This window comes from Pseudarthrobacter enclensis (assembly GCF_001457025.1).
GTDB lineage: Bacteria > Actinomycetota > Actinomycetes > Actinomycetales > Micrococcaceae > Arthrobacter > Arthrobacter enclensis.
On the sequence record NZ_KQ758609.1, the window covers coordinates 1 to 56,463 of the forward strand.

The 56,463-nt window shown below is 66.6% G+C and carries 54 protein-coding genes and 3 tRNA genes (1 of these 57 only partly in view); 24 read left to right on the forward strand and 33 right to left on the reverse strand.

Annotated features, from left to right (window positions below):
* Positions 1-50: 50 nt before the first annotated feature.
* Complete coding sequence (locus tag AS031_RS18600) at positions 51-713, forward strand: DUF3618 domain-containing protein (RefSeq protein ID WP_058269658.1); 663 nt, start codon at positions 51-53, stop codon at positions 711-713.
* A gap of 247 nt (positions 714-960) precedes the next feature.
* Here the strand turns inward: AS031_RS18600 and AS031_RS18605 are convergent, their stop codons facing one another.
* Complete coding sequence (locus AS031_RS18605; RefSeq protein ID WP_082642057.1) at positions 961-1,755, reverse strand: LysR family substrate-binding domain-containing protein; 795 nt, start codon at positions 1,753-1,755, stop codon at positions 961-963.
* On the opposite strand from AS031_RS18605, the gene AS031_RS18610 reads away from it, so the two are divergent.
* On the forward strand, positions 1,754-2,152 hold the full coding sequence (locus AS031_RS18610; RefSeq protein WP_058269659.1) for a DUF5997 family protein: 399 nt from the start codon (positions 1,754-1,756) through the stop codon (positions 2,150-2,152). The two genes, AS031_RS18605 and AS031_RS18610, sit on opposite strands and share 2 nt — an antisense overlap.
* Before the next feature lie 31 nt (positions 2,153-2,183).
* On the opposite strand, the gene AS031_RS18615 is transcribed toward AS031_RS18610, so the two are convergent.
* Genes AS031_RS18615 through AS031_RS18625 form a run of 3 tightly spaced genes read right to left on the reverse strand, consistent with a single transcriptional unit; the run spans position 2,184 to position 5,564 of the window.
* On the reverse strand, positions 2,184-2,564 hold the full coding sequence (locus tag AS031_RS18615) for a VOC family protein (RefSeq protein WP_058269660.1): 381 nt from the start codon (positions 2,562-2,564) through the stop codon (positions 2,184-2,186).
* A 16-nt stretch (positions 2,565-2,580) separates the two neighbouring features.
* The gene (locus AS031_RS18620) at positions 2,581-3,063 is read right to left on the reverse strand and encodes a hypothetical protein (RefSeq protein ID WP_058269661.1); all 483 of its coding nucleotides are present in this window, start codon (positions 3,061-3,063) and stop codon (positions 2,581-2,583) included.
* Positions 3,060-5,564: a molybdopterin oxidoreductase family protein gene (locus AS031_RS18625; protein WP_058269733.1), complete on the reverse strand. Its 2,505-nt coding sequence runs from the start codon at positions 5,562-5,564 to the stop codon at positions 3,060-3,062. Before AS031_RS18625 ends, AS031_RS18620 begins: the two co-directional genes overlap by 4 nt.
* 191 nt (positions 5,565-5,755) lie before the next feature.
* On the opposite strand from AS031_RS18625, the gene AS031_RS18630 reads away from it, so the two are divergent.
* Both AS031_RS18630 and AS031_RS18635 read left to right on the forward strand, forming a co-directional pair.
* Positions 5,756-6,427, forward strand: coding sequence for a hypothetical protein (locus AS031_RS18630; RefSeq protein ID WP_058269662.1), 672 nt, complete (start codon positions 5,756-5,758; stop codon positions 6,425-6,427).
* Positions 6,428-6,480: 53 nt separating this feature from the next.
* Positions 6,481-7,083, forward strand: a complete 603-nt coding sequence (locus tag AS031_RS18635) for a DUF6919 domain-containing protein (protein ID WP_058269663.1) — start codon at positions 6,481-6,483, stop codon at positions 7,081-7,083.
* Positions 7,084-7,107: 24 nt separating this feature from the next.
* On the opposite strand, the gene AS031_RS18640 is transcribed toward AS031_RS18635, so the two are convergent.
* From AS031_RS18640 to AS031_RS18660, 5 genes are all read right to left on the reverse strand, one after another.
* Positions 7,108-7,584 carry a hypothetical protein gene (locus tag AS031_RS18640; protein WP_141688870.1) on the reverse strand — a complete coding sequence of 159 codons (477 nt, stop codon included), beginning with the start codon at positions 7,582-7,584 and terminating at the stop codon, positions 7,108-7,110.
* Positions 7,585-7,646: 62 nt separating this feature from the next.
* Positions 7,647-8,213 (reverse strand): TetR/AcrR family transcriptional regulator, encoded by a 567-nt coding sequence (locus AS031_RS18645; RefSeq protein ID WP_058269665.1) that lies wholly within the window; start codon positions 8,211-8,213, stop codon positions 7,647-7,649.
* Positions 8,213-8,680: a nuclear transport factor 2 family protein gene (locus tag AS031_RS18650; RefSeq protein ID WP_058269666.1), complete on the reverse strand. Its 468-nt coding sequence runs from the start codon at positions 8,678-8,680 to the stop codon at positions 8,213-8,215. The genes AS031_RS18645 and AS031_RS18650 overlap by 1 nt, the downstream gene beginning before the upstream one ends.
* Before the next feature lie 178 nt (positions 8,681-8,858).
* Positions 8,859-9,341, reverse strand: a complete 483-nt coding sequence (locus AS031_RS18655) for a pyridoxamine 5'-phosphate oxidase family protein (RefSeq protein WP_058269667.1) — start codon at positions 9,339-9,341, stop codon at positions 8,859-8,861.
* A gap of 77 nt (positions 9,342-9,418) precedes the next feature.
* The gene (locus AS031_RS18660; protein ID WP_058269668.1) at positions 9,419-10,810 is read right to left on the reverse strand and encodes a flavin monoamine oxidase family protein; all 1,392 of its coding nucleotides are present in this window, start codon (positions 10,808-10,810) and stop codon (positions 9,419-9,421) included.
* 138 nt (positions 10,811-10,948) lie between these two features.
* Between AS031_RS18660 and AS031_RS18665 the strand changes: the two genes are divergently transcribed.
* The 6 genes from AS031_RS18665 (at position 10,949) to AS031_RS18690 (ending at position 17,137) form a co-directional block, all read left to right on the forward strand.
* Positions 10,949-11,653: a TetR/AcrR family transcriptional regulator gene (locus tag AS031_RS18665; protein ID WP_058269669.1), complete on the forward strand. Its 705-nt coding sequence runs from the start codon at positions 10,949-10,951 to the stop codon at positions 11,651-11,653.
* Positions 11,654-11,759: 106 nt separating this feature from the next.
* Positions 11,760-12,611 (forward strand): iron uptake transporter permease EfeU, encoded by an 852-nt coding sequence (gene efeU, locus AS031_RS18670; RefSeq protein ID WP_058269670.1) that lies wholly within the window; start codon positions 11,760-11,762, stop codon positions 12,609-12,611.
* Positions 12,612-12,638: 27 nt separating this feature from the next.
* On the forward strand, positions 12,639-13,832 hold the full coding sequence (gene efeO / locus AS031_RS18675) for an iron uptake system protein EfeO (protein ID WP_058269671.1): 1,194 nt from the start codon (positions 12,639-12,641) through the stop codon (positions 13,830-13,832).
* On the forward strand, positions 13,829-15,178 hold the full coding sequence (gene efeB / locus AS031_RS18680; protein ID WP_058269672.1) for an iron uptake transporter deferrochelatase/peroxidase subunit: 1,350 nt from the start codon (positions 13,829-13,831) through the stop codon (positions 15,176-15,178). The genes efeO and efeB overlap by 4 nt, the downstream gene beginning before the upstream one ends.
* A gap of 79 nt (positions 15,179-15,257) precedes the next feature.
* Entirely contained in the window at positions 15,258-16,391 is a 1,134-nt protein-coding gene (locus AS031_RS18685) for an L-talarate/galactarate dehydratase (protein WP_058269673.1), read from the forward strand.
* Between the two features lie 17 nt (positions 16,392-16,408).
* The gene (locus tag AS031_RS18690; protein WP_058269674.1) at positions 16,409-17,137 is read left to right on the forward strand and encodes a FadR/GntR family transcriptional regulator; all 729 of its coding nucleotides are present in this window, start codon (positions 16,409-16,411) and stop codon (positions 17,135-17,137) included.
* A gap of 63 nt (positions 17,138-17,200) precedes the next feature.
* Here the strand turns inward: AS031_RS18690 and AS031_RS18695 are convergent, their stop codons facing one another.
* Complete coding sequence (locus tag AS031_RS18695; RefSeq protein WP_058269675.1) at positions 17,201-18,136, reverse strand: LysR family transcriptional regulator; 936 nt, start codon at positions 18,134-18,136, stop codon at positions 17,201-17,203.
* Between the two features lie 116 nt (positions 18,137-18,252).
* Between AS031_RS18695 and AS031_RS18700 the strand changes: the two genes are divergently transcribed.
* Together AS031_RS18700 and AS031_RS18705 are read left to right on the forward strand one after the other, a co-directional pair.
* Positions 18,253-19,554 carry a glucarate dehydratase family protein gene (locus tag AS031_RS18700; RefSeq protein ID WP_082642059.1) on the forward strand — a complete coding sequence of 434 codons (1,302 nt, stop codon included), beginning with the start codon at positions 18,253-18,255 and terminating at the stop codon, positions 19,552-19,554.
* Positions 19,551-20,579: a 2-hydroxyacid dehydrogenase gene (locus AS031_RS18705; protein ID WP_058269676.1), complete on the forward strand. Its 1,029-nt coding sequence runs from the start codon at positions 19,551-19,553 to the stop codon at positions 20,577-20,579. Before AS031_RS18700 ends, AS031_RS18705 begins: the two co-directional genes overlap by 4 nt.
* On the opposite strand, the gene AS031_RS18710 is transcribed toward AS031_RS18705, so the two are convergent.
* Genes AS031_RS18710 through AS031_RS18735 form a run of 6 tightly spaced genes read right to left on the reverse strand, consistent with a single transcriptional unit; the run spans position 20,551 to position 26,939 of the window.
* Positions 20,551-21,276, reverse strand: coding sequence for a sulfite exporter TauE/SafE family protein (locus AS031_RS18710; RefSeq protein ID WP_058269677.1), 726 nt, complete (start codon positions 21,274-21,276; stop codon positions 20,551-20,553). The genes AS031_RS18705 and AS031_RS18710 overlap by 29 nt on opposite strands.
* Complete coding sequence (locus AS031_RS18715; protein ID WP_058269678.1) at positions 21,273-22,304, reverse strand: ABC transporter ATP-binding protein; 1,032 nt, start codon at positions 22,302-22,304, stop codon at positions 21,273-21,275. Before AS031_RS18715 ends, AS031_RS18710 begins: the two co-directional genes overlap by 4 nt.
* Positions 22,297-23,421: an ABC transporter ATP-binding protein gene (locus AS031_RS18720; RefSeq protein WP_082642060.1), complete on the reverse strand. Its 1,125-nt coding sequence runs from the start codon at positions 23,419-23,421 to the stop codon at positions 22,297-22,299. Before AS031_RS18720 ends, AS031_RS18715 begins: the two co-directional genes overlap by 8 nt.
* Positions 23,418-24,410 (reverse strand): ABC transporter permease, encoded by a 993-nt coding sequence (locus AS031_RS18725; RefSeq protein WP_058269679.1) that lies wholly within the window; start codon positions 24,408-24,410, stop codon positions 23,418-23,420. Before AS031_RS18725 ends, AS031_RS18720 begins: the two co-directional genes overlap by 4 nt.
* Positions 24,411-24,418: 8 nt before the next feature.
* Complete coding sequence (locus AS031_RS18730; protein WP_058269680.1) at positions 24,419-25,348, reverse strand: ABC transporter permease; 930 nt, start codon at positions 25,346-25,348, stop codon at positions 24,419-24,421.
* A 28-nt stretch (positions 25,349-25,376) separates the two neighbouring features.
* Positions 25,377-26,939, reverse strand: coding sequence for an ABC transporter substrate-binding protein (locus AS031_RS18735; protein WP_058269681.1), 1,563 nt, complete (start codon positions 26,937-26,939; stop codon positions 25,377-25,379).
* 298 nt (positions 26,940-27,237) lie between these two features.
* Here AS031_RS18735 and AS031_RS18740 point away from each other — a divergent pair, with 298 nt between their 5' ends.
* Positions 27,238-28,188, forward strand: a complete 951-nt coding sequence (locus tag AS031_RS18740; RefSeq protein ID WP_074447035.1) for a 2-hydroxyacid dehydrogenase — start codon at positions 27,238-27,240, stop codon at positions 28,186-28,188.
* Positions 28,189-28,330: 142 nt separating this feature from the next.
* Here AS031_RS18740 and AS031_RS18745 read toward each other — a convergent pair.
* Positions 28,331-28,413: transfer RNA gene (locus AS031_RS18745), tRNA-Leu, on the reverse strand.
* A 373-nt stretch (positions 28,414-28,786) separates the two neighbouring features.
* Here AS031_RS18745 and AS031_RS18750 point away from each other — a divergent pair.
* Genes AS031_RS18750 through pknB form a run of 7 tightly spaced genes read left to right on the forward strand, consistent with a single transcriptional unit; the run spans position 28,787 to position 38,336 of the window.
* A complete protein-coding gene (locus AS031_RS18750; RefSeq protein WP_058269683.1) occupies positions 28,787-29,530 on the forward strand; it encodes an FhaA domain-containing protein in 744 nt (247 codons plus the stop codon).
* A complete protein-coding gene (locus AS031_RS18755) occupies positions 29,527-30,009 on the forward strand; it encodes an FHA domain-containing protein FhaB/FipA (RefSeq protein WP_058269684.1) in 483 nt (160 codons plus the stop codon). Before AS031_RS18750 ends, AS031_RS18755 begins: the two co-directional genes overlap by 4 nt.
* A gap of 2 nt (positions 30,010-30,011) precedes the next feature.
* Positions 30,012-31,784: a PP2C family protein-serine/threonine phosphatase gene (locus AS031_RS18760; protein WP_058269685.1), complete on the forward strand. Its 1,773-nt coding sequence runs from the start codon at positions 30,012-30,014 to the stop codon at positions 31,782-31,784.
* A complete protein-coding gene (locus tag AS031_RS18765) occupies positions 31,781-33,190 on the forward strand; it encodes an FtsW/RodA/SpoVE family cell cycle protein (RefSeq protein ID WP_058269686.1) in 1,410 nt (469 codons plus the stop codon). Before AS031_RS18760 ends, AS031_RS18765 begins: the two co-directional genes overlap by 4 nt.
* Positions 33,187-34,647: a peptidoglycan D,D-transpeptidase FtsI family protein gene (locus tag AS031_RS18770; protein WP_058269687.1), complete on the forward strand. Its 1,461-nt coding sequence runs from the start codon at positions 33,187-33,189 to the stop codon at positions 34,645-34,647. The genes AS031_RS18765 and AS031_RS18770 overlap by 4 nt, the downstream gene beginning before the upstream one ends.
* A complete protein-coding gene (locus AS031_RS18775; protein WP_058269688.1) occupies positions 34,644-36,374 on the forward strand; it encodes a serine/threonine-protein kinase in 1,731 nt (576 codons plus the stop codon). The genes AS031_RS18770 and AS031_RS18775 overlap by 4 nt, the downstream gene beginning before the upstream one ends.
* 15 nt (positions 36,375-36,389) lie before the next feature.
* Positions 36,390-38,336, forward strand: a complete 1,947-nt coding sequence (gene pknB / locus AS031_RS18780) for a Stk1 family PASTA domain-containing Ser/Thr kinase (protein ID WP_058269689.1) — start codon at positions 36,390-36,392, stop codon at positions 38,334-38,336.
* 24 nt (positions 38,337-38,360) lie between these two features.
* On the opposite strand, the gene AS031_RS18785 is transcribed toward pknB, so the two are convergent.
* Genes AS031_RS18785 through AS031_RS18790 form a run of 3 tightly spaced genes read right to left on the reverse strand, consistent with a single transcriptional unit; the run spans position 38,361 to position 39,951 of the window.
* Positions 38,361-39,002: an aminodeoxychorismate/anthranilate synthase component II gene (locus AS031_RS18785; RefSeq protein WP_058269690.1), complete on the reverse strand. Its 642-nt coding sequence runs from the start codon at positions 39,000-39,002 to the stop codon at positions 38,361-38,363.
* Entirely contained in the window at positions 38,999-39,169 is a 171-nt protein-coding gene (locus AS031_RS20070) for a hypothetical protein (RefSeq protein ID WP_169793892.1), read from the reverse strand. Before AS031_RS20070 ends, AS031_RS18785 begins: the two co-directional genes overlap by 4 nt.
* 2 nt (positions 39,170-39,171) lie before the next feature.
* Entirely contained in the window at positions 39,172-39,951 is a 780-nt protein-coding gene (locus AS031_RS18790) for a class E sortase (RefSeq protein ID WP_058269691.1), read from the reverse strand.
* Between the two features lie 164 nt (positions 39,952-40,115).
* On the opposite strand from AS031_RS18790, the gene AS031_RS18795 reads away from it, so the two are divergent.
* Together AS031_RS18795 and AS031_RS18800 are read left to right on the forward strand one after the other, a co-directional pair.
* The gene (locus tag AS031_RS18795) at positions 40,116-40,367 is read left to right on the forward strand and encodes a cell division protein CrgA (protein ID WP_058269692.1); all 252 of its coding nucleotides are present in this window, start codon (positions 40,116-40,118) and stop codon (positions 40,365-40,367) included.
* A gap of 20 nt (positions 40,368-40,387) precedes the next feature.
* Entirely contained in the window at positions 40,388-41,020 is a 633-nt protein-coding gene (locus AS031_RS18800) for a DNA-3-methyladenine glycosylase I (protein WP_058269693.1), read from the forward strand.
* A gap of 755 nt (positions 41,021-41,775) precedes the next feature.
* Here AS031_RS18800 and AS031_RS18805 read toward each other — a convergent pair.
* Together AS031_RS18805 and AS031_RS18810 are read right to left on the reverse strand one after the other, a co-directional pair.
* Entirely contained in the window at positions 41,776-42,654 is an 879-nt protein-coding gene (locus AS031_RS18805; protein WP_058269694.1) for a rhomboid family intramembrane serine protease, read from the reverse strand.
* Between the two features lie 9 nt (positions 42,655-42,663).
* Positions 42,664-43,209, reverse strand: coding sequence for a peptidylprolyl isomerase (locus tag AS031_RS18810; RefSeq protein ID WP_058269695.1), 546 nt, complete (start codon positions 43,207-43,209; stop codon positions 42,664-42,666).
* Between the two features lie 155 nt (positions 43,210-43,364).
* Between AS031_RS18810 and AS031_RS18815 the strand changes: the two genes are divergently transcribed.
* Positions 43,365-44,351: a hypothetical protein gene (locus AS031_RS18815; protein ID WP_058269696.1), complete on the forward strand. Its 987-nt coding sequence runs from the start codon at positions 43,365-43,367 to the stop codon at positions 44,349-44,351.
* A 140-nt stretch (positions 44,352-44,491) separates the two neighbouring features.
* Positions 44,492-45,367, forward strand: a complete 876-nt coding sequence (locus AS031_RS18820) for a glycosyltransferase family 2 protein (RefSeq protein WP_058269697.1) — start codon at positions 44,492-44,494, stop codon at positions 45,365-45,367.
* A 27-nt stretch (positions 45,368-45,394) separates the two neighbouring features.
* Here the strand turns inward: AS031_RS18820 and AS031_RS19980 are convergent, their stop codons facing one another.
* The 11 genes from AS031_RS19980 to dnaN form a co-directional block, all read right to left on the reverse strand.
* Positions 45,395-46,333, reverse strand: a complete 939-nt coding sequence (locus tag AS031_RS19980; protein ID WP_058269698.1) for a DMT family transporter — start codon at positions 46,331-46,333, stop codon at positions 45,395-45,397.
* Positions 46,334-46,413: 80 nt separating this feature from the next.
* A tRNA-Ala gene (locus AS031_RS18830) sits at positions 46,414-46,489 on the reverse strand.
* Positions 46,490-46,561: 72 nt separating this feature from the next.
* Positions 46,562-46,684: a DLW-39 family protein gene (locus AS031_RS20235; protein WP_371326006.1), complete on the reverse strand. Its 123-nt coding sequence runs from the start codon at positions 46,682-46,684 to the stop codon at positions 46,562-46,564.
* A 62-nt stretch (positions 46,685-46,746) separates the two neighbouring features.
* Positions 46,747-46,820 (reverse strand) — tRNA-Ile (locus AS031_RS18835).
* Between the two features lie 98 nt (positions 46,821-46,918).
* Entirely contained in the window at positions 46,919-47,590 is a 672-nt protein-coding gene (locus tag AS031_RS18840; RefSeq protein WP_058269699.1) for a DUF3566 domain-containing protein, read from the reverse strand.
* Positions 47,587-50,217: a DNA gyrase subunit A gene (gene gyrA / locus AS031_RS18845; RefSeq protein WP_058269700.1), complete on the reverse strand. Its 2,631-nt coding sequence runs from the start codon at positions 50,215-50,217 to the stop codon at positions 47,587-47,589. The genes AS031_RS18840 and gyrA overlap by 4 nt, the downstream gene beginning before the upstream one ends.
* Positions 50,218-50,269: 52 nt before the next feature.
* Positions 50,270-52,357: a DNA topoisomerase (ATP-hydrolyzing) subunit B gene (gyrB, locus tag AS031_RS18850; protein WP_058269701.1), complete on the reverse strand. Its 2,088-nt coding sequence runs from the start codon at positions 52,355-52,357 to the stop codon at positions 50,270-50,272.
* Positions 52,358-52,736: 379 nt separating this feature from the next.
* A complete protein-coding gene (locus AS031_RS18855; protein WP_058269702.1) occupies positions 52,737-53,294 on the reverse strand; it encodes a DciA family protein in 558 nt (185 codons plus the stop codon).
* On the reverse strand, positions 53,278-54,489 hold the full coding sequence (gene recF, locus AS031_RS18860; protein WP_058269703.1) for a DNA replication/repair protein RecF: 1,212 nt from the start codon (positions 54,487-54,489) through the stop codon (positions 53,278-53,280). The genes AS031_RS18855 and recF overlap by 17 nt, the downstream gene beginning before the upstream one ends.
* Before the next feature lie 38 nt (positions 54,490-54,527).
* A complete protein-coding gene (gene gnd, locus AS031_RS18865; RefSeq protein WP_371326005.1) occupies positions 54,528-55,454 on the reverse strand; it encodes a phosphogluconate dehydrogenase (NAD(+)-dependent, decarboxylating) in 927 nt (308 codons plus the stop codon).
* A gap of 52 nt (positions 55,455-55,506) precedes the next feature.
* A protein-coding gene (dnaN, locus tag AS031_RS18870; protein ID WP_058269705.1) for a DNA polymerase III subunit beta crosses the window boundary here: on the reverse strand, positions 55,507-56,463 show its 3' portion. 168 nt of this gene lie beyond the right edge of the window; only the last 957 of its 1,125 coding nucleotides appear in the window; its start codon lies beyond the right edge, outside the window — the gene reads right to left on this strand; its stop codon occupies positions 55,507-55,509.

Below are 56,463 nucleotides of genomic sequence, written 5' to 3' on the forward strand. Positions count from 1 at the left end.
GAAACACTCTCCGAAATCCCCCCAACCCTCAAACCAGGTGAGGTAAACCGATGAGCGAGAACCCGGACGCAATCCGCGCAGACATTGAAGCAACCCGGGCACGCCTGGGCACCAACGTCGACGCCGTCGCGGACAAAGTCACCCCGTCCAACATCGTCCACCGCCAAACAGACAAACTCAAAGACGCCGTGACCGGCGTGAAGGAGAAAGTCATGGGAGCAGCAGACCACACCACCACCCGCGTGCATAACGCCGCCGGCACCGGCACCGGACACGCCGGCAACGCCCTCCACCACACCGGCGACACCCTCCACGACGCCAAAGACACCGCCGCCGCCAAACTCAGCGACGCCGGCCAGGCCGTCTCCCACGCCCCGGACCAGGTCAAAGCCAAAACCGCCGGCAACCCCCTGGCCGCAGGCCTGATCGCCTTCGGCGCCGGGATGCTGATCTCCTCCCTGATCCCGGCCAGCGACAAAGAACGCGAAGCCGCCGACCAACTCAAAACCGCAGCCCAACCCCTCGCCACCCAAGTCACCGACGCCGCCAAAACCGTCGTCGAAGACCTCAAAGAACCCGCCCAACAGGCCATGGACAACGTCAAAGCCACCGCCACCGACGCCGCCGAACACGTCAAAACCGAAGGCCAACACGCCGCCACCGACGTCAAAGACCGCGCCACCGACGCCAAAGACACCATCCAAAACACCTAGGGCAATGTGCGCCGCAGGGCCGCTCTTCCACAACGGAGGGGCGGCCCTGCCGTTTCAGTAGTCCTCAACGCCGTGTATGACTGAAAACCCGAATGACTGAAAGAAGGACCAGCCATGAAGAAGTTGTTGTTTGCCCTGCTGCCCGCCATCATCACCCGCGTCCTGAGGGCCCGGAAAGCACGACAGGCAGGGCCCGGCCAGGTACCGCCGCGGAACAGGCTGTAGCTTTCCGTCGAAGGGCAGGCGCCTAGCGCTTGCCCTTCTTGCGTGACCCCTTGCCCCGCCCCTTGTCCGGGTTGGGGGCGTACCGTTGGGCCACTTTGGGTGCCGGCTTTTGGGGTCCGCCGCCGCGGCGGTCGGGTTTGGGGGCTTTCTTGGCTTTGACCGGCTGCGCCGAGGGTTGCCGGGAGCTCTGCGCGGTACGGCCGCGCACAATCCCGATGAATTCCTCGAGGACGTCATCGGTGGCCTCCGTGGCCCATACCAGGGCGATTCCGGTTCCCGGGGCGTCGGTGAGCCGGCGCGCCACGGTGTCCTTGACGTTGAAATGCCGGGCCACGGACATGGGCAGCACGGCCAGCCCGGCGCCGGTGGCCACCACCTGGAGAGCTGCCTCGGGACCGCCAAGGGCAGCCACATCCAGAAAGGACTCCTGGTCCAGGTCGGCCAGGGCCACGTCCTCGAACACGGAAATTTCGTGGCCCTTCGGCGCGACCACCACCGCCTGCTCCTCGTACAGGGGGATAACGCTCAGGCCCTCGCGTTCGACGGGCAACCGCACGAAGGCCATGTCCGCGGAACCGCCGCGGACCGCCTCAACCCGGGCGCCGCCGTCGTGCATGAACGCGTGCAGGGGCACGTCCGGCATCCGTTCTTCCCAGCGCCGGATCCACTTGCCCGGCGTGACACCGGGGACGTAGGCGATGCGCAGCTCCCGCCGCCCGCCGTCGGGCAGTTCTTCGGCTGGGGCGTTGTCGTCTGGGGAGGATGCGGTGGAGGGCACGTCTTCACAGTACCGTCCGCCCGGATACCCTTGAAGCATGAGCTCTGCTAACTCCCAGTCCATGAAGCCGGCCACTGTTGCCAAGAAACTTGGCATCTACCTGCCCGCAACACCGCAGGAGTTCCAGGATTCAACCATCAGCCGCGAGGAATTCAACGAACTTCAGTCCAACCCGCCGGAGTGGCTTGCCGAGCTGCGCCGCAACGGCCCGCATCCCCGCCCCGTGGTGGCGCAGAAGCTGAACGTCTCCATCAGCGGGCTGGCCCGCGGCGGCGTCGAGGAAGCACTCACGACGGCGGAGATCACCGCGCTGCTGCAGGCTCCGCCGCAGTGGCTGGTCACCGAGCGCGCCACCCACGCAGCGGTCCGCGCTGAAAACCAGCGGGTCAAGGATGAAGCCGCGAAGAAGGACGCCAGGCGCGGCCGCGCCAACTGACCGCTCCTGTCCACCGATCAGAAGCCGGGCGTCAGTCCTGGTGCAGCTGGACGTAGTTGCCGCAGCCGTCGTCGAATACGGCGCTGATCCCGGACGGATCCTCGGCCGGCGGGCTCTTGAACGCGACGCCGGCGGCCACCAAACGGTCGTACTCGGCCTGGACGTCGGGGACGCCGAACACGATGGCCGGCAGCCCTGCCTGGTAGACGGCGTTCATGTAGTCCGCCCCGATGGGGTTGTCGCTCGGTTCCAGCAGGAGGCCCACGGAGCTGTCGGAAGCGCCCGGGTCCTTGATGATGAACAAGTTGTAGTCCGGCATGGCCATGAGCGTGTCGAAGCCCAGGGTGCCCGTGTAGAAGGCGTGGGCCGCGGCCGGGTCCTTGACGTGGATGCTGCACATTTTGATCCGCATGGTCCCCAACCTACCGTCAGCCCACCAGGATTTGGGTTGCGGACTCTTTGAGTTTTCCGTTGGCCCATTTCATTTGCCGGAGGTTCTGGGCATGGCAGTGCTGGGCGACGTCCAGCAGGTCCGTGTGCTTGATGCCCTGTGCGGCCTGGGCCACGAGTTCCCAGTCGGCGGACACTCCGCAGGCCTTGATGTACACCTCGCGCAGGTCCCGCAGCAGCAGGAGCCCGGCGTCGGCGTCACGGCCCAGCAGGTCGCTGCCCTTCTCCCGGAGTTTCTCCAGCAGGGTGTTGTCCTCCCTGGGGCGGGGATCCAGGTCCTGGCCGTAGCGTGAGGCGATGGCGGCGATCTCGCGGACGTGCTGCTGCGACCAGGCGGCCAGGTCCCGGCCCAGGTGGAAGATTTCGTGGTCCACCCGGTGCCGTTCGGAGATTTTGAGCAGCTGCTGTGCCAGGTCGTTCTCGTCCCTGTGCAGCTGTTCCAGTACCAGTCCAATCTTCACAGCGTGCCCTCCTGCCTGGTTGCCGTGTCATCCGGAGCCCCGGTGCCGGGGCCGCCGGGGCTGTCCTCGAACGCCATGGCGGACGGGATGCCCCTGGTGCGGGCGTCCCCGGGGAAGTCGCCCACCGGAGCAGATGCCGTGTTGGTGGGCGCCGACGCGGGACCATCACCGGACCGCACCCGGGTGATCCTGGCCGCGGCGGTCTTGAAGATGGGCTGCTTGGAGGCGGCATCCCAGTCGGTGATCGTCAGCTCGTTGGCGGCGCGCCCGGCGCCGTCCGGATGGTGCCCGCCGGGAGTGTCCCAGTAGCCGTAATGGAAGGGCAGGAACACCACGCCGTCCCGGATGCCGACGATCCGGACCTTCGCCTGCACGGACCCGCGCGGGGTGGCCACCTCCGCAAGGTCACCTTCGCCGAGACCGTGCGCGCCGGCGTCGTGCGCTGAGACCTCAACCCAGACGTCCGGTGCCGCTGCCTGCAGTTCCGGGGCCCGCGCCGTCTTGGTCCGGGTGTGGAAGTGGAACAGCGTGCGGCCCGTGATGAGCTGCAGGGGATAGTCCTGGCTGGGCAGTTCGTGCGGCGGAACGTATTCGGCCGCCTTGATGATGGCCTTGCCGTCCGGGTTCAGGGCCTTGTACTCGGTGGGTTCCACGGGGGCGCCGGTGACCAGGTCGCGGCCGTAGTTCTCGCAGTAGTCCGGGTGCGCCCAGAACTTCCCGTCCGCGTAGATCCGCTCGGTACCGTCCGGGCTCTCCTCATTGCACGGCCACTGGATGCCGGAGCCGCCCCGCAGTTTGGCGTAGCTGATGCCGGTGTAGTCGCAGGGCCTGCCGCGGGTGCACTCCTTCCAGGCCTCGAAGGCGGACTCGGGGTCATGCCACTTGATCAGCGGCTGCCCGTCCTTGTCCTTCAGCTCCATGCGGCGGGCGTAGTCGATGAAGATGTCCAGGTCCGGACGGGCCTCCCCCGGCGGGTCCACGGCTTTTTCGGACAGGTGGACGGTGCGGTCCACGTTGGTGAACGTTCCGGTCTTCTCACCCCAGGTGGCGGCGGGGAAGACGACGTCCGCCAGCTGGGCCGTCTCGCTCAGGAAGATGTCCTGCACCACCAGAAACAGCCGCTCCTGCTCCAGGATGGACCGGATGCGGGGAAGCTCGGGCAGGGAGACCGCCGGATTGGTGCCGCTGACCCACAGCATCCGGATGGACCCGTCCTCGGCGTAGCGCATCATCTGCATCAGGTGCGTGGGCGGTGAATAGTGCGGAATGGACATGGGGTCCACGTTCCAGACCCTGGCCAGGTCCTGGATGTGGGCGTCGTTGGACCAGTTCCGGAAGGCAGCGAGGTCGCCGTCGGCCCCGCATTCGCGGGTGTTCTCGGCGGTGGGCTGGCCGTTCATCTGCAGGATGCCGCAGCCGGGCTTGCCCAGCATTCCGCGGATAATGTTGACGTTGTTGACCTGAACCGCGGCCGCCGTGGCCTGGTTGGACTGGTAGAAGCCCTGCAGCACCGTGGAGAGCAGCCGTTCGGCGTGGCCGAGGATCCGGGCCGCCTCCTGGATCTTTTCGGCGGGTACCCCGGTGATCCCGGCAACCAGGACGGGCGGATACTTGGCCACTTCCTTTTCCAGCTCCTGGTAGCCAACCGTGTGCGCCTTAATGTAGTCCTGGTCCACCCAGCCGTTGGCGATGAGCTCGTGGAGGAGGCCGTTCATCAGGGCCACATTGGTGCCTGGCCGGGGCGCCAGGTGCACGGTGGCGGCCCGGGCAACCTCGGTCAGGCGGGGGTCAACGCAGATGATGGCGGGCGGGTTGGGCCCGGCCAGCCGGTCCAGCATCCTGGTCCACAGGACGGTCTGGGTTTCTGCCACGTTGTGTCCATAGAGGGCGATGACGTCGGCGTGGTCCACGTCGGTGTAGGAGCCGGGCTGGCCGTCGCAGCCGAACGATTCCTTGAGCGCCTCGGCGGCGGTGGCCGTGCACAGCCGCGTGTTGCCGTCCACGTGGTTGGTGCCGATGCCGCCGTGGGCGATGGTCCCCAGGGTGTAATACTCTTCCGCGAACAGCTGGCCGGTGGTGTAGAAGCCCAGGGCGCTGGGGCCCTGTTCAGCCAGCAGCGCCTTGGAACGGTCCACCACGCGCTGCATGGCGGTCTCCCAATCCGTCTCCACCAGTTTGCCGCCCTCGCGGACGAGCGGCCGGGTGAGCCGGTCCGGGGAAGCGTTGGCCTGCCACCCGTACAAATCCTTGGGTCCCAAACGGCCGTGGTTGACCCGGTCCCCTGCCCGGCCGCGTACGCCAACAATCCTGTTGTCCTTGACGGCCAGGTCCATGGCATCACCGTTGGAGTGGAGGATGGAAGCCGTCTGGACCCAGCGGTCCACGTCCTGCGGGGAGACGCCTTCGGCCAGGTGGGTGTCCACCCGGACCGGCCAGGTTCCGCCGCCCGGGTACGGTGTCCTGGTTCCCCACGGTTCTGCGATGCGGTCAATCCGGCCCATGAGTTCATCTCCCGTCGCGAAAACGGCGCGCACTGCGGCGGCAGCCGCGCATTTGCCTTCCATCCCGGAACGTACCCTTTGCGGTGTCCGGCGAAACGGCGGCTGCCGGCATTGACCGGACTGCCCGGACAGGGTGGAATGGAATGACCAGCCCGGGAATCCGCGGCCCGGGCACACGCAGGAGGTGCCAGGTGGCAGCCGTGATGGAAGGCCTCGCGCAGGGATTCGTGCAGGGCGCCTGGGCGCTGCTGCTGTGCGGGCCGGTGCTGGTGGCCAGTGTCGCGGCCACCGTCTTCGTGGTGCGCCGGCGGAACCTTGGAGCCCCCGGTGTGGGCATGTCCGACGGCGGGGGGCAGCGTTCGGACCAGCTGTTCTGGGATGTGTTCCTGGGCTCCTGCGTTGCCGTGCCGGCGCTGCTGATCCCCACTTTGCTTTCCCCGTGGACGGGGCTGTTCCTTGCAGGTGCCGGGGCTGCGGCCGGCGTCGCGGCGTATCGAGCGACGCCGAAGTACCTTGCCGGGCGGGCCCGCCTCCGCAGCGGGCTGGAACGGGAAGCGGCGCACCGGACAGCCCGTGAGCGGCACGACGCACTGGTGGCGCGGTGGCGCCAGTACGAACTGGACCCCGCGAGCAGCATCGACTACCCGGCGCTGACGGATGTGCGCTTCCCTGAAACCTCCGCCCTGATCAAGGCCCTGCGCGCGGCCGAGCAGTTGCGCACCGATCCCGGCGAACCCGATATCGGCCGGCCGGGCGGCCTGCAGCAGGACTACCCCGACGCCGTCACGCACCTGGCTGCGTCCCTCGCCGCGGCCGAGCGGGCGGCAGGGATTCCGGCCGCGGGAACGCAGGCACCAGGTTAAGAGGTGTGTCGCAGGCGGTGGAGCCGGCCAGGGAGGCGGGATAGCATCCCAGCATGAGGCCAGAGGACATACCGGCACGTGACCAGTACGGACGGCTGCTCGAGGACAGGGGGGTCTGGCGGCAGGCCACCACCCTTGAAGCGGCGGGCGAGCTAACCGCCCGCTGGCTGGCAGGCGGCAGTTCCTACCAGCCGGGGCATTTCGCCGCCGGTTACGACGACGAGACCGGTCCCCTCGCCGGGCCCCTGGCAGAGCTCAACCGGAGCGGTCTCTTCACCAAGGAATCCCAGCCCGGCATTGTCGAGGGCACCGCAGCGCAACGGCAGTACGTCACCGGGTTCTGCAGCGCAGCCACCGCGGGCCACCTGCTGGCACTGTCCACCAGGACGGACCTGGTGACGGTGGCGCACGCTCCGGGAGAATCGAGCAGCGCTGCCATCCCCGTCACGCTGGACGGCACGGAAGTGGTGACGGTCCTGGGTTCGAGCGAAAACCCGGTTGACGAGGAACAGATCAAGGCCTGGGCCGACGAAACCAACGACACCCTTGCCCTGCTGCTGGCCGATTCCTGGTACGTCGAGATCCTCGACCCGGTGTGGGGCCGCAACGATGTCCTGCTTCCCGCGGTGCTCGGCGCACTGACGGAGCGGGGCTAGCTGGCGATTCGTCTCTTGCCGGTGTCAGGAGGACGAAGGGGCAGCTACTCCATGGCCAGGTCCGTGGTCGACGAGCGGGCCTGATGTGCTGCTGACGCGGGTTCCCTGCTCAGTGGTGGCTGCCATAACCAGCACTCCAAACTCGAAACCTGAGTAGCGGGTCCGTTTAAACAAGCCAGCCTTCGGTTCAGCGTGCGCGCCGGGCCCGACCGCAGACACGAAGACATCACTGCTCTCGTCGCCACTGGCGATGAAGGACACCCGACGGTTGAACACCGCAGACTCAAAACGGGCACGCAGCTCGATGACCAGTTCGCCGCCGACTTCGACATCAGGCTTCAGAACACCGAGGTCGCCCAAAGTAACTTCGCCCGCAGGCTTCAGGGACCCGTCCGCCTGGCGGACCGATACGGTCGCGCTACCCTCCCGAATCCTGCCATCTTTCACCCATGAGACATCATCACGCGGATAACATCCCAAGGTCACTTTGTCCGCCTTCATACGCCGGCTCCCTCCCAAAGCAATCGGCCACAATGTTCCGATGATATATAGGGACGGGCCGGTCAGCTCAGCACTGCGTGCAGGCGGCGACCAGTGCGGGCAACGATGCCGGTGAACACGGCATCGTCGTCCAGGGCGCGGGTCATGATCAATCCGCCCTGGATTGCTGCCACCGCGTCCACCGCGAGGTCAGCGGCATCGGGCCCGGAAATCCCGCCGCGGTGCAGCGTCTCCGTCAGCACCCCCACCCAGTCGGCGAAATAGGCACGGACCTCCCGGGCGAAGGTCTCCTGCTCTTCCCCCAAGGTCATGGCAGCGAACAAGCAGACCCGGTCCCGGGAGACGAAGTACTCCTCCACCACCTGCGTCATGCGCGCCACCGCTTCGCCTGCATCGCCGGCTGTGCGGAGCGGTTCGAACACCTGCTCGTCGAACCAGCCGCGCACCTGCGCCAGGACGGCGCGGGCCATGTCCGCCTTCCCGTCGGGGAAGAAGTGGTAGAGGCTCCCCCGCCCGATCCCGGTTTCCTGCTGGATGACCGACAAGGAGCCGCTCTCGAAGCCGCGCCGGCGGAAAACACCGGCGAGGGCACGGACGGCGTCGTCCCTGTCAAGTACGGTTCGGGGCATTACAGCCCGAGCTCGGTCAGTCCCGGGTGGTCCGACGGCCGCGGGCCGGAATGATCCCAGAAGAACAGCCGTTCAGACTCGTCGATGGCGACGTCATTGATGCTCGCGTGGCGGTGGGTCATCAATCCATCATCGTCGAATTTCCAGTTCTCGTTGCCGTACGCGCGGAACCACTGTCCGGCCGCGTCGTGGTACTCGTACGCAAACCGCACGGCGATCACGTCCCCGGTGTACGCCCAGAGTTCCTTGATCAGGCGGTACTCCAGTTCCCGCTCCCACTTGCCGGCGAGGAAGTCCACGATGGCCGGGCGGCCCGTCAGGAACACCGACCGGTTCCGCCACCGGCTGTCCTCACTGTAGGCCAGGGCGATCCGCTCAGGATCACGGGTGTTCCACCCATCTTCGGCACTGCGAACCTTCAGGACGGCGCCGGCTTCATCAAACGGGGGAAGCGGAGATCGTGACATTGGAATGTCCTTTCATCGTCAGTCTGTACCAATTGGTTCAGATTGTACTTAAAGGTACAGACGGTTGCGCCCAGCGTCAATACTCCCTCGAGGCACCCACCCCCGGACGGCGCTGCGCCGAAACGCAAGGAGCGGGGCAGCGTCCTCCGCTGCCCCGCTCCTTGTCCACACCACGGCTCTACAGCTCGACGGTGCCGCTTTCGCCAACGCTCATCCGGCTGTTGGTCACCTTGGACTTGACCCACTGGAGCACCGTGGCCGCGGTGCCCCCGGGGCTGGTCCAGTACTCGGCGGATTCCGAGTCCACGCGCAGGAGGCAGACCTCAGGCGTGTCGGGACCGTCCGGGAACCAGGCCTCCACCGCCTGGTTCCACATCCCGCGGATCTTTTCACGGTCCGTAACCACCTCGGCCGTTCCCGCAACGGACACCCATTCAGTGTTCTTGCCGAACGAAACGTTCACGCGCGAGTCCCTGCGGACGTGGGCGACCTGCGAGGTGCCCAGCCCGGTGAAGAACCACATGTCGCCGTCGTCCTTGACCTCCTGGACGGCCAGTGGCCGGCTGACGAGGGCGCCTTCTTCGTTGATGGTGGTGACCATGCCAATCTTGGAATCGTTGATGATCTCAGTAACCTTGCTGATGCTCTGTGCGTCAGTCATGCCTCACCTCGTTCGTCTGGAGTCGGGGACGCTCCCCAGCGCCAGCCTATTAGTAAGCATGCTTATTTGCTAGCCGCTCAGGCTCCGGCGGGAACCGCCACCCTGGCAACCTCGGCGATCCGGGCGGCGGTGCGCCTGCCCATGCGGATGGCGCCGTCGACGTGCTGGTAGCCTTCCGCGGCAAGGTCGGAGGAGGACCAGTAGATGGGCCCCACCGGCGCGTGCTGGTCCTTGCCGTAACGGTGCAGGCCGCCCAGGTCATAGCTGGACGCATAGGCGCCGCGGGTCCATTCCTCCGAACCCCAGTCGGACTCGTAGTACACCTCCGGAGTCAACGCCTCCTCGCCGAGGTATCCCGCGATCGACGCCAGGATGGCCTGCCGGCGCTCTTCGCCACTGAGTTCAAAGACGGCGTCGGCCTTTTCGTCGGAGACAAAGCCCACCAGGGTGCCGCGGGAATCGCCATGGTTGGTGTTGTCGTAGACCTCCTGAACCAGGGCATCGGCACCGAATCCGGTTCCGGAAAGGCCCTTGTCGCGCCAGAACGGAGTTCCGTAGACGGCGTGGACCTTGATGACCAGGCCCAGGGACTGGTGCTGGTGCATCTGGTGCTGGCGGCGCGGCAGCGGCGGGTTAAAGGAAACCCTGGAGTAGAGGTTGGGCGGGACGGCCATGATCACGAACCGCGCGTTCACGGTGGCCCGGTCCGATTCGACGGTGACGCGGTGGCCGCCGTCGGCGTCGGGTTCCCAGGTGACGGTGCGGACGGGACTGCCCAGGACGACGTCGTCACCGAGGTCCTGCGCCAGCAGCTGTGATACCTGCTGCATGCCGCCCACCACCCGCCGGTCCAGGATGAAATCCTCGTCCGTGAGGTTGGTGAAGGATCCGGCCGAGGCGGCCATCAGGACAGCCTGCAGGGCGGAGAAGGCATGGGCGGGTTTGGTCAGCATGCCGCCGGCAATGAAGAGCCCGATGTTCTTGCAGGCTTCCTCGTTGGGTGAGTTCTGCCGCAGCCAGTGGTGGAAGGAGATGGTGTCCAGCTCACGCGCCTTGGGGTGCGCCCAGGGCTCGGTGGGCCCAATGTCCGCGGCCAGCGCGTCCAGCAGGGCCACCAGGCGGTCCATTTCGACGGCGGTGTCCGGGTCCACGGGGAAGGTGTCACCGGTGTAGCGCACGGGTGAGCCGTCGGCGCCAATGTACACGGACTCGCCGTCGCGGTAGCGGGGGTAGGTGTCCAGGTTCAGCTCCTGGAGCAGCTCCAGCAGCGCGGTCTGGTCCGGCGAGACCCACTGGCCGCCTATTTCCAGCATGGCGCCGTCCACTGTTCCGGTCCAGGTGCGGCCGCCCACCCGGTCGCGGGCTTCAAGCACGGCAACGCTCAGGCCGGCCTTTTTCAGTTCACGGGCTGCGGTGAGTCCGGACGGACCGGCTCCTACGACAACGACGTCGCGGTTCAGGTTAAGCATGATGTCCTCTCTGGACCCTTTTCGGTGACGGGGACCACTAAATGAATGCCATTCATTTATAAGAACTATAACCTCTCAGCGCGGGCAGTGGAAGTGCCTGATGGAATAATGCGGAAGACACCGAGGAAAGGGCAGCACTTGCCGGCAGTACCAGCAGCACAGCAACGTCCGGCCGACGGCGGCATCCGCAGGCGCCGGGCCGGCAGGCCGTCCTCGGCGGTACTGGACAAGGCGGGAATTACGGCAGCCGCACTGGAACTGGTCAGCCGCAAAGGCTACGACGGGCTGACCATGGCGGCCCTGGCCAAGGAACTCGACGTCGCCCCCTCCGCCCTCTATAACCACGTGACATCCAAGCAGGACGTCCTGCTGCTGGTGGAGGACCACCTGATGTCCCTGGTGGACGTCTCCGGCTTCGGCACCGGAACCTGGGAGGAGGCGGTCCGCCGCTGGGCCTGGAGCTACCGGGACGTGTTCGCCGAACACACTCCCCTTATTCCCGTGATCGCCGTCCTGCCCGTGACCGACGCGCCGCAGACACTGGCGATGTACGAGACCGTGAGCAAGGGGTTCCTCGACGCCGGGTTCCCGCCGGAGCAGATCATCCCGGCCATCGTGGCGCTGGAGTCCTTCATTTTTGGATCCGCCTACGACGTCACCGCACCGGCGGACATCTTCGATTCCGGAACCATGGCCGAATCCACCCCGCACTTCACGGCAGCGGTACGGGACGCTGCGGCCGGTGCGGGACGGGGCCGGCCCGCCGATACGGCCTTCAGCCTGGGCCTCGACGCGCTCGTGTCCGGCCTCGGCGTGCTCCGGCGGGCCAATCCAATGGAGTAATTTTCGCACTCAATTAGGTCACAGCTCTTTTCCCTAATTGGCCTGCAGGTGTAAAGTCCCGGGTTTAGGTGAGCCTAACCATGGCTGCCCGACCAGAAGGTTTTACATGACAGCCAACTTCCTCATCGGCCTGCGCGAAGGCCTGGAGGCCACCCTCATCGTGGTCCTCCTGATGGCCTACCTGACCAAGAGCGGCAGGCGGGCCCTGCTGCCCCGGCTCTGGGCCGGCGTCGGACTTGCCGTCGCCGTCTCCGCCGCTTTCGGCGCCCTGCTGACGTTCGGTCCGCGCGGCCTGACCTTCGAAGCCCAGGAGGCCATCGGCGGCGGCCTGTCCGTCGTCGCCGTCGCCCTGGTGACATGGATGGTCTTCTGGATGGCACGCACCGCACGCACGCTCGGCAGCGAGCTGCGGTCCCGCGTCGACGGCGTGGCGGACGGAGCCGCGTGGGGCCTGGTCCTGGTGGCGGCCCTCGCCGTCGGCCGCGAAGGCCTGGAAACCGCGCTCTTCCTCTGGGCCGCCGCGCAGGCCACCGGCTCCTCCACCGAACCCCTCACGGGTGCGCTGCTGGGCCTTGCCGTCGCCGCCGGCCTGGGCTTCCTCCTGCACCGCGGGGTCCTCAAAGTGAACCTCGCCCGGTTCTTTACCTGGACCGGCGCAGCCCTGGTGGTCATCGCCGGCGGTGTCCTCGCCTACGGCATCCACGACCTGCAGGAGGCCGGGATCCTGCCGGGACTCCACACCCTGGCCTTCGACGTCAGCACCGCCGTTCCCCCGTCATCCTGGTACGGAACCCTTTTGAAGGGAACGCTGAACTTCTCACCGGCCACCACCTGGCTGGAAGCCGGCGCCTGGGTGCTCTACGTACTGCCCGTCATGTTCCTCTACCTCCGTTCCAACCTCCCGTCCACCGGAAGCCGCACGAAGTCCGCCGCCCCGGCGCCCGCCGCTGCCTCCTAGATCCCCACCATCCCCCAAGGAATCCCCATGCCTGGCCTGAACCTGCCCGAAATCCGCCGCACCACCCCCCGCCTGAGGCTTGCCGCCGCCGCGGCGGCCATCACCCTGCCCCTGGCCCTGGCCGCCTGCACCGACAACGCCTCATCCTCCTCTGCCCCGGGCGGCCCCATCAAGGTCACCAGCACGGGCTCCGAATGCAAGGTTGCTGCCAGTGAGGCCGCCAGCGGAAGCCTCACCTTCGCCGTCCAGAACGACGGCCCCGAGGTCACCGAGTTCTACCTGCTGGCCGGCGACGGCCTGCGGATCGTCGGCGAGGTGGAGAACATCGGTCCCGGCATTTCCCGCAACCTGGTGCTCACCGCCCCCGCCGGCGAGTACATCACTGCCTGCAAGCCCGGCATGAAGGGGGACGGCATCCGCGCCCCGTTCACCGTGAAGGACTCCGGGACCGCGGCCGCCGTCGACGCCGACCTGCAGAAACTCGTGGACACCGGCGTCAGCCAGTACACCGCCTACGTGAAGGACCAGACCGAACAGCTGGTGGCCGGGACGAAGGAGTTCGCGGATGCCTACGCTGCCGGGGACGCAGACGCCGCGCGGGCCCTCTACGCCGCCACCCGGCAGCACTGGGAACGGATCGAACCTGTTGCGGAGTCCTTCGGCGACCTCGACCCGAAGCTCGACGCCCGCGAGGCCGACCTTGAACCCGGCCAGGAGTGGACCGGCTGGCACCGCGCCGAAAAGGACCTGTTCCCGCCGGCCGGCTACGCACCCCTGACCGCCGGCGAACGCGCCACGCTGGCAAGCCAGCTGGTTGCTGACACTGACGAACTCGCAGCCCGGACCCGGTCCGTGGAACTCACCGCGGACCAGCTGGGCAACGGCGCCAAGGAACTGCTCGACGAGGTGGCCCGCGGCAAGGTCACCGGCGAAGAGGAAATCTGGTCGCACACAGACCTGTGGGACTTCCAGGCAAACCTCGACGGCGCCCGCATCGCCTTCGAAAACCTCAAGCCTGCCCTGCAGCAGAAGGATGCCGCCCTCGCCACGGAACTGGACGGCAAGTTCGCGGCACTCCAGGCTGAACTCGCAAAGTATGCCAAGGGTGAGGGCTTTGCCTACTACAACGAGCTCACACCGGAACAGGTCCAGCAGCTCAGTGCCCGGGTGGACGCCCTGGGTGAGCCCCTGTCCCGGCTGACCGCGGCAGTGGTGCTGTGAGCGGCTGCCCCTTCGGCGGTGGCGGACCCCCGGCGGAGAACGGGGCCGCCCCCGCCGCCACGGCCGGAAAGTCCGGAGTCTCCCGCCGTGGCCTGCTGGGCCTGGCCGGTGTTGGCGGGGCGGGCGCCGTGGCGGGAATCGCTGCCGGGCTGCTGGGCCGTGACGCCGTGGAGGCCGCGGTCAGTCCCGCTTCGAACGTGAGCTCCGCCGTCGTACCTTTTCATGGCGAGCGGCAGGCAGGAATTACGACGCCGGCCCAGGACCGGCTGCACATGGCCGCCTTTGACGTGACCACGGAAGACCGCGCAGCCCTGATCCGCCTCCTCAAGGACTGGACAGCGGCAGCGGAAGCGATGACGGCGGGGCACACCACCGGCGGTACAGGCGCTGTTGAAGGGCCCTACGATGCACCGCCGGAAGATACCGGTGAAGCGCTGGACCTCGACGCAGGGCGGCTCACCCTGACCTTCGGTTTCGGCGCCGGCCTCTTCAAAAAGGACGGGAAGGCCCGGTTTGGACTGGAAGGCCGGCGCCCGGAAGCCCTCATCGACCTGCCGCACTTTCCAGGCGACGCGCTGGATCCGGCGAAGACGGGCGGTGACCTTGTGGTGCAGGCCTGCGCGGATGACCCGCAGGTGGCGGTCCATGCCATCCGCAACCTGGCCCGGATCGGCTTCGGGAAGGTCAGGGTCCGGTGGTCCCAACTCGGCTTCGGCCGCACCTCTTCCACATCCCGCGCGCAGCAGACGCCGCGGAACCTGTTCGGCTTCAAGGACGGCACCAACAACCTCAAGGCCGAGGACGGCGGCCTGCTCAACCAGCACGTTTGGGCCGGCGGCGGCGCCTCGGCCGGTGAGGCATGGATGGCCGGCGGCAGCTACCTGGTGGCACGCCGCATCCGGATGCACATCGAGATCTGGGACCGGACATCGCTGCGGGAGCAGGAGGCCCTGGTCGGACGGACCAAGGGGACGGGTGCACCCCTGTCCGGCGGGGAGGAGTTCACCGCCCCCAATTTCGCGGTGACGGGAAAGAACCAGCAGCCGCTGATCCCACTGGATGCGCATGTCCGGCTGGCGCATGCGGACCAGAACGGCGGGGTGCGGATGCTCCGGCGCGGCTACAACTACACGGACGGCTCCGACGGGCTGGGGCACCTGGATGCGGGCCTGTTCTTCATAGCCTTCGTGAAGGACCCCCGGACGCACTATGTTCCGATGCAGATGGCCATGGCCCGCCAGGACACGCTGGCACTGGAGTACCTCAAGCACACCGGGTCCGGGCTGTTCGCGGTGCCGCCGGGCGTCCAGCCGGGCGGGTTCATCGGGGAGGGACTCTTCAGCTGAGCATGCTTGTAGTACAAGTTTAATACTTGTATCCTAAGAAGGTGGGCGAAGGAGCCCAGTCCCGCCTCTAGGAGAATTCATGAGCACCGTCGACCTCATCCGGCACGTCAAGCTGTCCACCGCCCGCCTTCCCCTTGCCGTTCCCATCAGCGATGCCAAGGTCTTCACGGGTCGGCAGAAGCCCATGACCGAGGTGGTGTTCCTTTTCGCGGAAATCACCACCGAACTGGGCCACTCCGGCATTGGCTTCAGCTACTCCAAGCGGGCCGGCGGACCTGCCCAATACGCCCACGCCAAGGAAGTGGCGGAGGGCATCATCGGCGAGGACCCCAACGACATCGCCAAGATCTACACCAAGCTCCTCTGGGCCGGCGCCTCCGTGGGCCGCTCCGGCGTCGCCACGCAAGCCCTGGCCGCCATCGACATCGCCCTCTACGACCTGAAAGCCAAGCGTGCAGGCCTGCCGCTGGCCAAGTTCCTGGGCTCGCACCGGGACTCGGTGCAGACCTACAACACCTCCGGCGGGTTCCTGAACGCCACCCTTGACGAGGTCAAAGCCCGCGCTTCGCAGTCCCTCGAGGAAGGCATCGGCGGCATCAAGATCAAGGTGGGGCTGCCCGACTCCGCCGAGGACCTCCGCCGCGTGGCCGGCATCCGGGAACACATCGGCTGGGATGTCCCGCTGATGGTGGACGCCAACCAGCAGTGGGACCGCGCCACCGCCCTGCGCATGGGCCGCCGGCTTGAGGAATTCAACCTCATCTGGATCGAGGAGCCGCTGGACGCGTACGACTTCGAAGGCCACGCCCACCTGGCGCAGGTCCTGGACACCCCCATCGCCACCGGCGAAATGCTGGCCTCCGTGGCCGAACACAAGGGCCTCATCGCCGCCAACGGCTGCGACATCATCCAGCCGGATGCCCCCCGCGTCGGCGGCATCACCCAGTTCCTCCGGCTGGCCGCCCTGGCGGACGAGCGCGGCCTGGGCCTGGCACCGCACTTCGCCATGGAGATCCACCTGCACCTCGCCGCCGCGTACCCGCGCGAACCCTGGGTGGAGCACTTCGACTGGCTGGACCCGCTGTTCAACGAGCGCCTCGAAACCAAGGACGGCCGGATGATCGTTCCGGACCGCCCCGGACTCGGCGTCACCCTGAGTGACCAGGCACGTGCCTGGACCACCGAGTCCGTGGAGTTCGGCGCCGCAGCCTGAACCCGTACCCTTGAGCCATGAGCCGGAACCTCACTGCGGACCTCGCCGCTGACCTTCGCAACCGCATCGTCGACGGCGTCATCCAGCCAGGTGAGAAGCTGCCCAGCGAAAACACGCTGATCAGCGAGTTCGGCGTCAGCCGGACGGTGGTCCGTGCCGCGCTGACCCGGCTGCAGGCCGAGGGACTGGTGGAAACCGAGCGGGGGCGTGGCAGCTTCGCCCTCACACCGCCGTCGGACGGGCCCCAGGCAGCACCCGGGGCCCGACCGGTGGCCACCACCGAGGACAGGCTGCACCTGCTGGCGTTCCGGATGGGCGTGGAAACCGAAGCCGCGGCGCTGGCGGCGCGCAACCGCAGTGACCGCCAGTTGCGGGCCGTTTCCACAGCACTGGAGGAATTCACTGCCAGCGCCGGCCACCCGGCCCATGCCATGAAATCGGATTTCGACTTCCACCGGGCTGTGGCGGCAGCCTCCGGCAACCCTTACTACTCAGACTGCCTGGCCGCGCTGGGCCAGACGATGATAGCCATGCCGCGCACCCGGCTGATGACCGGGGCGGAGCATTACGCCCGGGACCACTTTGACCAGGTGGTTTTGGAGCACCGGTCCATCCTTGATGCCATCGCCGACGGGGATGAGGCTGCCGCGGCCGCCGCCATGCGCAGCCACCTGGCCAACTCACGACGCCGGTTCAAGGCTTCCGCGCGCCCGCCCAGTGAGCCTGGTCCCCGGCCCGAGTCCTGATCTTGTTCGCTGATCCGCACCTTCAGGGCACGGATCAGCGAACAGGATCCTGACGGGCGGGCGTCACCCGGCCGGAACCCCTGCCGGCATGGCTTCCTCGATCAGTTCCAGCAGTCGCAGCACGGCCGGGTTGGCGGTCTCCTCATTCCATGCCAGCTCCAGGTCCACCCGGTTCAGTTCCTGCATGCCGTGCCGGCCGTCAATCTCATGGAATTCCACCCCGGGCGGCGAGAACGCCATGGCCGAGGCCGGCACCAGGGTCACGCCCAGACCCGCCTGGACGAAGGCCAGCAGCGCGGGGACCTGGCTGGCGTACTGGGTGATGTTGGCATGCGCCCCGGCACTGGCGAACAGCCGCAGCACGAGGTCGTGGAAGTACCGGGCCTCCTTGGTTGAATACATCAGCAGCGGCCGCCGGTCCAGCGAACCCAACGGCAGCGGCTGGCCCTCGGCAAGGACCGTGTTGCCCAGGACCGCGCTGCCCTGCGGCACGGCCACCACCAGCCGGTCCTGCATCAGCGGCCGGGACACCACCCCCGGCCGGGCCACGATGGGACGCAGCAGCCCGATGTCCACGCTGCCCTTGACCAGCCCGTCCATCTGGTCCGTGGACACCAGTTCACGCAGCACAAAGGACACCCCCGGCATCCCCTCGGCGGCGCGGCGCAGCATCATGGGAAGGGCACTTTGGCCGGCAATCGCGGTGTAGCCCACGGTGATGGTTCCGGCCTGGCCGGAGGAAACCCGCCGGACGTCCATGTCCGTCTTGATGCACATGTCCAGGATCTGCCGTGCCCTGGGCAGCAGCGTTGCCCCTGCGGCCGTCAGTTCCACCTTGCGGCTGGTCCTGCTGAACAAGGAAGTGTTGAGCTTCTTCTCCAGCATCTGGATCTGCCGGCTGAGGGGCGGCTGGGTCATGTTGAGCCGCTCCGCTGCGGCACCGAAGTGCAGTTCCTCGGCGACAGCCACGAAGGCCTCTAACTGGGGCAGCGAAAACATCAATACCTTTACTGGATTGTGGAGTGCAGAAATTAGCTTGGACCTGTATCGATTGCTTCCCATATCGTCTGTGAACAGGACCACACAATGCAACCCACCCTAAGGAACACAGCGCCGTGACACAGGCTTACGATCCCTCCCGCCACCTCGGACAGGCCACTATCACCGGAGTCACCATCACCCCGGTTGCCTTCCGTGACCCGCCGCTCCTTAATGCGGTGGGGGTGCACGAACCCTTTGCCCTGCGCGCCATCGTGGAGGTGATGACCGACGCCGGTGTTTCCGGGTTCGGCGAAACGTACGGCGACGCCGGGCATCTGGCCCGGCTGCAGCTGGCTGCGGACGCCGTAACCGGCGTGGACGTCTTCAACATCAACACGCTGCGCAGCCGGATCGCCGGGGCCCTGAGCCGGGACACCATCCAGGGCGGCCACGGCATGAGCGGCATGGTCACCGGCTCCAGCACGGCGGACCGCGTCCTGTCCGCCTTCGACGTGGCTGCACTGGACATCCAGGGCAAGCTGCTGGGCCGGCCGGTCAGCGACCTGCTGGGCGGCGCCGTCCGCGACGCTGTCCAGTTCAGCGGCTACCTCTTCTATAAGTGGGCAGGCCACCCCGGCCAGGCCGACGACGCCTGGGGCGAGGCACTGGATCCGACCGGCATTGTCCGGCAGGCACGCACCATGGTGGACCACTACGGGTTCGGTGCACTCAAGCTGAAGGCCGGCGTCTTCCCGCCCGAGGAGGAGATCGCCGCGATCCAGGCGCTGCGGGCAGAGTTCCCGGACCTCCCGCTGCGGATCGACCCCAACGCGGCCTGGACCGTGGAAACCTCCATCCGGGTGGGCAAGGAGCTGGACGGGGTACTGGAATACCTCGAGGACCCGACGCCGGGCATCGAGGGGATGGCTGCCGTCCGCAGCCAGGTGGGCATGCCCCTGGCCACCAACATGTGCGTGGTCAGCTTCGCCGATGTTGCCCCGGCCGTTGCGGCCGGAGCCGTGGACGTCATCCTCTCCGACCACCACTTCTGGGGTGGACTGCGCCGCAGCCAGTTCCTGGCCGGCATCACGGAGACCTTCGGGCTGGGCCTGTCCATGCACTCCAACTCGCACCTGGGAATCAGCCTGGCCGCCATGGTCCACCTGGCCGCCGCCACCCCCAATTTGGACTACGCCTGCGATACCCACTGGCCCTGGAAGGACCCCGAAGAGGACGTCATCACCGCCGGAACCCTGTCCTTCAAGGACGGCGCCGTCAGCGTACCCACCTCGCCCGGCCTGGGCGTCGAGGTGGACAGGGACGCACTGGAACGGCTGCACCGGCAGTACCTTGACTCCGGCATCCGCAGCCGGGACGACACCGGCTACATGCAGCGCCTCCACCCCTCCTACGAGCTGCGGAGCCCGCGCTGGTGAGCACCACAGCAGCGGCGGGCGGCGGGCAGTCCCTGCAGGTCGTCGTCACCGACCCCATCATCAGCCGGTTTGAAGACACCCTAAGGTCCGACGCCGGCGCGCACCGCTGGGACATGGCTGCGTCGTGGTCCCCGGAAAGGCGCGCAGCGGCACTGGCCCGTGCCGACGTCGTCGTCTGTTCATCGCTTCCGCCGCATGAAGCCGAAGCCGCCGCCAAGGCCCGCCTGGTGCACGTCACCGGTGCGGGGTACGACAAGATCTCCTTCCCGCACCTGGCGCCGGGTGCCGCGGTGGCCAATACGTTCCACCACGCCCGGCCTATCGCCGAGCATGTCCTGATGGTCACCCTGATGCTGTCCCGGAATGTGGTCCGCGCGGACCGTGAACTCAGGAACGGGACGTGGCGGACCATCGCCACGGACAGCACGGTCCCCTTCCATCCCGTGCTGGGTGATCTGGTCATGGGCGTGGTGGGGCTGGGGTCGATCGGTGCCGAGGTGGCACGGGTGGCAGCCGCCATGGGGATGACGGTCCGGGCGGTCCGCCGCAACCCTGCGGCACCGCTGCCCGGCGGTGTTTCCCTTGACTGGGTGGGCGGTACGGCGGACCTGCCCCAACTCCTGGCCGGCTCCGACGTCGTGGTGGTCACGGTGCCGCTGGACGGGGAAACCCGGGGCCTCATCGGGGCGGCGGAGCTGGCTGCAATGAAGCCTTCCGCTTTCCTGGTCAACGTGGCCCGCGGCGCTGTTGTGGACCAGGCCGCGCTCTACGCCGCACTGCAGCAGCGGACCATCGCCGGTGCAGGCCTGGATGTTTGGTGGGGCGTTCCCGCCGACGGTGTTGTTCCGCCGGCCGAATGGCCGTTCACGGAGCTGGACAACGCGGTGCTCACCCCGCACCACTCCGGCCACGCACGGCAGACCTTTGAGCGGCGCGCCCGCGACATTGCCGCCAACATCAGCCGGCTCTCCCGCGGCCTGGAGCTGCACAACGTGGTCAGGCAGATCCCAGCACCAGCTGTATGACCAGCAGGACGCTGCCCAGCGCGGAGGCGCCGAAGGCAAGGGCTTTCAGGCGCACCGCGCTGAGGTAGCGGTTGATCCGGCGGGACGCCAGGTAACCTGCCACCACGGCCGGCGCCATCCACAGGGCCAATACCAGCATGTGTCCGGTCACGGTGCCGGCCGCCCACAGCATGGCCAGGGAGATGGCCGAGCCCACCATGAAGAACGCACTCATGGTTCCGCGCAGCCGCGGCCCGTCATGGTTCTGCCAGACCAGTGCCATGGGTGGTCCGCCGATGGAGGTGGCGGTTCCCATGATGCCCGACGCCGCCCCGGCGGCCACCAGGTTCGCGCGGCGGGGACGCGGCGCCCAGCCGCGGCCTGCCAGGACCAGGCCGGTGACCACCACGGCCACCACCACCCAGGCCAGGCCTTCCCGGGACGACGCCGCCACCAGCCAGGTGCCCAGCAGGCTGCCGGGGACCCGGCCAAGCAGCGCCCAGCCGGTCCCCCGCAGGTCCAGGCTCTGCCGTTCGGTGACAGTGACCATGACGGTGACCAGCAGGGCGAGCAGGATCAGGGACGCAGGCAGCAGCGCCGGGTCGATCAGTGCGATCACCGGCGCTGCCAGCATGCCCATCCCGAAGCCGCTGGACGCCTGCAGGCAGGCGGCCAGGAAAATCACTCCGGCGATGATGGCGTATTCGGTTACCGTCACAGGGCTCCGGCGGCTGCCGTGGCACTGGTGAGGCCCTTGGCGGCGTCGAGCGGGAAATGGCATTCGGCCAGGTGGCGCCTGCCATCCGGCGCGGTCAGGACCTGGGGTTCCGGGGCCACCTCGGCGCAGATGTCCTGCGCCTTCCAGCAGCGTGTCCGGAAACGGCATCCCGACGGCGGGTCCAGCGGGGAAGGCAGTTCGCCTTTGAGCACAATCCGCTCCCGCTGGGCGCCGCTGACATCCAGCTTGGGCGAGGCGGACATCAGCGCGGCCGTGTACGGGTGCCGCGGATGGTCGAACACCTCCTCGGTTTCCCCCGTTTCAATGATCCGGCCGAGGTACATCACGGCAACCCGGTCTGCCACGTGGCGGACCACGGTCAGGTCGTGGGAGATAAAGATATAGGAGACGCCCAGTTCTTTCTGGAGTTCATTGAGCAGGTTCAGGACCTGGGCCTGGACGGAAAGGTCCAGCGCGGACACCGGTTCGTCAAGGATGATCACGTCCGGGTTGAGCGCCAGTGCCCGGGCGATGCCGATCCGCTGCCGCTGCCCGCCGGAGAATTCCTGTGGCGACTTCCGGGCGTCGGAGGCGCGCAGGCCCACCATCTGCAGCAGTTCGCCCACCCGGTCCGCGCGTGCCTTCGCCGTCGGGTACAGGCTGCGGTGGGTGGCCCAGGGCTCGGCGATGATGTCCCCGGCGCTCATGCGGGCGTTGAGCGAGGCGAACGGATCCTGGAAGACCATCTGCACACGCCGCCGCCAGGCCAGCAGCTCCTTGCCCTTGAGCCCGAACGGGTTGGTGCCCTCGAAGCTGACCGTCCCCTCATCCGGGGTTTCCAGCATCATCAGGGTCCGGGCCAGGGTGGACTTGCCGCAGCCGGATTCACCCACCAGGCCCAGGGTTTCGCCGCGGCCCACCGTCAGGCTGATGCCGTCCAGGGCGCGCAGCCTGGTGTTGCCGCTGGCGCTCTTGGCCACATGGAAGGTTTTGCTGAGTCCCTCGATGCTCAGAAGCGGTTCAGGCATTGGTGATCTCCTCGCTGAAGTGGCACGCAGCCGTGCGGACCGGACGGCCTGCCGTGCCGCCGTCGTTCGTTGCGGACGTGGCTTGGTCCACGTCCGCCGCAGCGTTATCCGCACGGCGGCGGCCTGCCGGACGCAGTGCGGGCCGCTGGGCACGGCAGATGTCCTGCACCAGGGGGCAGCGGGACTGGTAGACGCAGCCTGACGGGATGTCATGCAGCTCCGGCGGGCTGCCGGGGATGGACCGGAGCTGGTCTCCCCGCTCCAGGTTCACCGGCACCGATTCCAGCAGGCCCTTGGTGTACGGGTGCCGGGGATCGGCGAAGACCTCTGCGACGGGTCCGCTCTCCACCACGTTGCCCGCGTACATGACGGCCACGGAGTCGGCTTCCTCTGCCACGACGGCAAGGTCGTGGGTGATGAGGATGACGGCCATCTGGCCCTCCTCGCGCAGGGTCCGCAGCAGCTGCATGATCTGCGCCTGGACCGTCACGTCCAGGGCGGTAGTGGGCTCATCCGCGATCAGCAGCCGCGGGTTCAGCGCCACGGCCATGGCAATCAGGATCCGCTGGCGCATGCCGCCGGAGAACTGGTGCGGGTAGGAGTTCACCCTGGATTCAGGCTCCGGGATGCCCACCCGGCGCATCAGGTCGATGGCTTCCGCCTTGGCCTGTTTGGCGTTCAGTTTCCGGTGGATGCGGAAGGCCTCCCCCAGCTGCGTGCCGACTGTATATACGGGGTTCAGCGCGGTCAGGGCGTCCTGGAACACGATCCCCAACTCCGGGCCGGCGAACTTCAGCCGTTCCTTGGGCGTCAGTGCCGCCAGGTCTGTTCCGTTCAGGACAATAGTCCCCTCAGCGAGGTCGCAGACCGGATCCATGATCCCGGCCAGCGCCTTGGCGGTCATCGACTTTCCGCAGCCGGATTCGCCCAGCAGGGCCAGGGTCTCCCCTGCACGGGCTTCGAAGCCCACGCCGTTGACGGCGCGGACGGTGCCGCGGTGGGTCCGGATGTCCACGGCGAGGCCGCTGACCTGCAGGACGACGTCGTGCGGCTGCGAGGCGGTCACGCCGGCTGGTCCGGTGCGGGGCAGGGTGGCTTGGTCGGCAGCACTGTTCACGGCTGCGCCTCCTTTACGGGAATGCGGGCAATCAGCCGCTGGCGGGGAAGTGCCAGCCGCCAGCGCTGGGCGGGATCGGTGGCGATCCGCAGCCAGGCGGCCAGGACGTTCGCGGCGATGGTGGTGATCACGATGGCAACGCCGGGGAAGATGGACAGCCACCAGGCGGTCTGCAGGTACTGGCGCCCCTGCGACACCATGAGGCCCCAGCTCACATCCGGCGGCTGGATGCCGATGCCCAGGAAGCTCAGTGAGGACTCCGCCAGCATGACGTAGCAGAATTCCAGGGTGGCCAGCGTCAGCAGCGTCGGCAGGACGACGGGAATGACGTGCCGGCCGATGATGGCGTTGGGTTTGGCGCCGAACGTCCGTGCTGCGTCCACGAAGGTGCGGCTTTGCAGTTCGGCGGATTCGGCGCGGGCGGTACGCAGGTAGATGGGAATGCGCGTCAATGCCAGGATCAGCACGATGTTGGCGGCGGACGGGCTGAAGACGTAAAGGACCACGACGGCGAGCAGCAGGGACGGGAAGCTCATGATCACGTCGGCGATCCGCATGGACACGTTTTCCCGCCAACCGCGGTGGTAGCCGGCCCACACACCCCAGAGGGATCCGATGAGCAGCGCAGCCGCCACGGCCGGCAACGCCACGGACAGCGTGGTCCGGCTGGCCACTACCAGGCGGGCCAGCATGCTGCGGCCCAGCGAATCACTGCCCAGGAAGTACTCCCAGCCGTGGGCCATGGTGAACGGGGCCTTGTTGGCGAACAACAGGTTTTGCTTCGTGGCCAGGTCCCCCATCAGGGCAGGCCCCACCAGGGCGGTCAGCCCCACCAGCAGCAGGATGAATGCTGCCACGGAGGCGAACCGGTCCTTGAGCAGGAGGCGGAAAAGGCCGGGCTGTCCGTCCCTGGCGTTGGGGGCGTTCCTGGTGGGCGGCTGGCTGGAGGGCTGCTCCTGCGCCGCCCCTTGGGTCACGGGACTCGTCATGGTTACTCCTAGGCCTTGACCGTCACGGGACGGACGCGTGCGTCCAGCAGCGCGTAGCCCATGTCTATGAGGATGTTCAGGGCGAAGATGGCGACGGCGGTCAGCAGCACCGCCGCCTGCAGCACGGCGAAGTCCCGCTGCAGGATCGAATCGATCATCAGCTTGCCGATGCCGGGCCAGCCGAAGATCGTTTCTACCACCACGGCGCCGTTTACCAGGCCGACCGTCAGGTCTCCGGCTACTGTCAGCGCCGGGGCTGCGGCGTTCCGCAGGGCGTGGTGGGTCACCACCCGCAGTTCCCCGGCGCCGCGGCTGCGTGCCAGTTTGATGTACGGCTCGGAAAGGGCGGACACCATGGATCCGCGGACAATCTGCACCAGCACGCCGAAGGGGCGCAGGAGCAGCGTGGCGATGGGCAGCACCCATGCGCTGGCTCCCGTGACGCCGGACGTCGGCACCCATCCCAGCGTGATCGCGAAGATCCAGATGCCCACGATCGCCAGCCAGAAGTCCGGAATGGAGGCGGCGGCCATCGAGATGAAGCTGGAGATGCGGTCCGCGATGCCGTTGGGCTTCAGCGCCGCCCAGCAACCCACGATCACGGCAAGGATGATGGCCAGCACCATTGTGGTGGCCGCCAGCTGCAGGGTTGCCGGGAAGGCGCGCAGCGCCATGGCGGCCGCATCCTGCCCGGTGCGCAGCGACTGGCCGAAGTCCAGCCGCAGCACCCCGCCGAAGTAGTCCGCCATCTGCACCAGCAGCGGCTGGTCCAGGCCGTTGCGGGCCGTGAAGTCGTCCCGCATCTGCTGGGTGGCGTTCAACGGCAGGTACAGGCTGGCCGGGTTGCCGGTCATCCTGGCCAGAGCGAAGACACCCACCACCACAACCACCAGCGGCAGCGCGCTGGAGATGATGCGCTTTCTCAAATAGGTCAGCATGTGCCGTCCTTCGTGTCGCGGGCGGCTGTCAGCTGGCCGGGGTCATTTCAGAGACGCGCAGCTCATCCCCGCTGGAGGAGTTGGGGGTGTAGTTGACGGTTTTCGACTTGCCGAGGATGCCGGTCTGGTGCGAAATGTGCGCGAACTGGACCACCTTGTCGTTCTGGTAGGCGAAGATCTCCTCGAACGCCTTCTGGCGGTCGTCTCCCGAGGCGGCGTCGGCCTTCTTGATCATGGCGTCGAATTCCGGGGTGCCAAAGTAGCTCTGGGCGCCGTTGGAGAGCATGTACTGGTCCACGGTGAAGGCAGCGTCACCGGCCTGGTTGCCGTGCTGGGTCATGAGTGCCACCGCGCCCTCGTCCTCGGCGAACGGACGGACCTGGTAGGTGAGGTGCTGGGAGGTTTCCAGCATCTTCAGCTTGACGTTCAGGCCCGCCTGGCTGAGCTGCTCCTGCAGCACCTGGGCCAGTTCGGTGATCTTGGGGAACTGGGCACTGCGGACAACCAGTGAAATCTGCTTGGAGGTGTCCACTCCGTCAGCCTTGGCCTCCGCCACCAGGGACTTGGCCTTCTCCACATCGAAGGGCCAGCCCTTCAGTTCGGAGTTGTGGCCCACGATGCCTTCGGGAACCAGCTGCGCGGCCACCTGGTGCTTGCCCTGGTAGAGGGAGTTGACGATCCCTTCCTTGTCGATGGCGTAGTTGATGGCCTGGCGGACCCTGATGTCGTTGAGCGGTGCCTCGTTGGCGTCCATGCGGAGGGCAACGGTTTCGTTGTTCGGGTAGTCGACGCCGAGGTCGCCGATGTTGTCATCCGGGCTCAGGCCCATCGCCACGTCCGCCTCGCCGCTGGTGATCATGGCCGCCCGCACCGAGCTCTCCGAGCGCCACTGGTATTCGGCCTTGGCGTACGCCGGCTTGTCTCCCCAGTACCCGTCCCAGCTGGCCAGCGTGATCTTCTGGCCGGCATCCCACGATTCGATCTTGTAGGGGCCGGTGCCGATGGGTTCGCGGACCTTCTCGGTGGTGCTGGTGGACGGCGGCACCACCTCGAGGAAGGACAGCCTGAGGGGAAGGATGGGGTCCGGTTCGGGGGTGGTGACGGTCAGCGTGGTGGCGTCCACGGCCTTGACGGCCAGGTCTGCATCACCAAAGACGTAACCCTCCACGTTGCAGCCGAGCTTCGAGTTCACTGCGCGGTCGATGGTGAAGGCGGCTGCTTCAGCGTTAAAGGGTGTGCCGTCCTGGAAGGTGACTCCTTCGCGCAGCTTCAGGGTCCATTCGGTGTCGCTCGTGGCCTTCCATTCGGTGGCCAGCTTGGGTTCGAGTTCACCGCTGGTGGGGTTGCGCTCGATCAGCGGTTCGGTGACGTTTGAGCGCACCACCACTCCCGTGGACGTGAGGTTGGACTCGCAGGCCTCCAGTGTGGGCGGTTCCTGGCCCAGGACCACCCGCACGGTGTCGGCGGCACCCGTCCCCGCGCCGTCGGAATTGGCAACGGAGCAGCCGGCCAATCCCAGCGCTGCGGCAGCGACGAGGGCGGGCCACTTGAGGACGGACACTGGGACGGGAAGTTTTGAAGAAGACGTCATTGGGTTCCTCCGGTTTGAGAACTGTTGCGGCCGGGTGCTCCCGCTCCCTCTGGGGAGGGTGCCTCCGGGGCCGCGCTGGGTTCAAGCTAATTGAGCTCCGGGGGCACCACAAGGAAATTGCGGGCGCCGGGAAACCGTGAAGCGGGCACCATGCGGGCCATGCGCGGGTGTGATGGGGGCCACGTCCCGCCGGGATCCGCGCCATTCCGCAGAAGTTTCATCATCAATACAGAGCCTGCATGGATTCATGCCATTTGCATGTTGGACCTGTATGGGTCCGAAACCTAGGGTGCTGGATATGAACAGCATCTCTGTCCTCCAGGTGGGGCCCCTCATGCCAGTTGTCCAGGAAACGATCGCCAGGGATTATGGGGCGGTCCGGCTTCCCGATGCTCCGGAGGAGCGGGCCGGCTTCCTCGCCCGGGAGGGCGGAACGTTCGAGGTGGCGGTAACGTCCGGCCGGTTCGGTGTGGGGACTGAGCTGATGCGCGCCCTGCCGAACCTGCGCGCGGTCGTGAATTTCGGCGTCGGATATGACACCACCGATGTTGCCCAGGCCGTCGAGCGGGGCATCACGGTCACCAACACCCCTGATGTCCTCAACGACTGCGTGGCGGACACGGCGATCGCCCTTTACGTGGACCTCCTGCGAGGGACCAGCGCAGCGGACCGCTACGTCCGGCGCGGTGACTGGCTCAGCAAAGGCAACTTTCCCCTCGCCACCAAGGCCAGCGGCAGGAAGGTGGGGATCCTTGGCCTGGGGCGGATCGGCAAGGTCATCGCCAGGCGGCTGGAGGGCTTCGACTGCGAGATCAGCTACCACAGCAGGAACCCCGTGGCCGGCACCAGTTACCGCTACGCGGCGTCGCCGCGTGAGCTGGCGGAGGGGTGTGAGGTGCTCATTGTGGCAGCAGCGGGCGGAGCAGGGTCCGCCCGGCTGGTCGACGCCGGGGTCATCGAGGCGCTCGGTCCCCGCGGCTACCTGATCAACATTGCCCGCGGATCGGTGGTGGACCAGGACGCGCTGGTTGACGCCCTGTTGTCCGGCAGGCTGGCGGGCGCGGGCCTGGATGTCTTCGTGGATGAGCCGAAGGTTCCGGAGGACCTGCTCGCCCTGGACAACGTGGTCCTCCTCCCGCACGTGGGCAGCGGCACGCACGAGACCCGGGCAGCCATGGCGGACCTGACGCTCGCGAACCTGCGCTCGATCGTTGAGACCGGTTCGGCCCTGAGTCCGGTCCACCCGTAGCGGCCGTATTCGCCGTTGCCCTATCAGTTGGAGCCCTTAAAACCGGGTTTGGCAACCAGAACTGATAGGGCAACCGACGCCGGCAGGGCTTAAGGAACAACAAAAGAGCCCCGGTCCTAAGACCGGGGCTCTTTCCTTTGCGTGCGCGAGGGGGGATTTGAACCCCCACGCCCTTTCGGACACTGGCACCTGAAGCCAGCGCGTCTGCCGTTCCGCCACTCGCGCGCAACTTCTTCCACTCAACAGCCCCCGGTTTCCCGGACCGCGGTCTTGTAAAAGCAGCGAGATCAAGCATAACGGACACATGCCGGAAAACACCAATTGAGCCCCGGGAGTGCCCGGGAAGCCTCCGCTGGGCGGCCTGAGGCGGCGGCTTTTGGCCCGTGAATCCGCGGATTCCGGTGCAGCACCGGGGCCCGGGACGAATAACTTTTGGAGGCGGCAAGCCGTTGTGGATTAAGGTCATTCACAGCCCTGCCCAGTAGTATCGGGTGTAGGAGTGGCTGCCGTGCGCAGCGACGCCAGCGAGTGTGAACCGAACGCCGGATCAAGTTCCGGGACGCGAACTGCCCCACAGCCGGGGGGAAGGAGGAGAACCATGGGCCTGCTGGACAAGGTCGAGCGCGGCATCGAGAAAGCCGTCCGTGGCGTCTTCTCCACCGGTTCCAAGGCCCAGGTGGAGCCCGTGGAAATCGCCAGCCGGCTGCGCCGGGAAGTGGACCACAAATCCCTCACGGTATCGGCGGGACGAACCCTCGCGCCCAACGTCTTCGATGTCCAGCTCAGCGACGACGACTTCAAGCGGGCCCAGGAGTGGGGAACCCCGCTGGCCGAGGAACTCTGCGACGTCGTCATCAACCACGTCCGCAGCCAGGGCTACACGCTGCAGGGCGCGGTGCGGATTTCCTTCCGCCGCGACTCCGGGCTGCGCGCCGGTGACTTCGAAATTGCTTCCACGACGGAAAAGTCCCGGGGTACCGCCGGCGGCCAGGCGCCGCGCCCCGGCGTTCCGGCAGCACCCAGCCGCCAGCCCGCCAAACTCCAGCCTGTCCTGGACATCGACGGGCAGCGCTACTCGCTGAACGCCCCCTCCATCGTGCTCGGCCGCTCATCCGAGGCCGACATCCATGTGGAGGACACGGGCGTGTCCCGCCGCCACCTGGAAATCCGCACCGCCGACGGCGTCACGAGCGCCGTGGACCTGGGCTCCACGAATGGGAGCTACGTCAACGGGCAGCGGGTTTCGGGCAGCACTGAACTTACTGACGGCTCCACCATCACGATGGGACGGACAAAGATCATCTTCCGCCTGCTTCCTGCCAACCCCGGTGGCCACGCATGAGCGACCTGACCATCACCGCGCTGCGGTTCGGCTTCCTGCTGCTCCTCTGGGTGCTCATCTTCAGCATCGTCTCGGCCATGCGCCGCGACCTGATGGTGGGCCGGAAGGCCGCCTCGGGAGCGCCCACGGCCCGCGAAGTCCGCAAGAACCCTGAACTGGCCGAACCCGCCCAGCCGCCCGTGAAGCAGCAGGCCAGGCAGCTGGTGGTGGTGGAAGGGCCGCTCAAGGGACGGTCGCTTCCGTTGGCCGCCAGCCCCATCCTGCTGGGCCGCGCCCAGGAAGCCACGCTCGTGCTGGAGGACGACTACGCCTCCGGCCGGCACGCCAGGCTCTTCCCCCAAGGAAGCCGCTGGTTCATCGAGGACCTCGGTTCCACCAACGGCACCTACCTGGCGGACCAGCAACTTACCCGTGCCCTGCCCGTTGAGCCAGGGGTTCCTGTGAGAATCGGCAAGACGGTCATTGAATTGAGGCCGTAGCAGTGGCCGTGCCTGAAATCCCCGCCAACGGGTCACCGCCCGCGGAGCGGCCGCTCATCATGCGCTACGCCGCCCGGTCCGACGTGGGCCGCATCCGGTCCAAGAATGACGACTCCGCCTATGCGGGCCGGCACCTGGCGGTGGTCGCCGACGGCATGGGCGGACATGCGGGCGGCGATGTCGCCTCGGCCGCCACCGTGCTCGACATGATCCACCTGGACCGAACGGATTACGACGGCGACGCCGGCACCATCCTGGCCGACGAGATCCAGACCGCCAATTCGCTGCTTTCAGAACTGGTCCACATCAACCCGAAGCTTGCCGGGATGGGCACCACGGTCACTGCGCTGCTGCTGGCCGAAGGGAAACTGCACTTCGCGCACATCGGCGACTCGCGGGCCTACCGGCTGCGCGACGGGGTGTTCGAGCAGATCAGCGTGGACCACACGTTCGTGCAGCGGCTCATCGACGAGGGCAGGCTCAAGCCCGAAGAGGCGGAGACGCATCCGCACAAGAACGTGCTCATGCGCGTCCTGGGCGACGTTGATGCCAGCCCCGAACTGGACCTGGACACCCTTGAGGCCCGCCCGGGTGACCGGTGGCTGCTCTGCTCCGATGGCCTGAACTACGTCGCTGGACACGCCGTGGAGCGGACCGTCAAGGAGACCCCCAACCTTCGCGAATGCGTCGAGACCCTCGTGGAACTCACGCTCGAGGCCGGGTCCCCGGACAACGTCACCGTGGTCATGGTGGAAATCGCAGAGGAAACGCCCGACGACGTCAGCACGGCCGCCGTCGACGTCATCCCGTCAGCCGGAGCCGCGATGTCCGCTGGAGCGCCCGGCGCCGCAGCAGCCGGCAGGGAGGCTTCCGCCGTGGCGGCCGGCGACGGCAAGGACACAGGCACGGCAGCGGCACCCCTGGCCGCGGCTCCGGGAGACGGGGCAGCGGGCGCAGGCGGCAGCGGGGCTGGCGCCGGGGAGGAAACCAACTCCGGGAACGGCGGCGGAACCGGTGAGGACGGAGCCACGGACGGAAAATCAACCGATCCCGGCTCAACCGACCCGCACCTCGGTGAGCACCTGTCCGCAGAGGTCTTGCGCGAAGAGCTGGCATCACGGCCGCATGAACTCGTGGGTGCCGCCGCCACCGCCGCCGAATCCGGTTCCATTCCCACCGTGGCTGGCCGCACCGTCGCCCGCCGGGCGGCCACGCTGCTGACCCACAAGGCAGACCAAACCTCGGCCGAGGACGACGAAACCCTGGTTCCGCTGAAACCGCGGCGCTGGCTCACGTGGTCCATTGCCGCCGCCATCCTGGTGGTCCTGGGCGTCGGCCTCTGGCTCGGATACGCCTGGACCCAGACCCGGTACTACGTCGGCGAATACGTCAGCGAGACGGGTTCCCGGGTGGCCATCTTTAACGGCGTCTCCCAGCGGCTGGGGCCCATCGAGCTTTCCAGCCTGGAAGCGGTGACGGACATCCGGATGGATTCCCTCCCGCAGTTCTCGCAGCAGAGGGTCCGCCAGACTGTCCCCGCCAATGACCTTTACGACGCCCAGCGGATCGTGAAGAACCTCGAGCTGACGGGCACCACGTCACCGGAAGAAGAGTGCCCGCCGGCCACGGCGTCGCCCACCGCGTCACCGGCTCCGGCCACCCCTTCGGCTGCTGCCACGCCAAGTCCGTCCCCCACGGGTTCCGCTGCTCCTCCGGCATCCGGCAGCCCCTCCCCGACCCCCAGTCCCACCGTAACCTGCCAGGGGGGCCAATGAGCCAGCTCAGCACCACACCCAAGCCTCGCCGCAACGTTGAGCTCGCGCTGCTGGTCCTTGCCCTGGCAGTCGGCATCGGCGCGAACATGATGGTCGGGGTGGACAAGGAAAAAGCCTTCGACTCGGACTTCTGGTTCCAGTCGAGCCTGCTGGCGGTGGCGGCGCTGGTGTTCCACGCCGTGCTGCGCTTCCGCGCCAAATATGCTGATCCGGTAATACTTCCGCTGGTGGTGGCCCTGAACGGCCTCGGCCTGGCCATGATCCACCGGCTCGACGCGCCGGGTGATGACACCGGCAACAACCAGCTGCGCTGGACGCTCATTGCCATGGCGGTGGCGATTGCGGTGATTTGGTTCCTCAAGGATCACCGCATCCTGCGCCGCTTCACCTTCATTTCCCTGGCTGCCAGTGCGCTGTTGCTGATCCTTCCGCTGGTCCCCGGGATCAGTGCCGGCGAGATCCTGGGCGCCCGGGTATGGATCCGGCTGGGCCCCATGACCTTCCAGCCGGGTGAGGTCGCCAAGATCACCCTTGCCATATTCTTCGCCGGTTATCTTTCCTCCAACCGGGACCTCATCCTGTTGGCCGGCCGCAAGATCGGGCCGCTGCAGTTCCCGCGGTTCAAGGACATGGGGCCCATGATCACGGCCTGGCTGGTCAGCATCGGCGTGCTTATCTTCCAGCGCGACCTGGGCTCCTCGGTACTGTTCTTTGGCCTGTTCATCGTCATGATCTACGTGGCCACCAGCCGCATCAGCTGGGTGGTCATTGGCGTGGCGCTCATCCTGGGCGGCGGCTTCGTGGCCTCCAACGTTTTTTCGCACGTGCAGCTCCGGATCGACGGCTGGCTCAACGCGTTTACGCCGGAGGTTTACGACCGTTCGCCCGGCGGCAGCGGCCAGATCGTGCAGGGCCTGTTCGGCATGGCCAACGGCGGACTGGTGGGCACCGGCCTCGGCCAAGGCCGGCCTGACCTTGTGCCCTTTGCCAACAGCGACATGATCATCGCCTCCCTGGGCGAGGAACTCGGGCTGATCGGCCTGTTCGCCGTCGTCCTCATGTACCTGCTGTTCTTCACCCGCGGCTTCCGCGCCGCCCTGGGCACCCGGGACGCGTTCGGCAAGCTCCTGGCCTGCGGCCTGTCCTTCGCGGTGGCCCTGCAGTGCTTCGTGGTGATCGGGGGCGTCACGCGCCTGATCCCGTTGACCGGTCTGACCACCCCCTTCCTGGCCGCCGGCGGTTCATCCCTGTTGGCCAACTGGATCATCGTGGGACTCCTGCTGCTGATCTCGCACACCGCACGCGCCCCCGTGAACACCACGCCGCTGCCGCCCGCCAAGGACCCGGCAAAAGCCCCGAACGCCACTGGCATTGATACTCCTACCGAGGCGGTGAAGCACCTGTGAACCAGGCAATACGGCATTCATGGGTGGCAGCAGTCGCCCTGTTCGCCCTGATTTTTGGCGCCATCAGCTACGTCCAGGTGGTGGGCGCCGACGAGCTCAAGGCCAACCCCTGGAACCAGCGCGCCATCCTGCAGAACTACTGCAGTGACCGCGGTGCCATCATCGTGGGCGGAACACCTGTGGCAGAGTCCGTGGAGACCGGATCGGAAACCTGCAAGTTCCAGCGCACCTACCCCCAGGGGGAGCTCTACGCGGGCATCACCGGCTACTTCTCGCAGAACTTTGGCGCCACCGGCCTGGAACGGGCCATGGGTGAGGTCCTGACCGGCGATTCGGACCAGCTGTTCCTGGACCGGGTCGGCCAGCTGTTCCTGGGCAACCAGCCCAAGGGCGCCTCCGTGGAACTCACCATCGACCCGGAGATCCAGCAGCTTGCCTACAGCCTGATCCCGGACGGGCAGCGCGGATCCATCGTGGTCACCAACCCCAAGACCGGCGCCATCCTGGCCATGGCTTCCAAACCGTCCTACGATCCCAACACCGTGGCCACGCAGGACCCCACGGCAGAGAGCAACAGCATCAACGAACTGCTGAAGGTTCCCGGGATCAACCTGAACCAAAACGTCAGCGGCCCCACCGGCGAACTGCTGGCCCCGGGTTCGGTGTACAAGCTCGTTGACACCGCAGCCGCCTTGGCGTCCGGGAAGTACAACGCGGACAGCGTACTTCCCAACCCGGCGGAAATGCCCTTCGACGGTATCTCCTACAAGCTGCCCAACTACGCGGGCGGCAACTGCTACACCAGGGACACCGCGAGTTTCGCGTTCGCCCTGCAGCAGTCCTGCAACACTCCCTTCGCCAGCATCGCGCTGGACCTGGGCCGTGACGCGATCGCCAACCAGGCCCAGAAGTTCGGCTTCGGCGAGGATGTGGGAGACCAGCTGAAGCTCGGCTACGCCCGCGGCAACGGCTTCCCGGACGACCTCGACGCTCCCGGCCTGGCCCAGTCGGCCATCGGCCAGAAGGACGTCCGCGCCACGCCGCTGCAGGTGAACATGATGACGTCGGCCATCGCGAACGACGGCGTGCAGATGCGTCCAAACCTCATCAAGACGCTCCGTTCCCCCGACCTGCGCGTCATCAACGAGCCGCAGCCTGAACAGCTGCGGACCTCCACCACTCCGGAGATCAGCAACCAGATCACCGACTGGATGGTCAGCGCGGTCAGCGAAGGTATCGCCAACCGGGCGGCCGTCCCGGGCGTGCAGGTGGCGGGCAAGACCGGAACGGCGGAGCTGGGCAACGGCACCAACAACTCCTGGTTCACCGGGTTCGCTCCCGCCAACAATCCACAGGTGAGTGTCACGATCGTCATGGAAGGCGTCGACATCTACACCGGAGCACAGTTGACCAGTCCGAACGCGAAGAAGATTTTTGAGGCGGTGTTGAATAAGTGAGGCCTACAACCGGAATCACCCTCGGCGGCAGATTCCAGCTGACAACGCGTATCGCGATCGGCGGCATGGGTGAAGTCTGGAAAGCGAAGGACCTCGTCCTGGGCCGCATCGTCGCGATCAAGGTGTTGAAGGAGGAGTACACCGGCGACCCCGGCTTCCTCCAGCGCTTCCGCGCAGAGGCCCGCCACACCGCCCTCCTCAACCACGTGGGGATCGCCAACGTCTTCGACTACGGCGAGGAGGAAGGCTCCGCGTACCTGGTCATGGAACTCGTTCCCGGCCAGCCGCTGAGCAGCATCATCGAGCACGAGCACGTCCTGTCCCCGGACCGGACGCTGTCCATCATCGCCCAGACCGCGCGGGCGCTGTCGGTGGCGCACGCGCAGGGACTCGTGCACCGTGACGTCAAGCCCGGCAACCTCCTGATCACGCCTGACGGCCGGGTGAAGGTCACGGACTTCGGCATCGCCCGGCTCGCCGACCAGGTACCCCTGACGCAGACCGGCCAGGTGATGGGCACCGCGCAGTACCTGGCACCCGAACAGGCCACCGGCCAGACCGCCACGGGCTCGTCCGACATCTATTCCCTGGGCGTCATTGGCTACGAATGCCTCACCGGGCACCGGCCGTTCTCCGGGGAATCCCAGATCGCCATCGCCCTGGCGCAGGTCAACGACGCGCCGCCGCCGCTGCCCGAGACCCTGCCTGCCCCGGTCCGCGCACTCCTAATGTCCATGCTGGCCAAGGACCCGAAAAACCGTCCCGAGAACGCCATCAAGCTTGCGGAGGCTGCCGAGGCGATCCGCAACGGCGACGTCGGCGCTGCCCGCGCGGCCGTGCCCGGCATGCTGCTCTTCGACTCCCCGGAGACCGGCCCCATCACCGCCCCGGTGGATACCGCAACGGCTCCCACCGGCGTGATCGGTGCGCAGCGCGACTCCTCGCCGACCGCCACGTCGGCGCTGCCCGTGGTGGGTGCCGCCGCGGCGGGCGCAGCAGCAGGAGCTGCAGCGGCCAACGCCGCTGACGGCGACGGAGACAACACCCCGCAGGGCCCGTTGGCCCGGGCCAACGCGCTGGCCGCCGAGCGGGACTGGAGACACGAGGAGACCACGTACGACGACGATCCCGCCGATGAGCCGCAGCGCAAGGGCCGCAGCCCCTGGACCTGGCCGTTGATCGCCCTCATCCTGCTGCTCCTGTTCGCCCTGGTGGGTTTCCTGCTGAACAGCCTGGGCGTCTTCTCGCCGTCCAACAGCCCCGCCGCAACGTCCAGCTCCAGCAGCCCGCGGACCACCAGCGCCACCCCCACCAGGAGCACGCCGCCTCCCACACCGACGCCTACGCGGGACACGCCTACGCCGACCCCCACGCCCACCCAGGAAACCGTGAACGTCATTCCGGACGCCTACCTGGGCAAGGACTACCGCCAGGTCCAGTCCGAACTTTCCAGCCTTGGACTGGCGGTGACGGTGGAGCCGGAGCAGACCGACGAGGCCTCGCCTGGTCAGGTCACAGGCCTGAACCCCACCGGACCGCTGCCGGTGGGATCGCCGATCACCGTGACCTACGCCGTGGCTCCGCCGCCCACCACAACGGCACCCACGTCGGAGGCGCCCACCGCCACGGCCCCCTCCACCGCACAATCCGCACCCTCTCCGCAGTTGCCCCTGCCCGCCTGTACCGCTGGAGAGCAGCCCGGCACTCCGCCCACCTGCGCTCCGTAAACGCCAGGACTGATCGTGAACGAGTCATCACGCGCACCGCTCCACCGGGAAGACAACGTCCCGGTGGACAACCAGCGTGTCCTGGGCAACCGCTACGAACTGGGCAACCTCATTGGGCGTGGCGGCATGGCGGACGTCTACCGGGGGACGGACACCCGGCTTGGCCGCACGGTGGCCATCAAGATCCTGCGCCCCGACATGGCACGGGATCCGCAGTTCCAGGCCCGGTTCAAGCGCGAGGCCCAGTCCGTGGCCGCACTGAACCATTCGTCCATCGTGGCCATCTACGACACGGGCGAACAGCAGGTCCATGACGGTTCGGAGGACGCGGTCCGGCTGCCGTACATCGTGATGGAGTTCGTTGACGGACGCACGCTGCGCGACCTCATCCGGGCCAAAGAGGTCAGCATCAGCCAGGCGATCGACTACTGCCTCGGAGTGCTTGCGGCCCTCGAGTACAGCCACCGCGCGGGTATCGTCCACCGGGACATCAAACCCGCGAACGTCATGTACTGCGAGGGCACCAACACCGTGAAGGTGATGGATTTTGGCATCGCCCGCGCCATGGCTGATTCCTCCGCCACCATGACCCAGACCCAGGCGGTGGTCGGGACGGCCCAGTATCTCTCGCCCGAACAGGCCCGGGGCGAGACAGTGGACGCGCGCAGCGACCTCTACTCGGCCGCCTGCCTCCTTTACGAAATGCTGACCTCGCGGCCGCCGTTCATCGGTGACAGCCCGGTTTCCGTTGCGTACCAGCACGTGCGCGAAATCCCGGCGCCGGCCAGCAGCATCAACCCGGAAGTTTCGCAGGCGCTGGACACGGTCCTGGCAAAGGCACTGCAGAAGAACCGCGACGACCGCTTCCAGGACGCCGCGGCCTTCCAGCGTGCGCTCCGCGCGGCCCGTTCCGGCATCGCCGTCCCGGCGGTGCCCGCCTCCGAGGCGCCCACCGACCCCAACGACCATGTACCGGCGCCGGAAGCGCCGCCCACCGAGGCCTTCGCCGCAGGTGCGGCGTTCGCCGATGACGCCCCCACGGGCCGCCTGGCCGCCACAGGTGCGGCGTTCACGGACGACGACGGCACGCGGCGCCCGCTGGAAGTGCCCGAAGCTCAGAGCGAGGCGGAGTCCCTTCCCCTCGGCCTCGCGCCGGAACGTGAGCGGCCCACCCGGCAGAAGTCCCGCCGTCGTGCGTGGATCGCCACCCTGGTGATCTTCACGCTGCTGGTGCTGGCCGGCGGCGGCCTGTGGCTGTATGACGTGGTGAACCGTCCCGCGCCGGCCGCACCGAAGGTGGAGATTCCGGCGGTGGCTTCCATGACGGAATCGGCGGCCCTGCAGGAGTTGTACAACGCCGAGTTGAAGCCGAAGATCGCGCGGTCGCAGAACGATTCCGTTCCCAAGGGCATCGCAATCGGCACGGACCCCACGTCCGGGCAGAAACTTGATCCGGGGTCGGAAGTAGTCCTCAACATTTCCGAGGGCCCCAGTGCGGTGAAGATCCCAGAAAACATTCCCGGCACCACGGAGGCCGCCGCCCGGGACATCCTGCGCCAGGTTGGCCTGGTGGGGGCACCGTCCACCACCACTGCCAACAGCGCCACCGTGCCGGCCGGCATCGTGATCACCACCAGCCCCGCCCCGGGCCAGAGCGTGGGGGTGGGCACCACCGTCGAGCTGGTGGTCTCCACCGGCAAGGTGGCGGTGCCGGAGCTGCGCGGCAGCACCCGGGCAGAAGCGGAGGCGGCGCTCAAGGACCTCGGCCTGGTTCCCAACGTCATCGAGGCGGAGAACGGCCAGGTGGAACCCGGCCGGGTCACCGACCAGAGCGATGCTGTCAACGCCGCGGTGGAGCAGGGCAAAACCATCACCATCGTGGTGGCTAAGGCCCCGCCGCCCTCTGCCACTCCCACCCCGACTCCCACGTCCACCCGGGGCGGCAGGGACCGGGACGAGTAGGGGCAATCCGGCGGGAGCGGGGTGTCAGTGCTGGATCAGCGGGCTCAGCTTCGCTGCCCGGGCGGCCGCGCCGGCCATTCCCAGCGACTCAAGCCAGTTGCCCAGCATCTGATAGCCGCCTTCGGTGAGCACGGATTCGGGGTGGAACTGGACTCCGCAGAGTGGTGCCGTGCGGTGCTGCAGGCCCATCACCACGCCGTTTGCCGTCTGCGCGGTGACTTCGAGGACGTCCGGGATGGACTCCCGCACGGCAGCCAGCGAGTGGTAGCGGGTGGCGCTGATGGGGGAGGGAAGTCCGGCAAAGACGCTCGTGCCAATGTGCTCCACTTGGGAGGTCTTGCCGTGCATGAGTTCGGGAGCGTGCGTCACGGTGCCGCCGAAGGCTTCGGCCAGGGCCTGGTGTCCCAGGCAGACTCCGAACATGGGGACGCTGTTCTCACCGCACCACTTGATCAGCTCGATGCAGACGCCGGCCTCGGCAGGATTGCCGGGTCCCGGGGAAACCAGCACGCCGTCGCGCGTACCGGCCAGTTCGATCGCCTCCGCCAGGGTGACGTCGTCATTGCGGACCACTGTGGTCTCGGCGCCGAGCTCCTGGAGGTATCCCACCAGGGTGTAGACAAAGCTGTCGTAGTTATCCACCACGAGGATCTTGGTTGTGGTCATGGCTGGCTTGCTGCACCAATCGTTGAGTCGGTGAATCGGGTGTATTCGGACATCCACGGGAAAAGGAACTGGACCATCAATACCAGTGCCACTGCCACCAGCACCACTGATGTGACGATCCGCAGCCAGAGGGGTCCCGGGAGGTGGCGGAAAATCCAGCCGTACATGCTCAGCCCTTTCCGATCGCGGCGGCCACCTGCGCGGCGATTTCAGCGGGCGGTCCGGCCGAGGCGGGACGCCAGGTGTCCATCAGCGCGTAGGCGATGATCCGTTCCTCGGCACCAAACCGCGGATTGCAGCTTGTCATGGTGAGGAACCTTTCCGTGGGGGCCACGCCGGGGAGGGTGGGCACCGCCGCCAGGACGTCGGTGCGCGAGGGCATCACAATCTGGTTGTTCCGGAAAACGTAGGTGTAATACCCGTCCTTGGTCTGGACGTAGATCTTGTCGCCCGGCACCAGCGTGTGGATGTTGTCTAATACCGCGCCGTGCGTCTGCCGGTGGCCGGCGACGGCGAAGTTGCCCACTGCTCCGGGCATGGCGGTGGATTCGTAATGCCCCAGCCCCAGGGTGTCCAGGACGTCCTGGCTGGTTCCCTGCACGATGGGCCGGGTGTAGTTGGGCCCAAACCGGGGGATGTACATAATGCCTATCGTTCCCGCATGGCCGGGGGCGGTGCCCACCACCGGGTCGCCGAAGTTTTCGCCCCCGGGAGGCGCCGCCGCGGGTGGGGGCGCAGCCGGGCCCAGGTCCTGGGCGAACTCCTTGATGACTTCGCTCTGCTTGGCGTCAGACTCCACGTTGGTCCACCACAATTGCCATGCGACGAACAGCAACAGGATGACGCCGGCGGTGATCAGCAGCTCGCCTGCCACCTGCACCGCCCCGCGCAGGAGGACGACGCCGGCAGACGGCGGGGCGGCGGGCCTCGCCTTCTCCTGCAATACCACGCGCTCTCCTCGGGGGCGGTTCCACCGGACACCGGCGGATCGGGACTCCGGCTAGAATTGGCTGCTAGTAAGAATTGACCAAGATCGCGCAGACCGCTGGCAATTTCCTTCCTGCAGGATATCAAGCCCGGGACGCCGAGTTTGCCAGCCCTCAAGGAGACCCAGTGCCCGAGTCCAGGCCCCGCAAGAAGACCGCCAGCACCGTCGAGAAGGCTGCCCCGGAGGCGTACAAGCCCAACCCTGTGTGGTTCAAGCCGGTAATGTTCGGCCTGATGATCATTGGCCTGTTCTGGATCATCACTTTCTACATCAGTGAAGGACGCTTCCCGGTACAGGCGTGGGGATCGTGGAACATCGTGGCCGGCTTCGGCATCGCCATCGTGGGCTTCCTGATGACCACGCGCTGGCGCTCCTGACGACCCGTTCCGACACCGCCATGAGCCTCCCCGTAGACGGCCCCGCGCTGCAGGGCAGCGACGTCATTATCGGCGACGACGGCCTGGCCCGTCCCGCCTGGGCTTCCACGGACCCGCTCATGCGGGACTACTACGACAACGAGTGGGGACTGCCCGTCCGGGACGAGCAAGGCCTTTATGAGCGAATCTGCCTGGAGGGCTTCCAGGCCGGCCTGTCCTGGGCCACCATCCTCCGCAAGCGCCCTGCTTTCCGAGCCGCCTTTGCCGATTTCAGCCCCGACGCTGTCGCGCAGTACACGGACGCCGACGTAGAGCGGTTGCTGCAGGACACCGGCATAGTCCGCAACCGCCTCAAGATCGAGGCCACCATTAAAAACGCCCGGGCCACACTGGCTCTGCGGGACGACGGCGGCCTGGTCGACTTTGTCTGGGGATTCCAGCCCGCCGCCACCCCCGCTCCCGTGGCCCACGCCGACATTCCCACCCAATCGCCCGAGTCCGTGGCGCTGTCCAAGGCGCTCCGCCGGCGAGGCTTCGCGTTCGTGGGACCCACCACCATGTTTGCCCTGATGGAAGCCATCGGCATGGTGGACACCCACCTTGTGCACAGCCACCGCCGCGGCTCATCCGGCGTCTGGCCGAACCCTTCCTGACCCAGGTCCGCACCTGAATCCAGCTCCCGCCTGTGGGGAAAGTTATCCACACTGTTGAAAACAGCGTCATGTGACCCCTGCCTGACCTTCCGCCGCGCCAATACAGGGGAATCCGGGAAACCCGCCGCGCGGATGCAGTTATTAACACTGTGGAATACCCTGTGGATAACAAGGTTACTTTCCGGTATCCACACCACTCGGGGCGGCTGCCGATGAGTTCCACGGACCCGCAGCCGGCCTGCGCCCGCTGCCACCCCCACCTCACGCCATGGAGGTGAGGAACGTCTGCTCTTCCACTTACCAACATTGGGATACCCACAAGTTATCCACAACTGTGGATATTGCCGCGCCGGCGGCGCCGGTGACCGCCCGGGATCGCAGCATACGCCCGGATTTTTAGCGGCTGAACTACAGGCCTGTGACTTATTAACAATGTGCACAACGCTGTTGAAAGAGTCCCGCCGCTCTGGTTCCTTAGGGACCAATGGCCCGTTTTCGGGGTCAATTTCCACAGCAAGCGCATAACGCACCGGTTTGTCCACTTAAGCACAGGCGTTTCCCCAGGAGTTATCCACAGGTGGGGATAAAGCTGTGGTTCGTACTGCCCCAGGCCTGCCACGATGCCGATCTGGGCGCACCATGGCGTGAACTACACGGCTGTAAGTTATTAACAGTGTGGATAAGCCATGTGGATAAAGAAAAACCCAGCGTCGACGACGCTGGGTTTTTGGTGAGCGCGACTGCGCGGGAGCCGGTCAGACTGTGACGCGCACCCACACGGCAGCTGCCAGGAGAACCAGTACGGCCAGCAGGCCGGCAGCCTGGACAAGGCTCCGGCGGGGCCCACGGGGAGTGTAGGCAATCACTGCAGCACACAGGGCACCCGTGACCAAGCCACCCAGATGTGCCTGCCAGGCAATCTGCGGCACCAGGAACCCGATGGCCCCGTTAATGGCGATCAGGACCCAGAGCTGGCGTGTATCCCCGCCGCGCTGGCGCTGCACCAGGAGCATGGCGCCGAAGAGTCCGAAGATGGCTCCGGACGCGCCCACCACTCCGTACAGGGGCTGGCCCGGTACATACAGGGGAGTGAGGAGCAGGTAACCTACCGAGCCGCCCAGGGCGGAGAGCAGGTAGACGGCAAGGAACCGGATCCGGCCGAGGAGGGGTTCCAGTGCCTGACCGAAAATCCAGAGCATGTACATGTTAAGGGCGATGTGCAGGATGAAGCCCTGGGAATGCAGGAAGGCCGCCGTGAGCATCCGCCACGGCTCGAACTCGCCGTAGCGCGGTTCTGCGTAAATGGTGGCGAAACCCAAGGTTCGGTACACGGCGTCATCGGGGAGGAGCCACTGCAGGACGTACAGGACTGCGCACGCGGCGATGATCCCGAACGTCACCATAGGCCGGCCGGTGGCGACGGCGCCGCCATAGACGGACCGGACCTCCGGCGTCGTACGCCGTGTTTCGTTGACGCAGTCAACGCATTGGAATCCGACGGCGGCCGCCCGCTGGCAGTCGGGGCATGCAGGGCGCCCGCACCGCTGGCACCGCACATAGGAGGGCCGGTCGGGGTGCCGGGGGCATACCGGGACCTGGGCGGACGGCTCGGCCGACGGAATTCCGTAACTCATGGTGAGTGGTTACAGCCGTTCGATGTCGATGCTGTTGATGGTCACGTCCTCGACCGGGCGGTCGCCCATGCCGGTGCGGACACCCTCGATGGCGTCAACGACCTTCTTGGATTCGTCGTCGGCGACTTCGCCGAAGATGGTGTGCTTGCCCTGCAGCCAGTCGGTGGGAATGGTGGTGATGAAGAACTGTGAACCGTTGGTGCCCTTGCCCATCTGGATGCCGGCGTTGGCCATGGCCAGCTTGTAGGGCTGGTTGAAGCTCAGTTCGGGGTGGATCTCGTCGTCGAAGCGGTAGCCGGGGCCACCGGTTCCACGGCCCAGGGGATCGCCGGCCTGAATCATGAAGTCCTTGATAATGCGGTGGAAGATGGTTCCGTTGTACAGCGGCGTGCCGGTCTTGGCCTCACCGGTTTCGGGGTGGGTCCAGTCCTGCTCGCCCGTGGCGAGTCCGACGAAGTTCTTGACCGTCTTGGGGGCGTGGTTGCCGAAGAGGTTCACGCGGATGTCGCCGAGGCTGGTGTGGATGGTTGCTTTTGCGGTTGCGATGGCAGTCATAAGGCCCATTCTTCCATGGCGGACTATGACGTTGGCGGCCCCCGAAGCAGTTCCGCGCTGGGTGAAATCGCCCTAAAATCCGCAGAGAGAATAGCCCCTCAAGACTCAGCAACGTAGGCTAACCACAGAACCGTCACATTAATCGGGAGGTAGTTGTGAAGAAGTCTGATCGTATTGCCCGTGACCTTGAGCAGTCGGTCACCCACGCGGTGGAGAATGCCAGGGACTGGGCCACCCCCCGTGTTGAAGCCGCAGTCGACTGGGCCGTTCCCCGTCTGCAGCAGGGGCTGGATACGGCATCTCCCAGGATCCAGGAAGGGCTGAAGACCGCAGCCCACAGCCTCGCCGATGGCGTGGCCACGGTAACCCCCCGCATCCAGGACGGCCTGGCGCAGCTCGCGCCCAGGATCAACGACGTGGTGGAGGGTGCATCGCCCAAGCTGCATGAAGCACTGGACAAAGCCACTCCGGTCGTCTTGAACGCCAGGGACCGCGTGGTGGTGGAATACCTGCCCAAGCTCTCGGACCAGATCGGCGTCGCCTCGAACGCCGTTCACCGGACCCTCGAAGGCGCACCGGCCCGCGTCGACGCCGTCGCCCAGAAGCTGGGTGACGTAGGCATCGTGCACACCCTGCAGGAACAGGCGCACGCCACGGGCAGCCAGCTCAAGGCCGCCGCCACCGAGGCCGGGCGCACTGTCGGAATCCAGCTTGCACAGCCGGAACCGAAAAAGAAGCGCGGCTGGCTGATCTTCGGCGTTGTGGCTGCCGCTGTCGCCGCAGGCGTCGCCGCATGGAAGGCGTCCAAGCCCGTGGAGGATCCGTGGAAAACCCCCTCACCGGTCACCCCGACGCCCGCGCCGGTTCCGGCCACCACCGTCAACGAGGTGAAGGAAAGCACCGCCGGCGCCGCTGAAAAGGCGGCTGACGCAACGGCCTCAGCCGTTGCAGCCGGTGCTGACAAGGTTTCCGATGCGGCGGACGTCGCCAAGGATAAGGCCGACGACGCGGCGGACAAGGCCAAGCACGTGGCCGAGGACGCGTCCGAGGGAACGGCGAAGGTTGCCACTGACGCCAAGACGGCCACCCGGAACATTGCCGCCAACATCAACAATGGTGACAAGGACTCCTCCCAGGCATAGGGTCCCGCACAGAACCCGCAGCAGGGGTCCCGTTCCGAGGAACGGGACCCCTGCTGCCGTTTACGGCGGCCTCACAGGCGCCCCGCAGCCGGTCCGGGCGTTCCCGGGCGGGGGAGGGCAACGGTGCTAGATTTGAACTGATGTCAGCCGATCAATCCTCTGGGGATGCCTTGAACGACGCAGCCGACTTGCCCCGCGTGTCCATCGTGATCCCGGCCTACAACGAGGAAAGCGTCATCCGGCAGTGCCTCATAGCTGCCATCTACCAGTCCGTTCCCGCCCACGAGATCATCGTGGTGGACAACCTCTCCACGGACCGCACGGCAAGCATCGTCAGGCAGATGCAGCTGGAGTACCCGGAGACTCCGCTCCTGCTCCTGACCCAGGACCATGAGCAGGGCCTGATTCCCACCCGCAACTTTGGCCTGGACCATGCCACGGGTGATGTTCTGGGACGCATCGATGCTGACTCGGTGCTCGAGCCGGACTGGGTGGAACAGGTCCAGAAGTCGTTCCAGGAGAAGAGCGTCCAGGCCGCTACCGGGCCCGTGGTCTATTACGACATGCCCATGCGGCGTTTCGGCCTTAAAGCCGACGACAAGATGCGGCAGCTGATGCTCAAGCTCGCCAAGCACCAGTACCATTTCCTGTTCGGATCCAACATGGCTCTGCGGTCATCCGCCTGGGACACCATCCGCGCGGAAACCTGCCGCGATGAGAAGGATGAAATGCATGAGGACATCGACCTCTCCCTGCACCTCGCCGAGCACGACCTGAAGATCCAGTACTGCCCGCAGATGGTGTCCGGGATGTCGGCCCGCCGGCTGGAGGACTCACCGCGGGACTACAGGTATTACGTCACCCGCTTCGACCGCACCTACAAGGCCCACAACGTCAAGAAAATGGCCCTGAAGGCACCCATGGTGGTGTTCTTCTCGGTGTACTTTCCGGCCAAGCTGTTGCGCGCCATCCACACGGTCAACACGGCCCAGCCTGTCCGCCGCGGCGGACAGTAGTTCCGCCTGGCCGCGGAAGCCCTGCGGTTAGTCGGTTCCCAGCCCGGCAAGACGGTCCGACGGCGGTTCTCCGCCCCCTGCCTTGCCGCGCCCGCGTGGGCGTCCGGCTTTCTGCCCGGCCACCACCACAGCGAGCCCCGCAAGGATCAGCCCCAGCCCGGCATAGGTACCCGCGGGGAGCGTCTCACCAAGGAAGACGGCAGCGAGCACAGCCGCGCCGGGAATCTCCAGAAGGATGATCATCGAGACCAGCAGCGGGCTCATGGTGGCCAGCAGGTGGTTGAACGCGGTATGGCCCACCAGCTGCGCGCAGACCGTGATGGCGATAATCCCCAGCCAGCCGCCGGCGTCGAATCCTGCCAAGGGTTGTCCGCCGGCGAGGGCGAGGACCGCCACCAGGAACGCGCACATGCCGTAGCACAGTGCCGTGTAGGTGCCCGTGGTCATGGTCTGGCGGGCCTTTCCGCCGGCCAGCGTGTAGAGCCCCGCAAGGGCGCCGCCCGCCATCGCCAGGAGGTCTCCCAGCAAAGCCTCCGGTGAGGTCCCCATGTCAAAGCCCGTGATGGCCACAACGCCACCGAAGGCGATCCCGAGGCCAGCCAGAACCTGCCAGCGGTGTCTGGTACCGCGCAACAGCTGGAAGACGGCGATCCAGGCCGACTGCAGGCAAACGAGCGCCGTGGCGGCGGCCACGGACGTGAGTTGGAGGGAGGTGATGAAGCAGGCGAAGTGCAGGGCGAGGGCGACGGCGGCGAGCAGGGACCAGCGGAACTCGCGTCCGGTGATGCTTCGAAAGCGCTGCGGTTCGCGGACCAGTGTGGGTCCCGCCATGACCACCGCAGCTATGGCGTTCCGCCAAAAGGCGATGGCCAGGGCACTGACGGTGGTGGCGCCCAGCGTGGCTGCAATCAACGGCCCGGACGACGCAACACCGAGAACACCCAGCGCGGCAATGAACAGGTTCACCGCTTTACCCCCTCGAACAACTCCGGCCTCCGGCACAACAAAAATCCCGGCCAGCGTTTCCGCTGACCGGGACTTTCCTATGGTGGAGGCACGGGGACTCGAACCCCGAACCCCCTGCTTGCAAAGCAGGTGCGCTACCAATTGCGCCATGCCCCCATAAGAAGCAACCCGTCAATCATACCTTAGAACCGCGGAGCCTTTGACCAGCTCCCGTTCCGGTGATCCGGGCTAGTTCACCGAATCGGTGGACTTGCTCCAGACATCTTTCCGGGCTTCGGATTCCTGTGCCTTGCGGTAGAGCAGGACGCCTGCGATTGCTGCTGCCACAACAAGCAACTTCTTCACATGCACCCCGTTCCGGTCTGCTGCGGGGATCCGCACCAGGCCTTTACCTTGAACCTGCACAGGTTCCGTGGGCGTACCAGGACTTGAACCTGGGACCTCTTCGTTATCAGCGAAGCGCTCTAACCGCCTGAGCTATACGCCCCGATGCCTCATCGGGCCGAGACATGACTCTACAGCACACCCCGGCCCGATCTCAAATCGGGTGCTTCCGCCGGTTCCGGGACCGGCGGAAGCGGGGTCCTAATCGTCGGTGAGGGTTACTCCGATGCCGCCCACCAGGGTGGCGGAGATGTTGTACAGCACGGCCGAGAGCATCGAGAGCGCTGTCAGGAGCACCACGTTGACCACGGCGATAATCGTGGCGAACGATGCCACCTGGCCCAGCGAGGCGACCTTCTTCAGTTCGAACCCGCCGCCCTCGGAACCGGCCAGCGTGCCCAGCAGGCTGTCCACCTGGTCGAAGATGCCGGTGAGGTCCAGGACCGTCCAGAGGACGATGGCCGCCACCACGGTGACGATGCCAAGGGCTACGGACAGCAGGAATGCCATCTTCAGGACGGACCACGGGTCCACCTTGCTGATCAGCAGCCTGGCGCGGCGGGCCTTGGCCTTGGGAGCGGGCTTGACCAGCCCCGGGCCGCCCTGGCCGGATGACGCGGCGGGACGCTGGCCGGGTGTACCGGGGCGCTGGCCCTGCGCGGGCTGCTGGCCCGCCGGGCGCTGCCCGGGCTGTGCCGGCCGTCCCTGGGCGGGGCGCTGGCCGGGAACAGCGGGACGCTGCCCCGGGGCGCCTGCGGGTGCCGAGGGCCGCTGCTGCGGCCGGACGGGAGTGTTCACGCGGGGTGCCGCCGAGGGCCGGTTTCCGTCGGGAACAGTGCTGCTCGGCTTGGGAAATGAGTCGGAATTACTCATTCGGTTACCTCCGTGTTGTCTTCGTTCGGCTCAGCGTCGCCCGAGGCGTCCTCTGACTCAACGGCCGGTGATTCTTCAGCCAACGTTACGTCATCCTCGCCGGATTCCTCTTCCTCAAGGCCGCGTTCGCTGTTGCGGGCCACCTCGATGATGCGGTCGTTTTTGTCCGGCTTGGCGAAGATCACGCCCATGGTGTCGCGTCCCTTGGCTGGAACACCGGCCACGGAGGAACGGACAACCTTTCCGCCCTCCATGACCACCAGGACCTCATCCTCTTCCTGGACGATCAGTGCACCCACGAGGTGTCCGCGTTCTTCCTGGTATTTGCCCACCTTGATGCCCAGTCCGCCCCTGCCCTGGAGCCGGTACTCCTCCACGGCGGTACGCTTGGCGTAGCCGCCTTCGGTCACGATGAACACGAAAGACCCGTCGGTGACCACATCGGCGGCCAGCAATTCATCATCCTCACGGAACTTCATGCCGGTGACGCCGGAGGTGGCGCGGCCCATGGGACGCAGCGCATCGTCGGTGGCGGTGAAGCGGATCGACTGGCCCATGCGGGACACCAGGAACAGGTCGTCGGTTTCAGAGACCAGCTGGGCGGAAACCAGTTCGTCGCCTTCACGCAGGTTAATGGCGATGACGCCGGCGGAGCGGTTGGTGTCGTAGTCCTCCAGCCTGGTCTTCTTGACCAGCCCACGCTTGGTGGCCAGCACCAGGTACGGCGATTGCTGGTAGTCCTTCAAATCCAGGACCTGGGCAATGTGCTCATCGGGCTGGAAAGCCAGCAGGTTGGCCACGTGCTGGCCCTTGGCGTCGCGGCCGGCTTCCATCAGCTCGTAGGCCTTGGCGCGGTAGACACGGCCCAGGTTGGTGAAGAACAGAAGCCAGTGGTGGGTGGTGGTGACGAAGAAGTGTTCCACCACGTCGTCGCCCCGCAGCTGGGCGCCCTTGATGCCCTTGCCGCCGCGCTGCTGGGAGCGGTAGTTGTCGCTCCGCGTCCGCTTGACGTAACCACCGCGGGTGATGGTGACCACCATCTCCTCTTCGGGGATGAGGTCCTCCATGGACATGTCACCGTCAAAGCCCATGAGGATCTTGGTGCGGCGGTCATCGCCGTGCTTGTCCACGATCTCGCCCAGCTCGGTGCTGATAATCCCGCGCTGGCGCTCCTCGGAAGCGAGGATCGCGTTGTATTCGGCAATCAGGGCTTCGAGTTCGGAATGCCTGTCCTGGATCTTCTGGCGTTCCAGCGCTGCAAGGCGGCGCAGCTGCATGTCCAGGATGGCCCGGGCCTGCAGTTCGTCGATGTCCAGCAGTTCCATCAGGCCGTCGCGGGCGGCTTCGGTGGTGTTGGATGCCCGGATGAGGGCGATGACCTCGTCCAGCATGTCCAGGGCCTTGAGCAGTGCGCGGAGGATATGCGCTTCTTCCTCAGCCTTGCGCAGGCGGTACCGGGTGCGGCGTGCGATGACGTCCAGCTGGTGGGTGACCCAGTGGCGGATGAAGGCGTCCAGGCTCAGCGTCCGCGGCACTCCGTCCACGATGGCCAGCATGTTCGCCGAGAAGTTGCTCTGCAGCTCGGTGTGCTTGTACAGGTTGTTCAGGACCACCTTGGGCACGGCGTCGCGCTTCAGCACAATCACCAGGCGCTGGCCGGTGCGGCCGGACGTCTCATCGCGGAGGTCGGCGATGCCCTGGATCTTGCCGTCCTTGACCAGTTCGGCGATCTTGATGGCCAGGTTGTCCGGGTTGGCCTGGTACGGGAGTTCAGTGACCACCAGGCAGGTCCGCCCCTGCAGTTCCTCCACGTTGACCACGGCCCGCATGGTGATGGATCCGCGGCCGGTGCGGTAGGCGTCTTCGATGCCCTTGTGTCCAAGGATCGTGGCGCCGGTGGGGAAATCTGGTCCCTTGACCCGGCGCAGGAGTTCCTCCAGGAGTTCCTCCCGGGTGGCGCCCGGGTTCGCCAGGTACCACTGGACGCCGTCAGCCACTTCCCGGAGGTTGTGCGGCGGGATGTTCGTGGCCATGCCCACGGCGATGCCGGAGGACCCGTTCACCAGCAGGTTGGGGAACCGCGCCGGCAGGATGGTGGGTTCCTGGTTCTTGCCGTCGTAGTTGTCCTGGAAGTCGACGGTTTCCTCGTCGATGTCCCGCACCATTTCCATGGCCAGCGGCGCCATCTTGGTTTCGGTGTACCGGGGTGCGGCCGCGCCGTCGTTGCCGGGCGAGCCGAAGTTGCCCTGCCCCAGTGCCAGCGGGTAGCGCATGGTCCAGTCCTGGATCAGCCTGACCAGGGCGTCGTAGATGGCGGTGTCGCCGTGCGGGTGGTACTGGCCCATGACCTCGCCCACCACGCGCGCGCATTTGTTGAAGGACCGGTCCGGACGGTAGCCGCCGTCGAACATCGCGTAGAGCACGCGCCGGTGGACCGGTTTGAGGCCGTCGCGGACGTCCGGCAGGGCCCGGCCCACAATGACGGCCATGGCGTAGTCGAGGTAGGACCGCTGCATTTCCGTTTGCAGGTCCACCTGCTCCACGCGGTCAATCAGCACGTCGCCTTCAAGAACGGTTTCCGGGTTCGCGGCGTCGGGGGCCGGCGTCTCGGGTGTTTCGTCGCTCATCTATGTTTTCCGTTTCAGGTATATGTCAGTTTCCGAATATAGGGCGCTGGCCCTAGATGTCGAGGAACCTGACGTCCTTGGCATTCTGCTGAATGAAGTTGCGGCGCGACTCCACGTCCTCGCCCATCAGGACAGAGAAGATTTGGTCCGCAGCGAGGGCATCGTCCATGGTCACCTGCAGCAGCGTGCGGCGGTCCGGGTCCATGGTGGTGTCCCACAGCTCGGTGTAGTCCATCTCGCCCAGGCCCTTGTAGCGCTGGATGCCGTTGTCCTTCGGGATGCGGTGTCCGGCGGCCTGCCCCGCCACCAGCTTCGCGTCGCGTTCGCGGTCGCTGTAGACGTAGTCGTGCGGGGCGTTGGACCACTTGATGCGGTACAGCGGCGGCTGGGCGAGGTAGACGTAGCCGTTCTCGATCAGGGGACGCATGTAGCGGAACAGCAGGGTCATCAGCAGCGTGGTGATGTGCTGGCCGTCCACGTCGGCATCGGCCATGAGGACGATCTTGTGGTACCGCAGCTTGGCGAGGTCGAAGTCCTCGCCAATGCCGGTTCCGAACGCAGTGATCATGGACTGCACTTCGGCATTGCCCAGCGCTTTGTCCAGCCGTGCGCGCTCCACGTTCAGGATCTTTCCGCGCAGCGGCAGGATGGCCTGGGTTTCGGGGTTCCGTCCGCGTTTGGCCGAACCGCCTGCGGAGTCACCCTCCACAATGTAGACCTCGCACTTTTCCGGGTCCTTGGAGGAGCAGTCGGAGAGCTTTCCGGGCATGCCGAACGATTCCAGCGGGCTCTTCCGGCGCGCATTGTCACGTGCCTTCCGGGCAGCCATGCGTGCCTGCGCCGCGGAGATCGCCTTGCGGATCACGTCGCGGGCGGGGCCGGGATTGCGCTCCAGCCAATCGCCCAGCCCGTCGGTGACCACACGCTGGACGAAGCCCTTGACCTCGGAATTGCCAAGCTTGGTCTTGGTCTGGCCCTCGAACTGCGGTTCGGACAGTTTCACCGAGATGACGGCGGTGAGCCCTTCACGGATGTCATCACCCGTAAGGTTGTCGTCTTTTTCCTTGATGATGCCTTTTTCGCGCGCGTACCGGTTGACCAGGGAGGTCATGGCCGCACGGAACCCTTCTTCGTGGGTTCCGCCCTCGTGGGTGTTGATGGTGTTGGCGTAGGTGTGGACGCTTTCGGAGTAGGCGTTGGTCCACTGCATCGCCATTTCCAGGGCGATCTTCCGTTCGGTGTCCTCGGTTTCGAAGGCGATGACGTCCTCGTGGACCACGTCCACCTTCTTGCCGGAATTCAGGTGCCGGACGTAGTCCAGGAGGCCTTCGTTGTACTGGTACACCACCGTGCGATGCTCGGCGCTGACCTCGCCCTCGGTGACCATGCCGTCCAGGTCCGGATCGGCGTCGGCGTCGTCTTCTGCGGGTACGCGTTCGTCGGTGAGGGTGATGCGCAGGCCCTTGTTGAGGAAGGCCATCTGCTGGAACCGGGCCCGCAGCGTCTCGAAGTCGAACTCAGTGCTTTCGAAGATCTCCGGGTCGGGGTAGAACGTCTGCGAGGTGCCGGTACGGTCCGTTTCTTCGCCCTGGACCAGGCTGCCCTGAGGCTTGCCGCCATTGGCGAAGGACATCCGCCAAACGTGGCCCTGCCTGCGGACCTCGGTGTCGACCCGGGTGGACAGGGCATTGACCACGGAGATGCCCACACCGTGCAGGCCGCCGGAGACGGCATACCCGCCGCCGCCGAACTTGCCGCCCGCGTGCAGGATGGTCATGACCACTTCGACCGTGGGTTTGTGCTCCGTCGGGTGCATGTCAACGGGGATGCCGCGGCCATCGTCAACCACTTTGACTCCGCCATCGGCCTGCAGGACCACCTCGATGTGGCTGCAGTAGCCGGCCAGCGCCTCATCCACCGAGTTGTCCACCACTTCGTAGACCAGGTGGTGGAGGCCGCGGGGCCCGGTGGAACCGATGTACATGCCCGGACGCTTGCGGACAGCCTCAAGGCCCTCGAGGACAGTGATGTCGCTGGCGCCGTACTCCCGTGGAGTGGCTCCGGCAGGTGGGGTATCAGGGGTGCGGCCATCCTCGACTGCTGTATCTGCTGCCAGAATATCTGTAATGTCGTTAGCCACAGGCGCTGCGACTCCTCTGTTCTCGATGATGGCCGGCCGGTTTCTCTTCCCATGGGAAAAGCCACCCGCCAACAGGCACAAACTTATGGCGCCGGTGACGTGCTGACGGTCGGTGATCCACGCTCCGCACACGCGAAGCGCGCGGAGAACGGACTGAAGTCAACGTTTCATCCGCGCCCAGTTTTCTGTGTCAATTCTACCGCGAACAGGCGCATATCCCCGCATTCCAGGGCCTTCGCCGGCAGCGAATATGCCTGTGCGAGGCTCTGGGACCCACTCAGGGCCGCCCAGGAGAACGGCCTCCGGGTGCCTATACACGCCGCGGCCCTTGCAGCGCCCTACACGGCGTTGGGCGCAGTTTCAAGAGCCGCCATCCGGACTATCCGTACGTGTCCCGCGGCCCGCGGCCGTTGACGCTGCGTCCGCCCTTGCGCCAGGTTGGGGCTGAGGGGCCAAGGACCTGGATGCTGGTGACCACTCCGTCCCCGAGTTCAGTCCGGAATTTTTCCAGCAGGCTGGTGCTCAGGAGCCGCAGTTGCGTGGCCCAGGCTGTGGAGTCGCACCGGACGTGGAGGGTGGTGTCGGTGAAGCTTTCGGGTGTGCAGTGCGCCGATATATCGGGGCCCACCAGGGTGGCCCATTCAGCCATGACGGAACCGACCGCCACCGGGGACGTCCAGCCGCGCTCTGCCACGAGGCGTCCCACCACCTTCCCCAGTCCAAGCGGGTCGCGGCCTGAAGCGTGGAACTGGCTGAATCCGCGGGTATCCCTGATGCCGCCCCTGGTTTTCTGGCCTGGGCGCTGGGCTTTGCGCCGGATTTCCCCACGGGCGGCGGCCGCTTCCCGCATCCGGTTGAGGGCGGCCTGGGGTGCATCGATGTGGTCGGGGTCGCGGCCGGGCTGGAGCCCGCCGGGTGACTCATTCTCCTTGCTCATCAATGCCTCCCGGGATGACTTTCACCCGCCGTCCGGACAGTTCTTCCGGAATATCGGCGTCGACGGCGGCGGTCACCAGGACCTGTTCCGCGCCGGACACTATAGCCGCCAGTTTACGCCGCCGCTGGACGTCAAGTTCCGCGAAAACGTCGTCCAGGATCAGGATGGGGGCCGACCCGCCGGTCCGGGCATCATCGAGCATGACGTAGTAGGAGGCCAGCCGCAGGGACAGGCACATGGACCAGGTCTCACCGTGGGAGGCGTACCCCTTCGCGGGCGCCTGGCCCAGGACCAGTTCAAGGTCGTCCCGGTGCGGCCCCACCAGCGAGATTCCGCGCTCCAGCTCTTTCTTGCGTGCCTCGGCGAAGGCCCGTACATAGCGTTCGGTGAGCTGGTCCACGGAAAGGCCACGCAGGTCCTCGGTTTCGGCGCCGGCGTCCGGGACTGCCTGGCGCGCCGTAGCGCCCAGGGGCGTGCCGTCGTCGTCCATCTGGTTCTGGAGCGTGGAACGATAGGCGGCGTCCGCCGGTTTGGAACCGTCCGTCAGCTCCGCGTAGGCGCGGGCAAGGTGGGGCCTGAGGAGTTGCACCAGTTCCAGCCGGGCATGCAGGAGCTCCGCACCGGCTTTGGCCATGTGCTGGTCCCAAACATCAAGGGTGGCTTCGTGGGCGGCGGTGACCCTGCCGGCCTTGGCGGACTTGAGCAGGGCGTTGCGCTGTTTCAGGACACGGTCGTAGTCGCTGCGGGTGGCTGCGTGATGTGGAACCAGGCTCGCGAGCAGTTCGTCCAGGAACCGGCGCCGGTTAGAGGGGTCACCCTTCACGAGCGCCAGGTCCTCGGGTGCGAAAAGGACCGTCTGGCAGATACCCACCAGGTCCCTGGCCCGGACCGGGTTGCTCCGGTTGATGCGCCCGCGGTTGGCCCGGCCGGCATTGATTTCCAGTTCAAGGACCGTAGTCTGGCTGCCCCGGACCAGGCGCGCCCGGATCAGGGCCCGGTCCGTACCGAAGCGCAGCAGCGGACCGTCGGAACTGACCCGGTGGGAGCTCAAGGTGGCCAGGTAGCCGATGGCTTCCATCAGGTTGGTCTTCCCGATGCCGTTGTAGCCAACCAGCACGGTGACGCCCGGCTTCAGGGCAAGGTCCACTTGGGCGTAGCTGCGGAAATCGGTCAGGGAAAGGTGTTCCAGGTACACGCGGGTTTCGACTACTCCGGGACTGCAGCCGGTGGCTGCTACTTGGCGGGACGGGTGGCGTGTCCGCCGAACTGGTGCCGCAGCGCGGACACCATCTTCATGGCCGGCGAGCTGTCCTCGCGCGATTCGAAGCGGGCGAACAGCGCGGCCGTGATAGCCGGCGCCGGGATGGCATTGGCGATCGCTTCCTCCACCGTCCAACGGCCTTCACCGGAGTCCTCGACGTAGTCGTCGATGTTCTGCAGTCCGGGATCCTCTTCCAACGCCTTGACCAGGAGGTCCAGCAGCCAGGACCGCACCACCGTGCCCTTTTGCCATGCCCGGAAGGTTCCCGGCAGGTCGTTGATGATGTCCTTCGAGGCCAGCAGCTGGTAGCCCTCGGCGTAGGCCTGCATGAGCCCGTATTCGATGCCGTTGTGCACCATTTTGGCGTAGTGGCCTGCTCCGACACCGCCCACGTGGACAAAGCTGTCCGCCCGTTCGCCTTCCGGCCGCAGCGCGTCGAAGACCGGCAGGGCAAGCTCAATGTCGGCGGGATCGCCACCGGCCATGAGGCCGTACCCGTTCTGCAGGCCCCAGACACCACCGGACACGCCGCAGTCCAGGAAGCGCAAGCCCTTCGCGGCGAGGAGTTCACCGTGCTTCTGGTCTTCGGTGAAGCGGGAGTTGCCGCCGTCGATAACCAGGTCGCCCTGGCTCAGCTTTTCGCCAAGCTCATTGATCACGGCGTCAGTGATGGCACCCGCGGGGACCATAACCCAGATGATCCTGGGCGCCGGGATGGCGGAGATGAGGTCATCCACCGACTGGACGTCAGTGACATCGGGGTTCCGGTCGTACCCGGTGACGTCAATGCCGTTCCTGCGCAGCCGTTCGCGCATGTTGAAGCCCATTTTGCCGAGGCCAATCAGTCCAATGTGCATGGCGGAACTCTTTCTGCGCGAAGGATGGGTTGTGTTTCCCAACTAGGTAGCACCAACTGCCGATGTGGAGGTCCACAGCGGCAGTTCGCGCTACTCAGTTGGGAAGGCGGACGGGCATCACCAGGTAGCGGTAGTCATCCTGGTCCTCGCCGTCTGCGTCGGCCTGGGCGGTGATCATGGCCGGCTTCGGTGCAGTGGTGAAGGAGAAGCGGACGAACTTGGTCTCGATGACGCTCAGGCCTTCCACCAGGTAGTGCGGATTGAAGGCCACCGTGATGTCGTCACCGGAAAGCTGGGCTTCCAGTTCCTCGGACGCCTGGGCGTCCTCTCCCGTTCCGGCGTCCAGGTTCAGCAGCCCGGCCGAGAAAGCGAGCCGCACGGGAGTGTTCCGTTCGGCGACCAGCGATACACGGCGGACAGCCTCCACGAGCTCCTGCGTCTGCACGGTGGCGTGGATGGGCGTGGATTCGGGGAACAGTGATCGTATCTTCGGGTAATCCCCGTCCACCAGCAGTGAGGTGGTGGTACGTCCGCCGCTTTCGAAACCGATCAACCGGCTGTCGTCATCGGACAGGGCAAGGCTGATGTCGCCGCTGTTGCCCAGCGTCTTGGCAACCTCATTGAGCGTTTTGGCCTTGACCAGGGCGCTGGTGGAGATGCCGGGAGTGGCAGGTTTCCAGGGCACCTCACGCATTGCCAGGCGGTACCTGTCCGTGGCGAGGAGTGTGATCAGGTCATCCTCGATCTCCATGCGTACGCCGGTGAGGATGGGCAGGGTGTCATCCTTGCTCGCTGCGATGATCACCTGGGAAACCGCCTGTGCGAACGCATCGCCCTGGACTGTTCCGCTGACGGCAGGCAGGGAGGGCAGAGGCGGGTACTCGGCTTCAGGCATGGTGGCCAGGTGGAAGCTGCTCCGGCGGCAGGTGAGCGTGACCTTGTTGCCGTCCGTTTCGACATCCACCGGCGCTGAGGGCAGGCTGCGGCAAATGTCCGCCAGGAGGCGGCCCGAGACCAGGATGGTGCCTTCATCGCGGATATCCGCGGCGAT

Bases quoted from the DNA above. Each gene is read 5' to 3' on its own strand.
- AS031_RS18600 (WP_058269658.1), top strand. From the start codon at position 51: ATGAGCGAGAACCCGGACGCAATCCGCGCAGACATTGAAGCAACCCGG.
- AS031_RS18610 (WP_058269659.1), top strand. From the start codon at position 1,754: ATGAGCTCTGCTAACTCCCAGTCCATGAAGCCGGCCACTGTTGCCAAG.
- AS031_RS18605 (WP_082642057.1), bottom strand. From the start codon at position 1,755: ATGCTTCAAGGGTATCCGGGCGGACGGTACTGTGAAGACGTGCCCTCC.
- AS031_RS18615 (WP_058269660.1), bottom strand. From the start codon at position 2,564: ATGCGGATCAAAATGTGCAGCATCCACGTCAAGGACCCGGCCGCGGCC.
- AS031_RS18625 (WP_058269733.1), bottom strand. From the start codon at position 5,564: ATGGGCCGGATTGACCGCATCGCAGAACCGTGGGGAACCAGGACACCG.
- AS031_RS18635 (WP_058269663.1), top strand. From the start codon at position 6,481: ATGAGGCCAGAGGACATACCGGCACGTGACCAGTACGGACGGCTGCTC.
- AS031_RS18640 (WP_141688870.1), bottom strand. From the start codon at position 7,584: ATGAAGGCGGACAAAGTGACCTTGGGATGTTATCCGCGTGATGATGTC.
- AS031_RS18645 (WP_058269665.1), bottom strand. From the start codon at position 8,213: ATGCCCCGAACCGTACTTGACAGGGACGACGCCGTCCGTGCCCTCGCC.
- AS031_RS18650 (WP_058269666.1), bottom strand. From the start codon at position 8,680: ATGTCACGATCTCCGCTTCCCCCGTTTGATGAAGCCGGCGCCGTCCTG.
- AS031_RS18655 (WP_058269667.1), bottom strand. From the start codon at position 9,341: ATGACTGACGCACAGAGCATCAGCAAGGTTACTGAGATCATCAACGAT.
- AS031_RS18660 (WP_058269668.1), bottom strand. From the start codon at position 10,810: ATGCTTAACCTGAACCGCGACGTCGTTGTCGTAGGAGCCGGTCCGTCC.
- efeU (WP_058269670.1), top strand. From the start codon at position 11,760: ATGACAGCCAACTTCCTCATCGGCCTGCGCGAAGGCCTGGAGGCCACC.
- efeO (WP_058269671.1), top strand. From the start codon at position 12,639: ATGCCTGGCCTGAACCTGCCCGAAATCCGCCGCACCACCCCCCGCCTG.
- AS031_RS18685 (WP_058269673.1), top strand. From the start codon at position 15,258: ATGAGCACCGTCGACCTCATCCGGCACGTCAAGCTGTCCACCGCCCGC.
- AS031_RS18690 (WP_058269674.1), top strand. From the start codon at position 16,409: ATGAGCCGGAACCTCACTGCGGACCTCGCCGCTGACCTTCGCAACCGC.
- AS031_RS18695 (WP_058269675.1), bottom strand. From the start codon at position 18,136: ATGTTTTCGCTGCCCCAGTTAGAGGCCTTCGTGGCTGTCGCCGAGGAA.
- AS031_RS18715 (WP_058269678.1), bottom strand. From the start codon at position 22,304: ATGCCTGAACCGCTTCTGAGCATCGAGGGACTCAGCAAAACCTTCCAT.
- AS031_RS18725 (WP_058269679.1), bottom strand. From the start codon at position 24,410: ATGACGAGTCCCGTGACCCAAGGGGCGGCGCAGGAGCAGCCCTCCAGC.
- AS031_RS18730 (WP_058269680.1), bottom strand. From the start codon at position 25,348: ATGCTGACCTATTTGAGAAAGCGCATCATCTCCAGCGCGCTGCCGCTG.
- AS031_RS18735 (WP_058269681.1), bottom strand. From the start codon at position 26,939: ATGACGTCTTCTTCAAAACTTCCCGTCCCAGTGTCCGTCCTCAAGTGG.
- AS031_RS18740 (WP_074447035.1), top strand. From the start codon at position 27,238: ATGAACAGCATCTCTGTCCTCCAGGTGGGGCCCCTCATGCCAGTTGTC.
- AS031_RS18750 (WP_058269683.1), top strand. From the start codon at position 28,787: ATGGGCCTGCTGGACAAGGTCGAGCGCGGCATCGAGAAAGCCGTCCGT.
- AS031_RS18755 (WP_058269684.1), top strand. From the start codon at position 29,527: ATGAGCGACCTGACCATCACCGCGCTGCGGTTCGGCTTCCTGCTGCTC.
- AS031_RS18765 (WP_058269686.1), top strand. From the start codon at position 31,781: ATGAGCCAGCTCAGCACCACACCCAAGCCTCGCCGCAACGTTGAGCTC.
- AS031_RS18785 (WP_058269690.1), bottom strand. From the start codon at position 39,002: ATGACCACAACCAAGATCCTCGTGGTGGATAACTACGACAGCTTTGTC.
- AS031_RS20070 (WP_169793892.1), bottom strand. From the start codon at position 39,169: ATGTACGGCTGGATTTTCCGCCACCTCCCGGGACCCCTCTGGCTGCGG.
- AS031_RS18800 (WP_058269693.1), top strand. From the start codon at position 40,388: ATGAGCCTCCCCGTAGACGGCCCCGCGCTGCAGGGCAGCGACGTCATT.
- AS031_RS18805 (WP_058269694.1), bottom strand. From the start codon at position 42,654: ATGAGTTACGGAATTCCGTCGGCCGAGCCGTCCGCCCAGGTCCCGGTA.
- AS031_RS18810 (WP_058269695.1), bottom strand. From the start codon at position 43,209: ATGACTGCCATCGCAACCGCAAAAGCAACCATCCACACCAGCCTCGGC.
- AS031_RS18820 (WP_058269697.1), top strand. From the start codon at position 44,492: ATGTCAGCCGATCAATCCTCTGGGGATGCCTTGAACGACGCAGCCGAC.
- AS031_RS18840 (WP_058269699.1), bottom strand. From the start codon at position 47,590: ATGAGTAATTCCGACTCATTTCCCAAGCCGAGCAGCACTGTTCCCGAC.
- gyrA (WP_058269700.1), bottom strand. From the start codon at position 50,217: ATGAGCGACGAAACACCCGAGACGCCGGCCCCCGACGCCGCGAACCCG.
- AS031_RS18855 (WP_058269702.1), bottom strand. From the start codon at position 53,294: ATGAGCAAGGAGAATGAGTCACCCGGCGGGCTCCAGCCCGGCCGCGAC.